The sequence below is a fragment of the Streptomyces sp. NPDC107500 genome, assembly GCF_055582785.1.
The window spans coordinates 508,794-564,855 of record NZ_JBVJPF010000003.1 but is presented as its reverse complement, the minus strand read 5'-3'; the positions used below and the strand labels follow the sequence as shown (position 1 = coordinate 564,855).

Here is a 56,062-nt window from a genome sequence, read left to right as displayed (position 1 = left end):
CAGGAGACCGACTCCGGCGAACGCGTCGTCGTCGGCGTCAATCGTTTCCAGCTCGACGAGGAGGAGCCGTACGAGCCGCTCCGGGTCGACCCGGCCATCGAGGCGCAGCAGGCCGAACGCCTCGCCAAGCTCCGCGCGGAGCGCGACCAGGAGGCGGTCGACGCGGCGCTGGCGGCGCTGCGGAAGGCCGCGGGGGGCACCGGCAACGTCCTCTACCCGATGAAGGACGCGCTGCGCGCGCGGGCGACGGTCGGCGAGGTCTGCAACGCGCTGCGGGAGGTCTGGGGGACGTACGAGCCCTCGGACGTCTTCTGACGCCGTAGGGGCCGTTCTCGAACAGTGGAACACCTGGGCGGAGTTTCGTGACTTCGTGCGACACTCCGCCCATGTTCGGCGTCATCGATCTCCCCACCTACCTCGCAGGCCTCGCTCTGATCGTCCTGCTCCCCGGTCCCAACTCGCTCTACGTCCTCTCCGTCGCCGCCCGTCGCGGCGTGCGCGCCGGGTACACGGCCGCCGCCGGCGTCTGGTGCGGGGACACGGTGCTGATGACGCTGTCGGCCGCCGGGGTCGCCTCGCTGCTCCAGGCCAACGCGGTGCTGTTCGGCATCGTGAAGTACGCCGGTGCCGGATACCTCACCTGGATGGCGTTCGGCATGCTGCGCGCCGCGTGGGGGATGTGGCGCACGCGCCGGGAACAGGCCGCGCGGGACACCGGCGTCCCCGCCGCCGGCGGCGACGAGCGGCCCTTCCGCCGGGCCCTGGTGGTCAGCCTGGTCAACCCCAAGGCGATCCTGTTCTTCGTCGCCTTCTTCGTGCAGTTCGTCGACCCGGGCTACGCCTATCCCGCCCTGTCCTTCGTCGTCCTGGGCGTCTTCGCGCAGGTGGCCAGCTTCCTGTACCTCAGCGCGCTGATCTTCAGCGGCACCCGGCTGGCCGCCGCCTTCCGGCGCCGCAGGCGGCTCTCGGCGGGGGCGACCTCGGCGGCCGGCGCGCTGTTCCTGGGCTTCGCCGTGAAGCTCTCGGTCGCGAGCGCGTAGCCGCCGCGCTCCGTCAGGACCGGCCGAAGCGCGCCAGGTGGGCGTCGAGGCCGGCCGGGGAGTCGCCCGCCCAGCCGACGTACCCGTCCGGCCGTACGAGGAACAGGCCCGTGCCGTACGCCGGGTGCGGCTCCCCGCGCACCACCCGCACCGCCCCGTCCGCACCGCCCGGCGCCGCGGGGGCCTCCGTGCCCAGCGCCAGCAGCGTCCAGTGCGGCCCCCGGAACGCGTCGAAGAGCCGCACGCCGTCCACCTTCCCGTCGGGAGCGCGGTCGCCGGCCCGCAGCGCGTCCTCCGGGACCGCCGCCCGCGCCTCCACGGTCAGGGCCGAGTCCCGGTAGCCCAGCCCCAGCTGACGGGTCGCGTCCCCGCGCCGCACCTCGCCGCGGTGGACGCCGGTGGACAGGCCGAGCATCTGCGCGGCGACCGGGCGCCGTTCCGCCTCGTAGCTGTCCAGCAGCGCCTTCGGGGCGCCGTCGCGCAGGACGGCGCCCAGCTTCCAGCCGAGGTTGTAGGCGTCCTGCACGCTGGTGTTCAGACCCTGGCCGCCCGCCGGTGAGTGCACGTGCGCCGCGTCCCCGGCGAGGAGGACCCGGCCCGCGCGGAAGCGGTCGGCCAGGGCGGCGCGGGGCCGGAAGTCGGAGGCCCAGCGCACCTCGGTGACGGCCTCGGGGGCGAGGTGCGAGCGGGCGGCGACGACCGCGCGGATGCCGTCCGGGGTGAGGTCCACCGCCGTGTCCTCCGGGAACCGGGCGACCACCTGGAAGTCCTCGGTGCCGGCCAGCGGGCACACGGCGAGGAAGCCGACGCCCTCGTCGCCGTCGCGGGGCGGGAAGATGTGCCAGTTGTCGCGGTCCAGGCCGGTGATCCGGACGTCCGCGACCAGCGTCGGGTGCGGATCGACGGCCTCCCCGGTCATGCCGATGCCCACCGCGCGGCGCACCGCCGACCGGCCGCCGTCCGCCGCGACCAGGTAGCGCGCCCGTACGGCGCGGCCCGAGGCGAGGTGCGCGGTGACACCGTCCGCGTCCTGCGCGACGCCGGTGACCTCATGGCCGAAGGCGACCTCGCCGCCCAGCTCCGCCAGCCGCCGGGCCAGGATCTCCTGCGTGCGCCACTGCGGGACCATCCACGGCGCGTCGTACGGCGCGCCCTCGCTCGGCTCGGCCGGGTCGAACATCCGGTGCTCGCCGACCCGCTCGCCGTCCCGCCAGACCATGCCGACCGGATAGGTGCCGCCCGCCGCGTGGATGGCGTCGAGGACGCCGAGGTCGTCGAAGACCTCCATCGTGCGCGGCTGGATTCCCTTGCCCCGCGAACCGGGGAACAGCGCCCCGGCGCGTTCCACGACCAGCGCGTCCACCCCGCGCCTGGCCAGGTCGATGCCGAGGGCGAGACCGGTGGGACCCGCGCCGACGACCAGAACGTCCGTGTCCACGGCCACTCTCCTTAACGTTGTTAAGTGCTCTGTGGGTCCGAGAATGGACTTAACGCCGTTAAGCTGTCAAGCGTGAGTACTGAACGACGCATCCCCCTGGACCGCCGACGGGTCGCGGACACGGCGCTGAGACTGCTGAACGAGGTCGGTCTGGAGGGCCTGACCCTGCGCGCCATCGCCAGGGAACTGGACGTCAAGGCGCCCGCCCTGTACTGGCACTTCAAGGACAAGCAGGCCCTGCTCGACGAGATGGCCACCGAGATGTACCGGCGGATGGTGGCGGGGACCCCGCTCGACCCGGCCGACACCTGGCGGGAGCGGCTGCTCAAGACCAACCGCGGCCTGCGCACGAGCCTGCTGGGTTACCGGGACGGTGCCAGGGTCTTCAGCGGCTCACGCTTCACCGGCGCGGAGCACGCCGAGCAGATGGAGGACAGCCTGCGCCTGTTCACCGCCGCCGGGCTCACCCTCGCCCAGGCGGTGCGGGCCAGTACGACGGCGTACCTGTTCACGCTCGGTTTCGTCACCGAGGAGCAGGGCGTCCAGCCGCTGCCCGACGAGCGCCGGGAGGGCTTCGACGTGGACGAACGCGCCCGCCTGCTGGCCGCCTACCCCCTGACGGCCGCGGCGGGCGCGGAGATCTTCACGGACTACGAGCGGCACTTCGAGGAAGCGCTCGCCCTGGTGATCACGGGCATCGGCGCGGCCTACGGCCTGGACTGACCCGACCCGCCGGCCTTCGCCCGCTGCGCCGCCAGATACCGGCGCACCGCTCGGGTGACGATCGGCGGGAGCAGGTCCAGGGCCAGGCGGCGGGTCCGGGCGCGGGGGCTCGGCGGCCGGGTGGTCCGGGCGGTGCGGCCCGCCGGGCGCGGCTGGGTGGTCTGGCCCGGCACGGGCGCGGTGTCCGCCGGCGGTGCCTCCGGCCCGGCCGGCGCCGGGTAACGGGAGACCGGCAGCGGGGGCGGGCTCAGCCGCTTGCTCTTGGCGCGGGTGCGCACCAGCCGCTGTCCCGCGGCCCGCTCCACCGTCACGGCGATGTCGTCGCGCCCGCGCAGCGCGGCCAGCAGGGCCTCCTGCACCGGTTCCGGGTCGCCCCAGGTGCCGTACAGCTTCTGGCTGCTCAGGCAGACCGGGCGCAGCCCGCGGTTGAGCACCGCCTCCCAGGCGGCGACGGCGACGCCCGGGGTGTGCTCGCTGCGGAAGTCGTCGAGGACGACGATCCCGTCCGGTCCCAGCAGATCGCGGGCCGCGCCGATGTCGCCCTCGACGTGCTCGTACAGGTGCGAGGCGTCGATGTGGACGAAGCGGCAACTGCCCGGCGCGACCTCGTCGACGATCGCGGAGCTGGGCGCCTGGACGATGGTGGGCAGGGTCTTGTGGAAGGAGAGGTAGTTCCGTTCGAAGGCTTGCCGGGTGAGGGAGGAGTACGACTTCGCCGCCTCCGCCCGGTTGGCCGCGTCCGGCGGCTCGGCCCCGAACAGGTCGCAGACGGTGAGCGTCTCGCCGTCCCGCAGCCGGTGCCCGAGCAGGATCGCGCTCTTGCCCAGGTAGGCACCCAGTTCCAGCAGGTCGCCGCGGGTGCCCATGGTCTCCTGTCGCTCCAGGAACCAGGAGAACAGCACCTGGTCGAGCGGCCAGAACCAGCCGGGGACGTCGTTCAGCTCACCGGGGTACTTGTGCGTCTCTTGCGCAGTGGCCATGAGGGGAGGATGCCTCCTCCGAGCCGGAAATGGGGTCGGCGCGCGCGATCCGATGGAAGGAAAATCGCACGAATTGCTCAATGCGTCCGGACGGGCACCGTCCGCAACCCGGGCTTCGGTGGCCGCCCGGACGGCGCCGGAAAGTGCTCAGGACGCCCGCAGGAAGGCGGAGTGGGCCGCCCTGCCCAGGTAGGTGAAGCGCGTGCCGTCCCGCAGATGGTCGTCCAGGGCTTCCTTGATGCCCGGCCAGCTCGGGTCGCCGTAGTCGTCCAGGACGACGATCCCGCCGGGCGCGGCGATCTCCTCGGCCCACTGGAGATCCTGGCGGACCCCCTTCGCCGAGTGGTCGCCGTCGACGACGATCACGCCGTAGGCGCGGTCCGAGACGGCCGCCCGGGTCTCGGGGTCCTCGGAGTAGCCGCGCCGGATCCGGGCCTCCGCGCCCGCCCGGCCGGCGAGGGCGAGGTTGGTGCGCACGGCGTGCTCGTCGACCGGGGTGCCCGTCGGGTCGGGACGCACGGTGGTGCCGGGCTGGAGCTGCACACCGGCGAACGGGTCCACGATGGTCAGGGCCGGGCTGCGCCCGTCGCGCTCCAGCATCCGGACCAGCCCGGTGGAGAACATGCCGTACAGCGTTCCTATCTCCAGGACCTCGTCGTTCGGCGGATCGAGCAGCGGGACGGTGGCGAGCTTGCCGCAGATGTTCATGGTGCCGCCCGCGATCCGGCCCACGCCCAGCGACTCCAGCGCGATCAGCAGACGGTAGGCCGTCGTGACGTTGCGGGAGGCCGTGGCACGGTCCCCGGACAGCGCCGCGACCTCGGCGCGCAGCCGCTCCAGCGGGCCCTCGGCCAGCACCCGGGACAGGCCCCGGCCGTCCGCGCCGAGCAGCACGTCGCAGGTCAGCCGGTGTGGAGTGGCCTCGCGGACCGCCGAGCGCACCCGACGGTCGATGCGCTGGTCGATCAGATCCGCCACGGGACGCAGCAGACGCCGGGAGACCGGACTGCGGAGCAGGGAACGGCTGTTCATGGGCGAACGACCTCAATCCGTCACGGAGGTGCAGGTGGGTACGTGGAACGCCAGTGGGGTGGGTGCGGCCAGACTAGGGAGGTCCTCGGCCGGACGCGCTGCCTCCGGAGGGGCCGCCGGGAGAACTTCTGCGGAACTCCGGGAGGCCGTCGGACGACGTCTCCCGCCGTTCACCGGAAGGTCACGCGCAGGTGGGCGATGTTCATCCGGCACGGCTTCCCGCCACTCACGGCGCCCTCATAGCCTGCACCGATGTCCCCGCGCGTCCTACCCGGGAGTGACCACCCATCGCCGCCGAGCCCCTGACCGCCGCCGACTCCGTACGGCCCGCCGCCACCGCCGCTGTCCCCCCGCCCCCGCGCGTCCGGGGCGAGCACCGGTACGACATCGACCTCGTCCGCGTCCTGGCCTCGGTCGGGGTCATCGTCTGCCACGCCGCGGGCGAACTCATGAAGGCCGTGGACCGCAGCCCCGCGGGCGGCGGGCCCGTCTACTGGACCGCCCTCACCGGGGACGCGCTCAGCCGGTGCGCCGTGCCGCTGTTCTTCGCCATCGCCGGGTGGGTCGTGCTCAGCGGCGCGCCGCCCCGAGACGACGGCCAGGTCCGCAAGCGGCTGACCCGCATCGTCGTCCCGATGGCCGTGTGGACCGTCGCCTACCTCCTGTGGGACCGGGTGCGGGACGCCCACACCGACCCCGTGCGCGACCTCGCCCTGGACGCGGTGTTCGGCTCCGTCCGGCCCGCCTTCCACCTCTGGTACCTGTACGCCTACGTCCCCGTGATCCTGCTGCTCTCGGTGGCCGTCCTGGTCCGGGGCGGCAAACGGCCCTGGGGCGCGGGTGCCGCGCTGCTCGGCATCGCCCTCGCGCCGACCGTGCTCGGCGACCTCGGACGCCTCCTCGACGTCCGGGTCCCGCCCTTCGCCTGGCAGTTCGGCGTCTACCAGATCGCGTACGCCGTCGCCGGGGCCGCGCTGCTCTCGCTGCCGGGCCCCGCCGTCGGCGGCCGGAGGCGGCGGCTGCTGTGGCTGGCCGGCGGGCTGTGCGCGTGGGCCGCGGTGGCCGCCTACGAGCACCGGGTGCACTTCCCCGGCCCGTACGCCTCGCTCGGGGTGGCACTGCTGGCGGGGACCCTGCTGATGGCCCTCAACCGGATCAGGGTGCCGGAGCGCTTCCGCCCGCTCCTCGCCCGGCTCGCCGGGGCCTCCTTCGGGGCGTATCTGGTCCACCTGATGTTCCTGGAGGCGCTCGCCCCGCGCGTGGTCTCCGCGGACGCGGGCTGGGCGGGCGCCGTGGGCGCTCTCGCCGGGCTGACGGTCGCGACGGTCGTGCTGTCGTTCGCCACCGCCCTGCTGTGGACCCGGCTGCGGCTGGGCCGCTGGCTGGGCTGAGCGGCGGGGACCGCGACGACGACCGGGCCGCGGGCGGATGCCGCCCGCGGCCCGGTCGTCGTCACTTCTTGCCGGCGCCGCGCCGCACCGCCCTGCGCACCACCCGCCGGGCCCGCCGCACCTGGAGCCTCGCGCGCAACTGCGGGCGGCTGCCGGGCAGTCCCAGCTCGGTCAGCCGCAGCTCGGGGAAGTAGTGGGCGGGGGTGGCGGCCAACCGGGCGCGCAGCCATGCCTCGGTCGGCTCCCGCAGGTCCGCGTACGTCTTGGGCTGCATGCAGAAGCCGATCGCCCGCACCAGCGGTGACAGCGACTCGGGTGCCGCGCCGACGCGGGCCGGCTCCTCGCCGCGCTCCAGGTCGGGCACCAGGTGGTCGACCACGGCCAGCGGCACCCGGTTGCTGTTCGGGTACGGCTTGAGCCGCTCCATCACCAGCGCCGTCCCCACCCGGGCGACGGGCACGTCGTAGTAGGCCGAGGCGGTCACCATCGCCGTCGAGAAGCAGCCGACGACCAGTTCGGGCGCGCAGCGGTCGTACAGCGTCTCGGCCAGCAGCGGGGCGTCCAGCACGGTGAGCCGTACGCCCGCGTCCGCCGCCGCCTTGCTCAGGGCCGCCGTGTAACCGGCGGGGGCCGTCGGGTGCGGCTTGAAGACCACGGACCGGTGCCCGGCCCGCGCGGCCCCCGTGAGCATCCGGATGTGCAGGTCCTCCTCCTCCTGCGCGGTGAGGATGTTGATCGCCGCCAGGTACTGGCCGAGCAGCACGGCCGTCGGCTTCTCCCGGATCACCGGGGCCAGTTCGGAGTCGTCCGCCGCCTCCCGGGAGATCTCGTCGAGCACGGCGCGGAACGCGTCGTCGGGGACGATCTCGGGCTCGACGCCGTACTCGGACAGCAGCAGGGGCCGCAGCCCCGGGATCAGGTCCAGGTGGAGGAGGCGCCGGACGCGGCTCGCGATGGTCAGCGGGAGCTTCTCGCGGGTCGGGCCGTAGCTCATCAGGCCGTCGGCGTACACGTGGACGGCGCTCTCGGAGAAGATCGCCGCCAGCGCGCGGGCCGGGTTGACCTGGATCGACTCGACCGCCAGCTCGACCAGGTCCCGCTCGTCGATGCCCCAGGCGAGCCGGAAGGCCTTCTGCCACAGTGCCGTGTCGTTTCCGCGCGGGCCCCAGGCGCTGGGGTGGTGCGGGCGGATCGCCTCGTTCCAGCTGACGACGGAGTCGAACCGCGCGGTTATTCGCCCGTACCCGTGCATCTCGTCCAGCCGCAGCGCGGTCTCGGGTATCGCCGCGTTGTTCGAGACCAGCAGCACCCGCCGGGTGCCGTCGCGCGGCCCGAACAGGCCCGCGTCGAGCGCCGCGGCGAGGGTGGCCGCTCCGTACAGGGTGGAGACCTGGAAGATCTGGGTCCGGTGGGGCGTGGAGGTGGTGTGGGACATGGGTCAGGCAGCCTTCCGCCCGTCACGCAGGCGGTTGAGCAGCCTGCCGCGAGTCCTGTCGATGGTCCGGAGGGTCTCCTCCAGCACGTGCTGGGGCATGCGGTGCAGCGCGTCCCGCGCCTCCCGGCGCAGCCGCTGGGCCGCCGCCGACTCGTACTCGTCCACCTTGCCGAGGTGGAAGGCGATCATGGCGCAGTACGTCCGCACGGCCTTCGGCAGGAAGCGCTCGGCCTCCGGGTCCTTCAGCAGGTCCGCGAGGAGCATGTCGTAGGCCGGGATGAAGTCCAGCTGCCGGGAGTCCTTTATCTGGGTCAGCGAGGTGGCGACGCCGCGCCGGTAGAACACGCCGTGCAGACCGACGGACGCGTACGAGCTTGCCTTCAGGTGCAGGCGCCAGATCCACAACCGGTCCTCGGCGGTGCGCAGTTCGGTCGCGAAGCGCATCCCGCCGTCGGCGAAGAGGTGCCGGCGGTAGATCCCCGCCCAGACGAAGGGGTAGTCCACCATCGTCTCCATGTGCGGCGGCGCGATGCCGTCGCGCGGGTCCATCACGGTGTTGCGCACGGGCGCCGGCGGCCGCTTGATCACTCGCTCCGTGCCGGTGGCCTGCACGTGGTCGGTGCGGGCGAAGTCGCAGCCCAACTCATCCACGCCGCGTACGAGTTCGGGCAGGTAGCCCGGCCCGTACCAGTCGTCGCCGTCGAGGAACGTGACGTACTCGCCCCGGGCCGCGTCGATTCCGCTGTTGCGGGCCTGCGCTATGCCCCGGTTGGTCTCGTGCCGGATCACCCGGGTGTCGGAGCGTCGCTCCGCCCAGCGGTCGATCACCCATGGCGTGGCATCCGTGGAGCAGTCGTCGACGAGCAGGAACTCGAAGTCCGGGTCCGCGTTGTTGGCGAGACTTCTCAGAGTGCTCTCGGCGAAGGTCTCCACATTGTGCATGGGGACGACGACGGACAGTTTCGGCACGCGGGCCTCTCACGCTCGAAGGTCGGGGATTGGAACAGGCTAACGACGCCGCCGAATCCGCCGGTGTCCAATCGGGCGCGGAAAAGCGAACTCCGTTCGCGGTGGAAGTGAATTCTTGGTGATTCGCGCCCGGGGTCACTTCGGGTCGAAGACGCTCCGCAGTTCCTGGAGGTTCGCCTGCGTGGTCTTCCACAGGAATTCCTGCGCGCCGAGCACGTCGGCGACCGCCGCCGCGTGGTCGTCGAGCACCGCGGACGCCCGCTCCGCGAGGCGCGCTCCCAGCTCCCGGTCGTGCACCGACAGCCCCCACTCCGGGCGCCCGATGTCCGAAAGGAAGTAGGCCAGCTTCGGATGGGAGACGAGGCTCAGGATCGGGGTCCCGCAGCCGAACGGGATCATCCCGGCGTGCCCGCGCATCCCGATCACCAGCCGCGCACGGGCGTACAGGTCGCGGATCGCGTCGTTCGACAGGGCGTAGAGCCGCTCGACGGGCAGGGCGATGCCGTGCTCCCGGCGCAGGTCGTGCACGAACCGCTCGTCGGCCGGCATGTGCGCCGCGTACCGGACGTCCGCCCGCTCCCGCAGGGCGCCGAGCGCGTGGGCCGTCTGGGCGAGGAAGTGACCGTAGTCGTGGCCGAAGCGCAGGCCCGCGCGGTCGTAGGCGCAGTTGACCAGGACGGTGTCGGACCGCTCGGCCGCCTCGAAGCGGCCCGGGAGCAGCTGCCGGGCCACCGTGGTCGGGCAGGGCTGGTAGCGCACCCGGTCGCGCAGCGAGGCGGGGAGCAGCTCGCGGACCCGGTCGATGGAGCCGTGGTTGCGCAGCCCGAAGAACGCCGACCGCTCCACGAGGACCCGCAGGCTCTCGGCGAACCGGCGCCGCCGGTACAGCTGCCCGTCGAAGACGTTGTACCCGACCGCGAACACCGCGAGCGGCGCGGTGACGCGGGCCAGCAGGTCGTCCGGCACGTTCCACTGCCAGTGGCTGTTGCCGTTGGGTGAGGTGTCCGGGAGGAAGAGCCCGCCGCCGCCCACGACCACCCCGCGGCGCGCGTTCAGCCGCTCCAGGGCCGCCTCGTCGACCAGCCGGTGCACCGGCTGCGGGTACCAGTGGCCCGGGCCCGTGTCGGTGCCGAAGCACAGGCGTACGGCCTCGGGCAGGACCTTGTCCCCGGCGTTCTCGTCGCCCTCGGCGAACAGCGCCACGTGCGCGAGCTGTCCGGCGGGGTCCGGCTCGGGGGCGGCGGCTTCCGGCTCCGGCGCCCGGGTGCGGACGTACCAGGCGTGGCAGCCCGCGTCGGTCGGGTCGGCGTCCAGGCCCTCGCGGGCGTAGGCGTGCGCGTCCGCCTCCCGGCCCAGGAGCCAGGCCAGCCGGGCGAGCTGCGCGAAGGCGCGCGGGGCGACGTCGGGGGAGGCGGCCGCCAGCAGCAGGTGGGCCTCGGCCTCGTCGTAACGGGACAGCGCCATCAGGCAGACGCCCAGGGTCTCGTGGCAGCGCGGCGCGTCCAGCCGGTCCGCCACGACGGGCGCGAGGACCTCGACCGCCTCGTCGTACCGGCCCTGCCCGCGGTACACGTCGGCGACCGTGCGGGCCAGGTCCAGCGAGGGGCGGGCCTTCAGCAGGGGCGGGGCGTAGTGCGCCAGCAGGTCGGGGTGCTTGCGGCCGCGCAGGGCGCGGAAGGCGGCGCGGAACTCCTCGTCGCCCAGCTCGAAACGGCGCCGCGCCTCGGCCGCCGGGCCGTGCCCGGGGGTGTCGGACGGCCCCGTGAAGCGCAGGACGACGACGTCCTCGGGCACCGGCAGGTCGTCGTGGAGGCGGCGGGCGGGGAAGTCGTACCGCGCGTCGAGCGGGGTCGGGGCGCCGTCCGGTGCCACGGTCCCGCCGGACGCGAGCCGCGCGGTCAGGGCGTCGTCCAGGTCCGCGCGCTGGACGACGAACAGCCCCTCGGGCCGCACCGCCCGCCGCTCCCCGTCCGGCCCGGCGTCCGTCCACCGCGGCACCGCGGCCACCCCGTGGCGCATCCGCAGCAGTTCGCCGAGGTCGCCCAGGACGACCATGCCGGGGTCGAGGACGACGACGGTGTCGTACCCCTCCAGCCCGAAGACGTCCCCCCGGCCTGCCTCCGCGCGGCGGGTGACGAGGCGCGGATGCAGCGGCCGCAGCGCGTCGAACGCGTCGTCGGGCAGATCGGGATGGAGGACCACGAAGTCCTCGCACACCCCCGGGTTGGACAGCACCAGACTGCGTATCAGGGTGGGGAGGCCGTCGAGGCCCTCCCGGTCGGTGTGGACGGCGAAGGCGATCCGGCGTCTGCCGGTGACGGTGCTCCGGTCGTCCGCGGAGGCGGGGGAGTGGGTCATCGCAGGGCGATCCTCATCTTGCTGTCGTCGACGTGCGTCGCGCGGTCCATGACCCACTCGGCCTCCCTCGGCCGCAGCCGCCCGGGCAGGGTGAAGCCGATCAGGTCGAGGCGGGGGCTCGCGTCCAGGAAGTCCAGGAGCCTGAGCACGGTGAAGGCGGTGGTCGTCGCCGGCTCCCAGCCGCCCTCGCCCAGCAGCGCCGGGTCGGCGAGCGGGCGGCGCAGGGAGGCGTCGCCGACATGCTCCTGCGCCCCGGGCGCCAGCCGGGTCCGTACGGCGCGGCGCCAGTCGGCGGCCGGGTCGCCGAACACCAGCCTGATGCCGGCCGGCCGCGTCCAGGCGGGCTCCTCCCAGGGGGCACCGCCCCGCAGCGTGACGGCGTGCAGGCCGGTGCGCTCGCCGGTGCCCTCGGCGCGGACCCGGTAGCCGTCGCAGCGCACCACCAGGTCGTAGCGGTCGATCTCCGCGCCCAGGGTGCTCGCGGCGACGTCCCCGGCGTTCGCGACCAGGCACACCGTCCGCCCCGCGATCAGGCCCCGCAGACCGGCCACGCCGACCGGGGTGGCGCCGCCGAGCAGCGGTTCGGGTACGGCGCCCTGCTCGACGAGGCGCCGGTGCCGGCCGTGCAGCTCCAGCAGGCGCCGCACCGCCGGGTCGCCCGGGCCGTGCTCGGCCAGCCGCTCCCGTACGAAGGAGGCGAACCGGGGTTCGACGACCGCGGTGGTCGTGGTGGGCTCGCGGAGCAGGGCGGCGAGACCGGCGCCCGCCTCGGGGAAGAGCGCCACGGCCGCTTCGACGCAGGCCCGGCGGCGGCGCAGGGTGTCCATCCTGCGGGCGACCTCGGGCGCCGGGGCGCCGCCGCCGAGGAGCGCGACGTAGCGCTCGTAGCACTGGAGCGCCTCGTCACCCCGGCCGAGCCCGTCCAGCGCCAGGCCGCGCAGCCGCCAGGCGCCCTTGGACCGCTGCCGGATCCCGGCCGACGACTCGGCGAGCCCGAGCGCCAGGCCCAGCCCGCGCTCCCCACCCGCCTCCAGCGCACGCTCGCCGACCTGGAGCAGGGCGTCGAAGGGGTCGGCCGACGGGCTGTCCAGCGCGGCCGCGAACACGCCGATCGCCCGGGTGAGCCGCACCTGCGGGACACCGGCGCCGTCGCCCTCCCCGGCGAGGTGCTCACCGCACAGACGCATGCTCCGCGCGTACAGCACCGGCCTGGCGGCGTCCTTCTGCCGTGCCTTGAACAATCCCGCCAGGGGTTTCGACATGCGCTCCACCGTTCTCCGACCGGAGCCCGAATGTGCCGCAGCCCAACGCTCCGCGGGTGTCCGGGGGACGGACACCGGGTGAACACTCGCCCCGGCCAGGAGCCCCGTACGCACCCGGCACCCAGCCGCCTCAACGCCCCAGGGACCGACGGATCGCCCGCGCCCGGCGCACGACCCTCCGGGCCGTCGAGTTGTGCGGCAGGAAGCCCAGGCGGGCGGGGATGCCGCCGGGGAGGCCCAGCGAGGTGAGGCGGCGCTTCTTGAAGTAGCGCCAGGTGCGGGGGGTCAGGCTCGTGCGGAGGTACTCCTCGGCGGCGGGGCGCAGCTCCGGCAGGACCTTCGGCTGCATCGCGAAGCCCACGGCCCGCAGCAGCCCGGTCAGCTCGTCGGCGCCGGTGCCCGGCCCGCCCTCGGCGACCGCCGCCGCGTCGGACAGGTCCGGCAGCAGCGCGTCCACGAGGGTCGCGGGCACGCGGTTGCTGTTCTCGTACGGCGTCAGCCGGTCCAGCAGCGTCTCGGTGCCCAGCCGCGCCACCGGCAGCCCGTACAGCGTCGACGCGGTGAGCAGCGCCGTGGAGAAACAGCCGACGACCAGTGCCGGGCGGGTCCGCTGGAACAGCACCTCCGCGAGGACCGGCGTCTCCACCACGTGCAGCTCGACGCCGAGCTTCCCGGCCTCCCGCTCCAGCGTCCTGGTGAACCGCGCCGGCGCGGTCGGGTGGGACTTGAACACCACGCGGGTGTGCCCGAGCGCCGCCGCGCCGGTCAGCATCCGTACGTGCAGGTCTTCCTCCTCCTCGGCGGAGAGCACCCCCAGCGCCGAGAGGTACTGGCCGAGCAGCACCGCGGGCCGGTCCACGTCCGGCAGACCCGCGCCGGTCTCCGCCAGCTCGGCGAGCACCTTCGTGAACGCCGGGGTCGGCACGATCTCGGGCTCGACGCCGAACTCCGTCAGCAGCAGCGGCGCGAGCCCCGGCACCAGGTCCAGGTGGAGCAGCCGCTCGACGCGCGTGCCGACCAGGGGGGCCAGCTTGGTGCGGGTGGGCCCGTAGCTCATCAGCCCGTCCGCGTAGACGGTCAGCGGCGCGTCGGTGAAGATCTGCGCCACGCCGAGCGCGGGGTGCACCTGGATCGACTCCACGGTCAGCGCCACGTCGTCGTCGCCGATGCCCCAGGCCAGCCGCAGGTGCCGCTCCCACATCGGTACGTCGTCCAGCCGCGGCGACCAGCCGCCGGGGTGGAAGGGGAAGATCGCCTCGTTCCACGACACCACGTCGTCGAACCGGTCGCGCAGCCGCTCGAACCCCGGCATCCGGTCGACGGACGGGGCCGTCTCGGGCGTCGCCGCGTTGTTGGAGACCAGCAGGATCCGCCGGTCGGCCGGGGCGAAGCAGCCGGTGTCCAGGGCCGCCGCGAGCGTCGCCGTGCCGTACAGCGTCGACGCCAGGAAGATCTGCGTGGTCATGCCGCCGCCTCCGTCCCCGCACGCCGGCGCAGCCGGCGCAGTCGTGTGGCGCGCTCGGCGTCCATCGAACCGAGCGCGGCGTCGAGTGCGTCCTGCGGCATCCGCCGCAGCGCCGCCGCGCTCATCTCCTTGAGTTTCCGCGCCACGGCAGGCTCGAACCTTTCGACGGAACCGAGATGGTGGGAAATGATCGCGCAGTACGTCCGCACGGCCTTGGGCAGCAGCAGCTCCGCCTCCGCGTCACCCGCCGCCCCCGCGACGACCTCGTCGAACGCGCGGATGAAGTCGAGCTGGCGGACGTCGCCGATCTGGGTGAGCGAGGAGGCCACACCGCGCCGGTAGAAGGCGCCGAGCAGCCCGGTCACCGCGAAGGAGTCCGCCTCCCGGTGCAGCTTCCAGATCCACGGCCGGTCCTCGGCGGTGCGCAGTCCGTCGGTGAAGTGCAGCAGACCGCGCTCGGCCAGCCGCCGGTGGTAGATCCCCGCCCACGCGTACGCGTAGTCCACGGAGGTCGAGCGGTGCGCGGGCAGGATCGCGTCGCGCGGACGCAGCGCCACGTTGCGGCGGCCGTGCGGGACGCGGTGCAGCGTGCGGGCCCGCCCCGTGCACTGCACGTGGTCGGTGCGCACGAAGTCGACGTCCAGCCCCTCGATGGCGGCCACCAGCCGGGCGCAGTGGCCGGGCGCCAGCCAGTCGTCGCCGTCCAGGAAGGCGACGTACTCGCCGCGCGCCCGGTCGATGCCGGTGTTGCGGGCGGTCGCCAGGCCGCCGTTCTTCTCGTGTATGACCAGCACCGCCCCCGGCAGCTCGCGCTCGGCACGGGCGAGGAGGTCCACCGTCCCGTCGGTCGAGCAGTCGTCGACGAGAATGAATTCGAAGTCGTCCCGCGCGTTTGCGCGCAGACTCCGCAGGGTGTCTGGTGCGTACTGCCGAACGTTGTAGAACGGCACGATGACGGAGAGCTTGGGCACGTGAGCGACGTTATGCGCCGGCCCGGCATTCGGTTTGACCGCCGCCTTGATGTGAGGTGAACGCGGCGTGGCGAAGCAGTGAAGCGAACATTCTTACGGGCGCCGGGCCGCCTGATTCCCCTTTCGGCGATGTGCTGTTCACCATTTGTTGGATTCCGGTTGGGCGGTTCCTAGAAATGGCTTCCTAGCGTCTACGACGTGCCAGCAAGTGCAACGAAGGCCCTGCGAGTCGCCGTCCTGGCGGACTCCGACACCCGGTGGAAATGGGGCGCGCTCACCGCGACCCGGATCTCCCCCGCGGCATCGGAGGACATCCGCCTCGACGGCTACCTCCTGCGCGGCCGAGCCACCCCCACCGCCCGCCAGCTGCGGGAGGTCGGCGTCACCGCGGACTCGCTCCGCGAGGTGACCGCCGTCGAGTTCCTGCGCGCCATGGAGGCGGCGACGGGCGAGGACTCCTACGACGTCCTCGTCCTCGCCCTGGTCGGCGGCGGCGTCCAGGCGATGCTGCACGGCCTCGGCCGCGTCTGGCGGGAGCGCGCCGACCGGCCCGTGGTCGTCACCGGCTACGTCGGCGTCGTCTACGAGAAGCTCGCCGACGGCCTGCTGCTGCGCCACGGCGCCGACCTCGTCCTCGCCAACTCCCGCCAGGACGCGGAGCGTTTCCGGTCCGTGTACGAAGGGGTCGGCGCCGACGCCGCCGCCGTGACCGAGGTGGCCCTGCCCTTCCTGGGCGGGGCGGGATACCGGGGCGAGCCCGACGGCACCGGCCGCCCCTACACGGTCGTCTTCGCCGCCCAGCCCTCCGTGCCGGACAGCCGCAAGGACCGTACGTACCTCCTCGAACGGCTGATCCGGCACGCCCGCCGCCACCCCGAGCGCGAGGTGCTGCTCAAGCTGCGCTCCAAGCCCGGCGAGCACACCACGCACATCGAGGAGCTGCCGTACCAGAAGCTGGTGCAGCGGGCCGACCCGCCGCCCAACTTCCGCCTGGTCTACGGGCACATGGGCGAGGTCCTGGACCGCACCGACCTGCTGGTCACCATCAGCTCCACCGCGGCCCTCGAATCCCTGCACCGCCGCATCCCCACCGTCGTCCTCACCGACCTCGGCGTGCGCGAGGCGCTCGGCAACCACCACTTCGTCGGCTCCGGCTGCCTCGCCTCCTGGGACCAGCTCGACGAGGGCCACCGCCCGGCACCCGACGCCGAGTGGGTCGCCCGGCAGGGCGTCGCGGCGGACGGGGAGTACGCGACCGCCTTCGACGAGGCCCGCGACCGCATCGCCGCCCTGCGGGGCGCCCTGCCCCCGCTCGCCCCGTACTACACACCGGTCACCGCCCCCGGCTACCTGCCCGGCATCCTCGCCCGCCACCACCTCGCCCCCGACGGCACCCCGCTGCCCGGCGCCCCGGCCGCCGACCGCGAGCCCGGCCCCGTCCGCCAGGTCGTGCGCAGGGCGGCACGCGGCGCCTACCGCCACGGCGTCCAGCGGGTCGCCCCGGTGATCCGGCGCATGGGGGAGCTGTGACCGCCCCCCGAACCTCCACCTCCGCCCAGATCCAGGCACACGTCCCCGCACAAGGAGCAGACCCCATGTCCAACCCGCAAGCGGGCCAGGGCGCTTCGGTGCGCCGGGTGCTCGCGGTGATCCCCGCGCGCGGCGGCTCCAAGGGAGTGCCCGCGAAGAACCTCGCCCCCGTCGGCGGCGTCCCGCTCGTGGCCCGCGCGGTGCGCGAATGCCGGGCCGCCCGCCTGGTGACGGACGTCGTCGTCTCCACCGACGACCAGACCATCGCCGCGGCGGCCAAGGAGGCGGGCGCCGAGGTCGTGCTGCGGCCCGCCGCCATCGCCGGGGACACGGCCACCTCCGAGGCCGCCGTGCTGCACGCCATGGACGCCCACGAGGCCCTGCACGGCTCCGCCGTCGACGTGGTGCTGCTCGTGCAGTGCACCAGCCCCTTCATCGTCCGCGAGGACATCGACGGGGTGGCCGGCGCGGTCGCCGAGGCCGGCGCCGACACCGCGGTGACGGTGGCGCCGTTCCACGGCTTCGTGTGGCGCGACGGCGGCGACGAGCCCGAAGGAGCCGGCGGCCCCGACGGCGGCTACGGCGTCAACCACGACAAGTCGTACCGCCCCCGCCGCCAGGACCGCCCCCAGGACCTGCTGGAGACCGGCGCCGCCTACGCCATGGCCGCCCCCGGCTTCCGCAAGCACGGGCACCGCTTCTTCGGCCGCACCGAACTGGTCCGCACCGACCCGGCCCGCGTCCTGGAGATCGACGACCCGCACGACCTGGCCCGCGCCCGGGCCCTGGCGCCGCACTTCGACGCCGCCCGGCCCGGCGCCCTCCCGACCGCGCGTGACATCGACGCGGTCGTCCTCGACTTCGACGGCACCCAGACCGACGACCGGGTGCTGATCGACTCCGACGGACGGGAGTTCGTCTCCGTGCACCGCGGCGACGGACTCGGCATCGCGGCCCTGCGCCGCAGCGGCCTGACGATGCTGATCCTGTCCACGGAGGTGAACCCGGTCGTCGCCGCCCGCGCGCGCAAGCTCAAGCTCCCCGTGCTGCACGGCATCGACCGCAAGGACCTCGCGCTCAAGCAGTGGTGCGAGGAACAGGGCATCGCGCCCGAACGCGTGCTCTACGTCGGCAACGACGTCAACGACCTCCCGTGCTTCGCCCTCGTCGGCTGGCCCGTGGCGGTCGCCAGCGCCCACGACGCCGTACGCGGCGCGGCCCGCGCGGTCACCACCGTCCCCGGCGGCGACGGCGCCATCCGGGAGATCGCGAGCTGGCTCCTCGGCCCCTCGCTCGACTCCCTCGACACCCCCGACTCCCTCGAATCCCCCACGATCACCCAGTCCAGGTAAGGAACCACTGCCATGAGCACCAACTCCCGCATCCGCACCTTCGGTACCCGCGAGGCCGGCCCCGGCCGCCCCGTCTACGTCACCGGTGAGATCGGCATCAACCACAACGGCGAGCTGGAGAACGCCTTCAAGCTGATCGACGCCGCCGCCGAGGCCGGCTGCGACGCCGTCAAGTTCCAGAAGCGCACCCCCGAGATCTGCACCCCGCGCGACCAGTGGGACATCGAGCGGGACACCCCCTGGGGCCGGATGACGTACATCGACTACCGCCACCGCGTGGAGTTCGGCGAGGACGAGTACCGCCAGATCGACGAGTACTGCAAGACCAAGAACATCGCCTGGTTCGCCTCCCCGTGGGACACCGAGGCCGTCGCCTTCCTGGAGAAGTTCGACGTCCCCGCCCACAAGGTCGCCTCCGCCTCGCTGACCGACGACGAGCTGCTGCGCGCCCTGCGCGCCACCGGCCGCACCGTCATCCTCTCCACCGGCATGTCCACCCCGAAGCAGATCCGCCACGCGGTCGAGGTCCTGGGCAGCGACAACATCCTCATGTGCCACGCCACGTCGACGTACCCGGCGCAGGCCGAGGAGCTGAACCTGCGGGTCATCAACACCCTCCAGCAGGAGTACCCGAACGTCCCGATCGGCTACTCCGGCCACGAGACCGGCCTCCAGACCACGCTCGCCGCCGTCGCCCTCGGCGCCACCTTCGTCGAGCGCCACATCACCCTCGACCGCGCCATGTGGGGCTCCGACCAGGCCGCCTCCGTCGAGCCGCAGGGCCTGACCCGCCTGGTCCGCGACATCCGCACCATCGAGGCCTCCCTCGGCGACGGCGTCAAGAAGGTCTACGAGTCCGAGCTGGGCCCGATGAAGAAGCTGCGCCGCGTCACCGGTGTCGTCGCCGAGGCGGAGATCGCCGACGCCGCGGGCGAGCCCGTCACCGTCTGACACCAGGCCCCACCACCCCACAAGGCCCTCACCACGGGACGGTCGTACGCCGATGAGCCCCCGCGCCGGGAATGCCGGCCCCCGCACTCTCGCCTTCGTCGAGAGCCCGGTACAACTGCTGAACGTGCTGGAGTGGGCGCACACCCGCGCACCCGGCGCGGAGCTCACCCTCGTGGTGCTGTCCCCCGTGGACCCGATGACCCGCGGTCAGCTGCGCCGCATGGCGGAACTGGCCCGCAAGGAGGGCCACGCGATCCGCTGGGAGGAGGCCCGGGGCGGAGCCACGGCACCCTTCCGCACGGTCGGCGGCCTCACCACCGCCCTGCGCCAGGCCGAACGGGTCGTGATGGGCGACCCCTTCTCCCGCTACGTCCAACTGCTCCTGACCATCACCCGCGCCCACGACCTCGTCGTCGTCGACGACGGCACGGCCACGATGGAGTTCGTCACCCAGCTCGCCCAGGGCGAACGCCTGGTGCGCTGGCACCGCAAGGGCAGCCGGCCCGGCCCGCGCGACCTGCTCTTCGCGCCCGTCTCCCGGTCCGCCCGGCACCGCCTGACCCCGACCCGCGACCGGCAGGTCTCGGTCTTCTCCTCCATGCCGATCGAGGACGTCCCGGACGGTGTCACCGTCACCGCGAACGACTTCGCCTGGACCCGCGCCCGCTTCGGCCCGCCGCGCATCACCAAGGGCGCCGACATGGTCGGCACCTCCCTGGTCGAGACGGGTGTGGTCGACGCCGACCGCTACCTCGACGCCGTACGCGGCCTGGCGAGGACGCACGGGGCGGCCCGCTACTTCGCGCACCGCCGCGAGAGCGCCGAGAAGCTGCACCGGCTGGCCGTGGAGACGGGCCTCCAGATCGTCCGCCCCGACCTCCCGCTGGAGCTGATCGCCCGCCGCGGCCCGATCGGCCGAACGGTCCTCAGTTTCCCGTCCACCGTCGTCCACACCCTGCCGCTGGCCCTGGCCGGCACCGAGGTCCGCGTCGCGGTCTGCGACATCGACCCCGCCTGGCTCACCCAGCACGCCTCACCGCGGGCCCGGGGCTTCCTGTCCGGGGTCACGGGCTCGGCCCGGGACGTCCACCGGCTGCCGTCGGTGGCGCACGCGGGGTAGGCCGTCTCATGGGCGTCTCACGGGCCATCTCACGTGGACGGTCCAGCGTGGCTCAGCCGTACCGTGGTATGCGTGAGAGGAGCAAGTAAACAGGAAAGACGGAGCCGGGTGCCGAGGCCAGAAGCGGGTGAGTGTACCCACCCCCGTTGAGAGCCATGCGCCGAGCGGCCAACTTTCTTCGCCCAGCGGGCTGAAATTTTGTTGATCGCGGGACAGTTGACCACCCCGGCGTCCTACCCTTCAGAGGGTGAAGCAACTGATGTCCCGTGAGACCGAGGCCGATCCGTCAGGGGAAGCGCAACTTCCCGGTACGTTGCCTGAGGCGTTGCGCGCAGAGCTTGTGGCCTTCCGCCGCGACCTGCACATGCACCCCGAGCTGGGCAACCAGGAGTTCCGAACCACCGCCGCGATCAAGGAACGGCTCGAACGGGCCGGCCTCAAGCCGCGCGTACTTCCGGTCGGAACCGGGCTCGTCTGCGACATCGGCACCAACACCGACTCGGGACAGTGGGCCGGCGGGCCGCGCATGCTCGCCCTGCGGGCCGACATCGACGCGCTGCCCATCCCGGACACCAAGAGCGACTGCCCGTACCACTCGCGGGTGCCGGACCGCGCCCACGCCTGCGGCCACGACGTGCACACCACCGTCGTCCTCGGCACCGGACTGGTCCTCGCCGCGCTGCACGAGCAGGGACTGCTGCCCCGGCCCGTGCGGCTGGTCTTCCAGCCCGCCGAGGAGGTGCTGCCCGGCGGTGCCGCCGACGCGATCGAGGGCGGCGCGCTCGACGGCGTGCGCCGGATCCTGGCCGTGCACTGCGACCCCCGGGTGGACGCCGGGCGGATCGGACTGCGGGTGGGGCCCATCACCTCCGCCTGCGACCGGCTGGAGATCGCCCTCAACGGCCCCGGCGGCCACACCGCCCGCCCGCACCTGACGACCGACCTGGTCACCGCCGCCGCGCGGGTGGTCACCGACGTGCCCTCGCTCGTCGCCCGGCGCGTGGACAGCCGCAGCGGCCTCGCCCTGACCTGGGGCCGGGTCGAGTCCGGCCACGCACCGAACGTCATCCCGCAGCACGCCGAACTCGCCGGGACGGTCCGCTGCCTCGACCTCGACGCCTGGCGCCAGGCCCCCGACCTGGTGGTGGGCGCCATCGACGAGATCGCCAACCTGTACCGGGCGAAGTCCGAGATCACCTACGTACGGGGCGTCCCGCCGGTCGTCAACGAGGTGACCAGCGTCGAACTCCTCCAGACCGCCATGATCGCCCGGCTGGGCACGGACTCCGTGGAGAGCACCGAGCAGAGCCTGGGCGGCGAGGACTTCTCCTGGTACCTGGAGCACGTGCCCGGCGCCATGGCCCGCCTCGGCGTCCGCCCGCCCGGCGAGCGCACCGTCCGCGACCTGCACCAGGGCGACTTCGACGTGGACGAGCACGCCATCACCGTCGGCGTGGAGATGTTCACCGCGGCGGCGCTCATCGACGCCGTCAACTGAGCGGCACCCGTCCACCGGGCCCGTCGCGGTTGCGGCCGCGGCGGGCCGGGGGCAGCCTGATGCGGTCGTTCACAAGGGCGTAACCGGCCAGCGGCACGAATGGGTAACGGCCACGGGGAACCCCGTTCCCAGGAGTTTCTACGCGCGTTAATCTGCGCCGAACCGAGCGCCCGCTGCGGGGCTTTGGAGAATGGGGAACTTCAGATGCGTCGGATATCGAGACTCACCCGCGTCGCGGTGGGGGCCGCGTCGCTCGCACTCGCCGCCACGGCCTGCGGAGGCACCAGCAGCGACAGCGGAGACGGCAAGGACGACAAGGGCCTCGCCATCGCGTACGACATCGGCGGCAAGGGCGACCAGTCCTTCAACGACGCCGCGTACGCCGGTCTGGAGCGGGCGAAGAAGGAGTTCGGCTACAAGACCGCCGACATCGAGCCCACCGACGGTGAGACGGACGCCGACAAGGAACAGCGTCTGACCTCCCTGGCCAAGCAGGGCTACAACCCCGTCATCGGCGTCGGCTTCGCCTACGGCCCGGCGATGAAGGCGGTCGCCGCCAAGTACCCGGACACCACCTTCGGCATCGTCGACTCGGTCGTCGAGGGCAAGAACGTGGCCTCCCTCGTCTTCGCCGAGAACGAGGCGTCCTACCTCGCCGGCGTCGCCGCCGCCAAGGCCACCAAGACCAAGACGGTGGGCTTCGTGGGCGGTGTGGACGTCCCGCTGATCCACAAGTTCGAGGCGGGCTACGAGCAGGGCGTCAAGGACACCGACCCCAAGGTCAAGGTCATCTCGCAGTACCTGACGCAGACCGCCGAGGAGGGCGGCTTCTCCAGCCCCGACAAGGGCCGCGCGGCGGCCGAGGGGCAGATCGAGAAGAAGGCCGACGTCGTCTACCAGGCGGCCGGCCTGTCCGGGCAGGGCGTGATCGAGGCGGCCGCCAAGGCGAAGGTCTGGGCGATCGGCGTCGACTCGGACCAGTACGAGCAGGAGGCCCTCGCGGCCTACAAGGACTTCATCCTGACCTCCGCCCTCAAGGACATCAACGGGGCGGTCTACGCGCTGGCCAAGTCCGTCGAGGACGGCAAGCCGCTGAACGGCACCCAGACCTTCGACCTGAAGTCGGACGGGGTGGGCCTGTCCGACAGCAACCCGAAGTTCGCCGAGGTCGCGGGCGCCAAGGACGCCGTGGCCAAGGCCAAGGAGGGCATCACCGGCGGCTCGATCAAGGTGAAGACCGAGTAGCGCGGGCCTCCACGGCACTTCCTGAAGCGGGCGGGCGCCCCGGGCGCCCGCCCGCTTCGGCATGCCCCGGCCGGGCTCCCGGCACCGCCCGCTGCGTCACCCTCCGCCACCCTCCGTTTGCGTCCGGCAAGACTTTCCGGCTCCTCCGGGCCCCCTAGCTCACGGGCGGATAACAAGGTGGACAGAAGGGGTTTTCAGGCAGGTCTACGCGCGTTAATCTGCGGCGAAACCAGCGCCGCAGCCGAACCGTCCCAGGCGCTTGTACGACAGGAGCACCAGACATGCGCCGGATTTCCCGGATCACGGTCGCAGGCGCAGCGACCGCCTCCCTCGCCCTCGCGCTCTCCGCCTGCGGTGGTACCTCGACCTCCTCGGGGTCGGACTCCGACGGCGACAAGGGCCTCGCCATCGCCTACGACGTCGGCGGCAAGGGCGACCAGTCCTTCAACGACGCCGCGTACGCCGGTCTGGAGCAGGCGAAGAAGGAGTTCGGCTACGAGACCGCCGACGTCGAGCCCACCGACGGCGAGACCGACGCCGACAAGGAGCAGCGCCTGGTCTCCCTGGCCAAGCAGGGCCACAACCCGGTCGTCGGTGTCGGCTACGCGTACGCCGCCGCGATCAAGAACGCCGCGGAGAAGTACCCGGACACCACCTTCGGCATCGTGGACGACGCCACGATCGAGTCGAAGAACGTCGCGGACCTGGTCTTCAACGAGGAGCAGGCCTCCTACCTCGCCGGCGTCGCCGCGGCCAAGACCACCAAGACCGACACCGTGGGCTTCGTGGGCGGCGTGGACATCCCGCTGATCCACAAGTTCCAGGCCGGCTTCGCGCAGGGCGTCAAGGACACCGACCCCAAGGTCAAGGTCCTCTCCCAGTACCTCACGCAGACCGCGGAGGAGGGCGGCTTCTCCAGCCCCGACAAGGGCAAGACCGCCGCCGAGGGCCAGATAGAGAAGAAGGCCGACGTGGTCTACGCGGCCGCCGGTCTCTCCGGCCAGGGCGTGATCGAGGCCGCCGCCGCCAAGAAGATCTGGGCGATCGGCGTCGACTCCGACCAGTACAAGCAGGAAGCCCTCGCCAAGTACAAGGACTACATCCTGACTTCGGCCACCAAGGACGTCGCCAAGGCCGTATACAACCTCGCGAAGTCCGTCGAGGACGGCAAGCCGGAGACGGGTATCGTTCGGGGCGATCTGAAGTCCGGCGAGGTCGGTCTCTCGGACTCCAACCCGAAGTTCGCGGACGACGCCGAGCTCCAGGCAGCCATCAAGACGGCCAAGGAGAAGATCATCAGCGGCGAGATCAAGGTCAAGAGCAGCTGAGCACCCAGCAGCTGACCAGCAATACCTCGAACAGCGTGTAACCGCGCCGGTCGCACCGCTCGGCGGGGTACGGGGAGGGAGCATCCGGCCCTCCTCGTACCCCGTCGTGTCGATGTGCCGCCGCCGCTTTTAGATGCCGTAGGGGCGCTACGCGCGTAGACGGCCCCCGTCCCCAGGAGTGTGCGCCATCAACGCGTCCAGCAGCCCTCCGGCCGAAGCGGCGGTCAAGGAACCGGTGACCGCCGTCGAACTCGCCGGGATCACCAAGCGGTTCCCCGGTGTCGTGGCCAATCACGACATCCACCTCACCGTCCACAAGGGCACCGTGCACGCCCTCGTCGGCGAGAACGGCGCCGGCAAGTCGACGCTGATGAAGATCCTCTACGGCATGCAGAAGCCGGACGAGGGCACCATCGCGGTCGACGGCGAGCAGGTGGCCTTCTCCTCGCCCGCCGACGCCATCGCCCGCGGCATCGGCATGGTCCACCAGCACTTCATGCTCGCCGACAACCTCACGGTCCTGGAGAACGTGGTCCTCGGCAGCGAGAAGCTGTACGGCATCGGCGCCAAGGCCCGCCGGAAGATCAAGGAGATCTCCGAGCGGTACGGCCTCGGCGTCAAGCCCGACCTCCTGGTCGAGGAGCTGGGCGTGGCCGCCCGGCAGCGCGTGGAGATCCTCAAGGTCCTCTACCGCGGCGCCCGCACGCTGATCCTGGACGAGCCGACCGCCGTGCTCGTGCCGCAGGAGGTGGACGCCCTCTTCGACAACCTGCGCGGGCTGAAGGCCGAGGGCCTGTCCGTCATCTTCATCTCCCACAAGCTGGGCGAGGTCCTGTCGGTCGCCGACGAGATCACCGTCATCCGCCGGGGCACCACGGTCGGCACCGCCGTCCCCGCCGAGACCACCCCGCGCCAGCTCGCCGAGCTGATGGTCGGCAGCGAACTGCCCACCCCGGAGACCGCCGAGTCCACGGTCACCGACCGCCCGGTGCTCACCGTCGACACGCTGCGCCTGGCGGCCCCGGGCGGCAAGGCCCTGCTGGACGACATCTCCTTCACCATCCACGCCGGTGAGGTGCTGGGCATCGCCGGCGTCGAGGGCAACGGCCAGACCGAGCTGGTCGACGCGCTCATCGGCCTGCGCCACGCGGACTCCGGCTCCATCCGCTTCCTCGACGAGGACATCACCGCGCTGCCCACCCGCAAGCGCCGCGAGCAGGGCGTCGGTTACATCCCCGAGGACCGCCACCGCCACGGCCTGCTCCTGGAAGCGCCCCTCTGGGAGAACCGCATCCTCGGCCACGTCACCGAGAAGCCCAACAGCAAGGGCGTCTGGCTGGACCCGAAGGGCTCCCAGGAGGACACCCGCCGCATCGTCGAGACGTACGACGTCCGCACCCCCGGCATCGACGTCACCGCCGCCTCGCTCTCCGGCGGCAACCAGCAGAAGCTGATCGTCGGCCGCGAGATGAGCCACAAGCCGCGCTTCCTGATCGCCGCCCACCCCACCCGCGGTGTGGACGTCGGCGCGCAGGCCGCGATCTGGGACCACATCCGGGAGGCCCGCCGCGAGGGACTCGCCGTCCTGCTGATCTCCGCCGACCTGGACGAGCTGATCGGCCTGTCCGACACCCTCCGGGTGATCTACGACGGCAGGCTCGTGGCCGACGCCGACCCCGCCTCCATCACCCCCGAGGAGCTGGGCTCGGCGATGACCGGCGCCGCGAGCGGCCACCTGGAACACGAAGAGACGCCGGCCGACGACGGTCCGGGTGCGGAAGACGAGGCCCGCTGATGAAGAAGTTCGACAAGGAGCGCGTGCTCCTCGCGGTGGCCGGGCCGGTCATCGCGCTCGCCGTGGCCTTCGTGCTCAGCGCGATCGTCCTGATCGCCTCGGGCAAGAACCCGGTCGAACCGTTCGCCCTGATGTTCGAGCAGGCCGGATTCTCCGACATCCAGGTCCTGATCATCAACCAGGCGTCGATGTACTACATCGCCGCCCTGGCGGTCGCCATCGGCTTCCGGATGAACCTGTTCAACATCGGCGTCGACGGCCAGTACCAGCTCGCCGCCATGATGGCCGCGATCGTCGGCGCGCACGCCAACCTGCCGGCGTTCCTCCAGATCCCGCTGCTGCTCCTGACCGCCGTGTGCACCGGCGCCTTCTGGTCCGGCATCGCCGGTGTCCTGAAGGTCACCCGCGGCGTCAGCGAGGTCGTCGCGACGATCATGCTGAACGCCATCGCCACCTCCGTCATCGGCTACCTGTGGCTGCCGGACGTCTTCGGCGTGAAGATCGGCAACAACAACACCACCGGCGAGATGCACGAGTCCGGCTGGGTCCCCGGCATCGACATGGGCGCGGCCGGCGAGATCTACGGCCTGGTCGTCCTCGCCGTGCTCCTCGGCATCGCCTACTGGGTCGTCCTCAACCGCACCCGCTTCGGCTTCGACCTGCGCGCCTCCGGCGCCTCCGAGTCCGCCGCCGCGGCCAGCGGTGTCGACCCCAAGCGCATGGTGCTCACCGCGATGCTCCTCTCCGGCGGCCTCGCCGGTCTCGCGGGCCTGCCGATCCTGCTCGGCGACACCCACACCTACAGCCTCAACTTCCCCACCGGCATCGGCTTCCTCGGCATCGGCATCGCCCTGCTCGGCCGCAACAGCCCGGTCGGCATCGCCTTCGCCGCCCTGCTGTGGGCCTGGCTCGACAAGGCCTCGCCCGAACTGGACTTCCACGGTTACGACAAGGAGATCGCGGTCATCATGCAGGGCCTGATCGTCCTCTCGGTCGTCGTCTCCTACGAGGCCGTCCGCGAGTGGGGTCTGCGCCGCCAGCAGCGCCGGGTCGGCGCCGAGCTGGCCGCCGGACACGTCCTCGGCGCCACCGACAACACCAAGAAGGAGGTGGCTGGCCGATGACCACCGCAACCGACCTCAACCAGCCCACGCTGGAGCACGGCGCGCCGGCCGGCCGCCGGATCTCGCTGGGGGTCCTGATGCTGGTCATCGCCGGCGCCCTGGCGCTGACCTCCATCGTCCGCCTCATCACCGGCGCCAACGGCATCACCAACGTCAGCCAGATGTCCACCGCGCTCCAGCTCGCCGTGCCGATCGGCCTCGCCGGTCTCGGCGGCCTGTGGGCCGAGCGCGCGGGCGTGGTCAACATCGGCCTCGAAGGCATGATGATCCTCGGCACCTGGTTCGGTGCCTGGGCCGGCTTCCAGTGGGGCCCGTGGACCGGCGTCCTCGTCGGCATCGTCGGCGGCGCGCTCGGCGGCCTGCTGCACGCCATCGTGACGATCACCTTCAACGTCAACCACATCGTCTCCGGCGTGGCCATCAACATCCTCGCCCTCGGCGCCACCCGCTACCTCGCCCCGCTGGCCTTCGAGGGCCACCAGGGCGGCTCGGCCAAGCAGTCCCCGCCGGTCGACTCCCTCGGCCACTTCACGGTGCCGGGCCTCTCCGACGGGCTGGTGAGCCTGAACGACCGGCACTGGTTCCTGATCTCGGACATCGCGGGCCTGCTCGGCGGTCTGGTCACGAACGTCTCCTGGCTCACCCTGATCGCCGTCGCGCTGATCCCCGCCACCTGGTACATCCTGTGGCGCACGCCGTTCGGCCTGCGCCTGCGCTCCTGCGGCGAGAACCCGATCGCTGCCGAGTCGCTCGGCGTCAACGTCTACAAGTACAAGTACCTGGCCGTGATCATCTCCGGCGGTCTGGCCGGCCTCGGCGGCGTCTTCCTCTCCATCGTGGCCAACCCCTTCTACCTGGAGGGCCAGACCAGCGGCCGCGGCTACATCGGCCTCGCGGCGATGATCTTCGGCAACTGGATGCCGGGCGGACTCGCCATCGGCGCCGGGCTCTTCGGCTACACCGACAGCCTCAACCTGCGCGGCGGCTCCGCCAACGTGCACGCCCTGCTGCTCCTCGGCGCGCTGCTGCTGGTGGCCGGCGCCATCTGGCTCGCGATCCGCAAGAAGTACGCCAAGGCCGCGATCACGCTGCTCGTCGGCGCCCTGGTCTTCGCCTGGTACGCCTCCACCGACGACGTCCCCAACCAGGTCGTCTCCGCCACGCCGTACGTCGTCACCCTCGTCGTCCTCGCCCTCTCCGCCCAGCGGCTGCGGATGCCCAGGGCGAACGGCATGCCGTACCGGAAGGGGCAGGGGAAGTGACGGCCGTCGACTGGGACGGACTGCGCGCGGCCGCCCGGGACGCGATGTCCCGGGCGTACGCCCCCTACTCCGGGTACGCCGTCGGCGCCGCCGCCCTGGTCGACGACGGCCGCACGGTGACCGGCTGCAACGTGGAGAACGCCAGCTACGGCATCTCCCTGTGCGCCGAGTGCGGGCTCGTCTCGCAGCTCCGGCTGACCGGCGGCGGGCGGCTGACGCACTTCGTCTGCGTCGACGGCGAGGGCGCGGTCCTCGTCCCGTGCGGGCGCTGCCGCCAGCTGCTGCACGAGTTCGGCGGCCCGGAGCTGCTGCTCGACACCCCGGCCGGGATCGTCCCTCTGTCGGAGATGCTCCCGCAGGCCTTCGGCCCGGACCACCTCACCAAGTAACTCCCGCAATCCCGTTAGGAAAGCCATACATGGGCATGGACGTCATCTCCGTCATCCGCACCAAGCGGGACCGCGGCGAACTCAGCGGCGAGCAGATCGACTGGGTCATCGACGCCTACACGCGCGGCGAGGTGGCCGACGAGCAGATGTCGTCGCTGGCGATGGCGATCCTGCTCAACGGCATGAACCGCGGCGAGATCGCCCGCTGGACGGCCGCGATGATCGCCTCCGGCGAGCGGATGGAGTTCTCGTCCCTGTCCCGCCCCACCGCCGACAAGCACTCCACGGGCGGCGTCGGCGACAAGATCACGCTGCCGCTGGCGCCCCTGGTGGCGGCGTGCGGCGCGGCCGTCCCCCAGCTCTCCGGCCGGGGCCTCGGCCACACCGGCGGCACGCTGGACAAGCTGGAGTCCATCCCGGGCTGGCGCGCCCTCCTCTCCAACGAGGAGATGCTGAACGTCCTGGACACCACCGGCGCGGTGATCTGCGCGGCGGGTGACGGCCTGGCACCCGCCGACAAGAAGCTGTACGCCCTCCGGGACGTCACCGGCACGGTGGAGGCGATCCCGCTCATCGCCTCCTCCATCATGTCCAAGAAGATCGCCGAGGGCACGGGCTCCCTGGTCCTGGACGTCAAGGTCGGCTCGGGCGCCTTCATGAAGACGATCGAGGACGCGCGCGAGCTGGCGTCGACGATGGTCGGCCTCGGCACCGACCACGGCGTGAAGACGGTCGCGCTGCTCACCGACATGGCGACCCCGCTCGGCCTCACCGCGGGCAACGCCCTGGAGGTCCGCGAGTCGGTCGAGGTCCTGGCCGGCGGCGGCCCCTCCGACGTGGTCGAGCTGACCCTGGCCCTGGCCCGCGAGATGCTGGCCGCGGCGGGCCTGCCGGACGCCGACCCGGCGAAGGCGCTGGCCGACGGCTCCGCGATGGACGTCTGGCGGCGCATGATCGCGGCCCAGGGCGGCGACCCGGACGCGGCCCTGCCCACGTCGAAGGAGCAGCACGTGGTGAAGGCCGCCTCCTCCGGCGTCCTGACCCGCCTCGACGCCTACGACGTCGGCGTCGCCGCCTGGCGCCTCGGCGCGGGCCGCGCCCGCAAGGAGGACCCGGTGCAGGCCGCCGCGGGCGTCGAGCTGCACGCGAAGCCGGGCGACACGGTCACGGCCGGCCAGCCCCTCCTGACCCTCCACACGGACACCCCGGACCGCTTCGAGTACGCCCTCGCGGCGATCGAGGGCTCCTACGACGTCGCCCCTGCGGGCACGGACTTCACGACGTCGCCGGTGGTGCTGGAACGTATCGCCTGACCAGGCATTTCCCCATTCGGGTGAACGGGATCGGTAGACCTCTACCGGTCCCGTTCGGCATGCTGGGATCGGTGACGCACCGATTGGAGAACCGCCATGAGCGCACTCACTGTGAGCCAGGAGCCCGACCGGAACTGGGACGACCTCGTCCGGTTCTGGGAGGAGATGGAATGGCCCGAGGGCAGCAAGGTGGAGATCATCGAGGGGATCATCACCGTGTCACCTGCTCCGGGACTGCCTCACAACGTCACCGCCTCGCGCATCCACCGCCGTTTGGTCTCCGTGATTCCCGAGGACTGGGAGGTTTTCCAGACCCTGGCGATCGCCGTACCGTCCCGCCTGGGGATGCTGATCCCGGACGTCGTGGTGGCGCAACTGCCCGACCACACCGAGTCGGACACCCACATTCCCGCAGCTCTCGCGCAGCTCGTCGTGGAGGTCACCTCGAAGTCCAATGCGCGCCACGACCGCATCAGCAAGCCCGCCGCCTACGCCACAGCCGGCATCCCGCTCTACCTCCTCGTCGACCGCTGGGCCCCCGGCGGGCCCACCGCGACGCTCTACGGTGAACCGAAGGGTGACGTCTACCGAGTGCTGGGTGCCGCCAAGTTCGGCGACCCCCTCACCCTCCCCGCGCCCTTCGACCTGACCCTCGACACCGGCGAGTTCCCCGAGTCCTGACTCACCCCAGTACCGCCGCCACCCCCACCAGCACCGGCACGGACACCACCGTCGACACCAGGATCGCGTCGCGGGCCAGGCGTTCGCCGACCTCGTACGTCGACGCGTACGTGTACAGGTTCTGCGCGGCGGGCAGTGCCGACGTCACCACCACGTCCAGGAGTTGGTCGCCCCGGAGCCCGAACACCCCCGACGCCAGCGCCCAGGCCACCGCGGGCTGGCCGAACGCCTTCAACGCCACAGCCAGCAGCACCGGTTCGCGGTCCGCGCCCCGCATGGGCATCGTGGAGCCGCACAGGGAGATGCCGAAGGCGAGCAGGACCGCCGGCACCGACATGTTGCCGATCAGCGTCAGCGGGTCCATGACCGGGGCCGGTACCCGCAGCCCGGTCGCGGCGACGGCGACGCCGGCGAGGGAGCCCAGCGCGATCGGATTGCGCAGCGGTGTCAGCAGCCGCCGCCACAGCGGGCCCTCGCCGCCCCCGCCCGACAGGTCCAGGATCGTCACCGCGACCGGCGTCACCAGTACCAGCTGGAACAGCAGCACCGGCGCCACCAGCGAGGCGTCGCCCAGCACGTACACGGCGATCGGGATGCCGAGGTTGCCGGAATTGACGTATCCGGAGCACAGTGCGCCGATCGTCGTCCTGCCCACGCCCCAGCGGCGTGCCACGCCCACCGCGACGAAGACCCCGGCCACCGCCACCGTGGACAGCGCCGTCACCAGGAGCCGGCTGGAGAAGACCACCGACAGGTCGGCCGTCGCGAGGGTGGTGAACAGCAGGGCGGGGGACGCCACGTGGAAGGCCAGCTTGGTCAGCACCTCGCGTCCCTGCGGCCCCAGGTTGCCGCGCAGCCCCAGTACGTAGCCGACGGCGATGACGACCGCGATGACCGCGAACCCGGTCAGCACCCCCTGCACAGCGGCGCCTCCTCGGCGAGGACGGGCACGTCCGAAGGCACGGCGGGGCACGGCGATGCATGGGGCATACAGCAAACCCTCCGGCGGAGGGCATGCGCAGGTCAATGTGATCTCTGCCCGCGGACACCGATGAGTTCGGGGCGCACGCCGGGTCTACCGCTCGTGGACGCCGTGACACCCGCCGTACTCGTGCTGCCGGGGCCCGTCTCCCGAGGGGAGACACCCCGGCTCTGCGACGAGGCGCGCGCGCTGCTGGAAGCCACCCGCGCCGGGGTGATCGTCTGCGACGTCGGAGGGCTCGGACCGCCGGGGCTGGCGGTCGTGGACCTCCTGGCCCGCCTGGAGCTGACCGCCCGGCGGGTGGGGGGCCGGATACGGTTGCGGGACCCCGATCCCGCCCTGCACGCCCTACTGGACCTGGTCGGCCTCCGCTTCGAGACGGAGGGGCAGGTCGAACAGCGGGAACCACCGCTTCGTGTCGAGGAAGCAGTGGAACCCGGTGATCCGGCCGTCTGAGATCTCCAGCACCTGGACCGCCCACGGCGTGTACCCGCCCGCCTCGGGGTCCGGCTTGTAGTGCGCGAAGGCGGGCAGTCCGTTGGCCTCCACCCGTACCAGCCGGGAATCCGCGCAGGCCGCGCCGAGCGTCGTCATGAAGCCGGTGATGTCCTCGGGACCGGCCAGCCAGAGGTCGAACGGCGGCATCGTCATGACCGCGTCCTCGTGCAGCAGCGCCGTCAGCGCCGTCATGTCGTAGCCCTCGAAGGCGGCGACGTAGCGGTCGAGGAGCTTCTGCTGCTCCTCGTCCAGCGGGTTGGAGACGGCCGCACCGTCCCCGCGGTCCGCACGGTCGGCGAGGGTGGCGCGGGCGCGCTGGAGGGCGCTGTTGACCGAGGGGACCGAGGTGCCGAGCAGCTCGGCGACCTCGCTCGCCTTCCAGGCCAGCACCTCGCGCAGGATGAGCACCGCGCGCTGCTTGGGCGGCAGCTGCTGGAGGGCGGCCATGAAGGCGAGCCGCACGGACTCCTTGGAGACCGCGGCCTCGGCCGGATCCGCGGTCGAGGGCAGCACGCGGGCGTCGGGCATCGGCTCCAGCCAGGTGTGGTCCGGGCGGGGGGACAGGGCGGCCTGGGCGAGCGGCGTGGACTCGGTCAGGTCCATCGGGCGGGCCCGCTTGTTGCCCGCGGTCAGCATGTCCAGGCAGACGTTGGTCGCGATGCGGTAGAGCCAGGAGCGCAGGCTGGAGCGGCCCTCGAACTTGTCGTAGCTGCGCCAGGCGCGGACCAGGGTGTCCTGCACCGCGTCCTCGGCCTCGAAGGAGGAGCCGAGCATCCGGTAGCAGTACCCGGTCAACTCGGTCCGGTGCTTCTCCAGCGCGGAGTCCAGCTCCGTCGTCATGGTGCCGTTGGTCATCGTCCACCCACCCCTGTGGCCGTCCCGTCGTGCGCGTCTTCGCGCCCCGCACTTCGGAAGCTACCGCAGGGGACTGACAATGGCCTGTGCAGCGAATGAAACCGCAGGTCGAGGCGGTCCCTGGAGTCCGGCCCCGACCTGTTCCCCCGGCCCCCGGGGACCCTCAGGCGCCCGCCGCGACCGCCCCCGCGGTGCGCCGCGCCGCCACCGAGCCCGTCACCGTGATCGCCACGACGCCCAGTACCGCCAGCAGGCCGATGCCGACCGTGCCGGTCCAGCCACCCGCGTGGAAGGCGACCGCGCCGACCGTGCTGCCCGCGCTGGAACCGACGTAGTAGGCGGACTGGTACAGGGCCGAGGCCTGGGCACGGCCGTGCTGGGCGGTCTTGCCCACCGCCGAGGAGGCCACCGCGTGGCCGGCGAAGAAGCCCGCCGTGATCAGCACCAGGCCCAGCAGGACCAGGGGCAGGGAGGGGGCGAGGGACAGCAGCAGGCCCGCCGCCGTCGTGCCGCCGCCCAGGTACAGCGCGCCGCGCCGGCCGAGGCGGCCCACCAGACGGCCCGCCGTCGAGGCCGAGACCGTACCGACCAGGTACACCAGGAAGATCGAGCCGATGAGGCCCTGCGGGAGGGAGAACGGCGCCTCCGCCAGCCGGTAGCCGATCACCGTGTAGACCCCGCCGAAGACCGTCATGAACAGCGCGCCGATCGCGTACAGGCGCCGCAGCAGCGGGTTGGCGAGGTGGTCGCGGACCGTGCGGACCAGGACGCGCGGGCGCAGCGAGCCCGCCCTGAAGTGCTTCGGCGCCGGCAGCAGCAGCCGGAAGGCGACCGCGCACGCCACCGCCACGACGCCGATCACGCCTACGGCGACCCGCCAGCCCCACTCCTGGGCCACCCAGCCGGTGATCACCCGGCCGCTCATCCCGCCGACGCTGTTGCCCGCGACGAACAGGCCGATCGCGGTGACCAGCGCCCGCGGCGTGACCTCCTCCGCGAGGTACGCCGTCGCCGAGGCCGGCAGCCCCGCCAGCGCCGCGCCCTGCACCGCGCGCAGCGCGACCAGCGCCGGCAGCGAGGGGGCGAAGGGGACCAGCAGCCCGACGGTCACCGCGACCGCCAGCGACGCCGTCATGACCGTACGCCGCCCGAAACGCTCCGAGAGCGCGCTCATCGGCAGCACGAACACCGCCAGTCCACCGGTCGCGGCGGCCACCGTCCAGCTCGCGTCGCTCGCCGTGACGCCCATGTCGCCCGAGATCAGCGGGAGCAGCGCCTGCGTGGAGTACAGCAGCGCGAAGGTCGCGACGCCCGCGAGGAAGAGGGCGAGGCTCATCCGGCGGTAGCCGGGCCCGCCCGGGGCCATGCGCGCGTCGGAGGTGTCGGGGACGGAGACTGCGGATGCGGCGCCCACGGTGGTGGACGCCCCGGTATCGGCGGGAGTCATACCGTGACCGTACGAAGCCCCTGACTCATCCGTCCAATGCATGGACTGGCCATAATCGTTCCCATGGTGCATCAGCCAAGCTCACGGCCCCGCCTGTCACGGTCCGGTGACACAGAAGACATCGTCACGCTGCTCGCGCCCCGCCTCGCGCACTTCGCCGGCGTGGCCCGCACCGAGCACGTGACCCGGGCCGCGCAGGAGATGAACGTCCCCCAGTCCACCCTCTCCCGCGCCCTGGTCCGGCTCGAAGCGGACCTCGGCGTCGACCTCTTCGTCCGCCACGGCCGCACCCTCGCGCTGACCGTCGCCGGCCGCACCTTCCTCGGCTCCGTCGAACGCGCCCTCGCCGAGGTCGAGCGCGCCGCCGAGGAGGTCCGCGCGGACGCCGACCCGGCCACCGGCAAGGTCGCCTTCGGCTTCCTGCACACCATGGGCGCCGAGACGGTCCCCGGCCTGCTGCACGCCTTCCGCGCCGACCACCCCCGCGTCCGCTTCAGCCTCGTCCAGAACTACGGCGAGGCCATGCTGGAGCGCCTGCGCGCCGGTGAACTCGACCTCTGCCTCACCTCTCCGGTCCCGGACGCCCCCGACCTGGTCGCCCGCCGCCTCGACGAGCAGAAACTGCGCCTGGTCGTCCCGGCCGACCACACCCTGGCCGCCCGCAGGCGCATCCGCCTCGCCGAGGCGGCCGAAGAGAACTTCGTGACCCTGGAGCCCGGCTACGGCCTGCGCCGCATCACCGACGCCCTGTGCGCGGAGGCCGGGTTCCGCCCCAAGGTCGCCTTCGAGGGGGAGGAGGCCGAGACGCTGCGCGGCCTGGTCGCGGCGGGGCTCGGCGTCGCCCTGCTGCCCCCGCCCGCAGTTCCCCGCCCCGGCGTGGTCGAGCTGACGGTCACCGCCCCGCGCGCCGCCCGGGAGATCGGCGTGGCCTGGCTGGCGGGCCGCGCGGACACCCCGCCCGTGGCCGCGTTCAAGAAGTTCCTGCTCTCCAGGAGGGGGAGCCTGCTGCCGTCCTGACCCCAGGGGCCCACCAGGTCCCTATCGGCGTAACGACTTGCCGAACCCCACTGCCAGCGGCATCCGCAGCCCCAGCGGCGGCGGGGCGGCCAGCGCGTCCTCCACCGGGCGCGAGAAGGACTGCCCGAAGAGGGTGCCCATCACGAAGTCCTCCGCCAGCGAGGCGACTTCCTCCCGGTACTGACGCAACCCGTGGCCGTCGGAGTGCACTTCGAAACGGCACACCGCGCGGTTGGCCTTCTTCGCCCGCGAGGCCAGCCGGAACGACAGTTCGGGGTCGCTGCGTTCGTCGTTCGTGCCGTGCACGATCAGCACCTGCCGGCCCACCAGCTGCTTCACCGGTTCGGGCGGTGCGGCCACGTCCTCCTCCGGCAGCCAAGGAGCGATCGCCAGCACCGAGTTGACGGCCTCGTGCCCCGCCGCGCGCAGGGCCGCCCGGCCGCCCATGCCGATGCCGGCCAGGCAGACGGGTACGTCGCCGTAGCGCCGTACCGCCTCGTCGGCGGCCCAGTCGGCGTCCCGGGCGAGGTGCGCCTCGGTGCCGTTCCAGCCGCGGTAGCGGTAGTGCACGACATGCGCGGCCAGCCCCTCGTCCCGCCCCGCCCGCGCCACCCGGCGCCCCAACGCCCGTACGGACGCGGCCGCCAGCAGCGGAGAGGGTCTGCGGCCGGACACCTCGTCGCCGCCGGGGAGCAGCAGCACCACTCCGCTCACCGCCGCCCCCTCCGGGCCGAGCGTCCGCCCCAGCCGGGCCTGTCGGACCGGCGTCGCTTGCTGTGCCATGACAGAACATTCTCAGAAGACCGGGTGTACGCCACCTGTCCGTGCAATCACCGTTACATATCGGCGCAGCTGTACACCGCGGCGCCGCGTTCCGCCCGCATTCACGTTCCTGTGCGTTCGCCCCGCGTTCTACGCGCGTAGGAGTTAGAGTGCGGAAATGACGAGCCAGAACACCGCGCAGAGCGCCGCGGCGAACACCGCGAAGGCAGGGACGGCGCCGACGCCGGACCAGATCCGCCGGGCGCCGAAGGTTCTGCTGCACGACCATCTCGACGGCGGGCTGCGTCCCGGCACCGTCGTCGACCTCGCCCGGGAGGCCGGGTACCCGGGCCTTCCCGAGACCGACCCCGACCTCCTCGGCGCCTGGTTCCGGCAGGCCGCCGACTCCGGGTCGCTGGAGCGGTACCTGGAGACCTTCTCGCACACCGTCGGCGTCATGCAGACCCGCGACGCCCTGGTGCGGGTCGCCGCCGAGTGCGCCGAGGACCTCGCCGAGGACGGCGTCGTCTACGCCGAGGTGCGGTACGCCCCCGAGCAGCACCTGGAGGGCGGGCTCACCCTGGAAGAGGTCGTCGAGGCCGTCAACGAGGGCTTCCGGGAGGGCGAGCGGCGCGCCCGGGAGAACGGCCACCGCATCCGCGTCGGCGCCCTGCTCACCGCGATGCGGCACGCCGCCCGCTCCCTGGAGATCGCCGAACTCGCCAACCGCTACCGCGACCTGGGCGTCGTCGGCTTCGACATCGCCGGCGCCGAGGCCGGCTACCCGCCCACCCGGCACCTGGACGCCTTCGAGTACCTCAAGCGCGAGAACAACCACTTCACCATCCACGCCGGCGAGGCCTTCGGGCTGCCGTCCATCTGGCAGGCCCTCCAGTGGTGCGGCGCCGACCGGCTCGGCCACGGCGTGCGCATCATCGACGACATCCAGGTCCACGGGGACGGCACGGTCAAACTCGGACGGCTCGCCTCGTACGTGCGGGACAAGCGCATCCCGCTGGAGCTGTGCCCCAGCTCCAACCTCCAGACCGGCGCCGCGGACTCCTACGCCGAACACCCCATCGGCCTGCTGCGCCGGCTGCACTTCCGGGCCACCGTCAACACCGACAACCGGCTGATGTCCCACACGAGTATGAGCCGGGAATTCGAGCACCTGGTCGACGCGTTCGGTTACACGCTCGACGACATGCAGTGGTTCTCCGTCAATGCGATGAAATCAGCGTTCATTCCTTTCGATGAACGACTGGCCATGATCAATGACGTCGTCAAGCCCGGATATGCCGAGCTGAAGTCCGAATGGCTGTTCCGGCAGACCGCTTCGACCAGCGACTATTCGGAGGATGAGTGCTGAACGGGGCCGCACGGTAATACGGGGAGGCGGACCGGCGTTCACAATCCGTCCGCATTTCGATGTTTGCCGCGCGGGGCGGGGCGTGTTTACGGTCGAGCACCGCTCACATCCCCGCAATACGAGGACGCATTTCATGAAGCAGTCTGCTGTCAAGACCCTCGGTGTCGCCGCGCTCGGCGCCGTCTTCGCCGCCGCCGGTGCCGGCGCGGCCAGCGCGGCCCCCGAGCTCCCCAACACCGCTCAGACGGTGGACTCCGTCACCCGCACCCTCCCCGCGCAGACCGTCTCCCAGGTGGCACCCGGCGCGGGCAACGTGCTGGAGCAGGGCCGTCGCGTCTCCGGCACCGGCCTGACCGCCGCGCAGCCGGTCGTCGAGCAGGTGGTCGCCGAGCAGCTCGCCGAGGGCCCGACCGAGCCGGTCGCCAAGCAGCTCGGCGGTGTCCCGGTGCAGGGACTGCCCACCAAGGGCCTGCCGGTCAACGGTCTCCCGCTCGGCGGCTGAGCCCCCGCCCTCCCCGCACGCGCCGACGGGGCGCACCCGGCGACACCGGGTGCGCCCCGTCGGCGTACCAGAGGGGAGGGGTGTGCGTCACCAGGCCGTGCGCGCCGCCTTCTCCTCGGAGGGGAGCAGCAGCCACAGGGCCAGGTACAGCAGGAACTGAGGGCCGGGCAGCAGGCAGGAGACCACGAAGATCACCCGCATCGTGGTGGTGGAGGTGCCGAAGCGCCGGGCCAGCGCGGCGCACACTCCGCCGATCATGCGGCCGTGGGTGGGGCGGGCGAGGCGGGACATCGCGGCTCCTTCGTGAGCGTGTGGGCGGGGCTGCCGTTCGGCTTCCCCTTCATCTGCCCTCCACGCTACGGAGACGAACGGAACAAAGCGTCGCTCTACGGGGCGATCCCGACCCTGGGAATCGTCGGGGTCCGACCCTGAGCGGGCTCCTCCCGGGGGACGTCCTCCCGGCCCTCCCGCCGGTACCTGCGGCGGAGCCGGGCGCGGCCCGCCGGGACGACGGCCAGGTGCACGAAAGCCACGCCCGCCGTGTTCAGCAGCAGCGAGTCGACGTCGACGACCTGCCCGGGCACCCCGGTCTGGAGCAGCTCGATGCCCAGCGACAGCAGGATGGCCGCGGCGGTGGTGCGCAGGAGCGAGGCCAGCGGCGAACCGGTCAGCCGCCCCCCGGCCATCGGCAGCAGTACGCCGAGCGGCGCCAGCAGGGCGAGCGCCCCGCCGAGCGAGCGGGCCGCCCCGGGCCAGCCCAGCGCCACGTCGGCGCGGATCCCGTCGAACGGGCGCAGGTTGGGCGGCAGTACCCAGGGGACGTCCAGCGGGCGCAGCGTGTACCAGGCGACGAACGCGAGATGTGCGACCAGGAGAACACTTCCTGTCACACGGATGCGGAGCGGGGCGCTGCCGCCGAGGAACCCATGACGCTGCACGCCCCCCTAGACGCGGCCGCCGCCACGCGCGGTTCCGGTCTCTCCCGCGCGAGGATGAGGCTTGCGCCACACGGCCCCCGCGCGGGGCGGTCAGCCGTCCTTGACCTCGGTGGCCGGCGGCTCGTTGCTGCCCGGCCGGGCCCGCACCTCGTCCGTGCAGGCGTAGCGTCGGGCGGGCCGGTCTCCGGGCCCGGCCAGGACGACCGAGCCGTCCCCCTCGGCCGCCGCCGAGTCGGAGAACGTGCAGACGACCTGGGCGAGGGCGTACGAGGTCAGGTCGTCGGGCGCGGTGCTCAGCCGCAGGGTGTCCTCGGGGTCGCCGGAGCGCGGGCCGGTCACGGTGATCCCGCGCCGGACGTCCGTCGTGTACCCGGCCTCCTTCTCGGCGGCCGACGGCGACGCCGCGAGCTGATCGAGCAGCCCCTGCGCCACCAGCACCCGGCGCCCCGAGTCGGACGCCCCGTCCGGCACCCGCACCGTGCGGTCCACCGCCACCAGCGACGAGCCGCACAGCAGGAACACCTGGGCCGGCACGCCGGTCGCGTCCTGCGCCGACACGTCCGGCTCGGCGAGCGAGCAGCGCACCCGCGACGGCGCCGGACCGTAGTCCGTGGGCACCTCCGTGGCGCGGATGCCGCACCCGGCGAGCAGTGCGGTCAGCGCGGCCAGCACCGCGAGCCCGGGCCGTGCCGGCAGGCGGCGTACGGTCATCAGACCTGTCCCTTCGCGTCCTTGCCCCTGCTCCCGTCGTCCGGGACGCCCCCGCTGCCGCCGTCGTCGCCGTCGCCGGCGTCCTCGTCCGTGGGCGGCGACGGGTCCTGCGGCAGCCGCAGGACGAACACCGCACCCCCCTCGGGCGAGTTCTCGGCGGTGATCCCACCGCCGTGGATGTGCGCGTTCTCCAGGGCGATCGACAGTCCGAGCCCGCTGCCCTCGGAGCGCGGCCGGGAGGCGCTCGCCTTGTAGAAGCGGTCGAAGACGTGCGGCAGGACGTCCTCGGGGATGCCGGGTCCGTGGTCCCGCACCCGGATGACGATCTCGTCGTCCGCCCGCGCCACCGACACCCGCACCGGCGAACCGCCGTGCTTGAGCGCGTTGCCGATCAGGTTGGCCAGGATCACGTCCAGCCGGCGCGGGTCGAGACGGGCGTGGATGCCCCGCTCGGCGTCCAGGTCGACGGCGTCCAGCCAGGCGCGGGCGTCGATGCAGGCGGTGATCTGGTCGGCGACGTCGACGTCGTCCAGGACCAGCCGGGCGGTGCCCGCGTCGAAGCGGGTGACCTCCATCAGGTTCTCCACCAGGTCGTTGAGGCGCCGGGTCTCGCTCACCACCAGCCGGACCGCGGGCTCGACCATCGGGTCGAAACTCCCGCCCTCGCCCTCGAACTCCAGCTCCTCCTCCAGGACCTCCGTCACGGCGGTGAGCGCCGTCAGCGGCGTACGCAGCTCGTGGCTCATGTCCGCGACGAAGCGGCGGGAGGCCTGCTCGCGGCCCGCCATGTCCGCGACCCGCTTCTCCAGGTTCTCGGCGGCGCTGTTGAACGTCCGCGACAGATCGGCCAGTTCGTCGGTGCCGGACACCCGCAGCCGGGTGTCCAGCCTGCCCTCGCCCAGGCGCCGCGCCGCGACCCCCAGCCGGTGCACCGGCTTGAGCACGGTCGTCGCCAGGGCCTGCGCGAGCAGCGCGGAGCCGAGCAGGGCGAGCGCGGTGGCGATCCCCAGCGACCAGGCCAGCGAGTTCAGGTCCTTGGCCTCCGGTTCCAGCGACTTGAGCATGTAGCCGGTCGGCCCGCCGCCGATCACCTTCGTGCCGGCCACCAGGTACGGGGTGTCGTCATCGGTGATCCGCTGCCAGTACAGGTGGTACGGGTGCTTGTTGGCGGAGGTGAGCTTCTGCTCCTTGTTCACCGCGGTGCGCAGCGACTCGGGCACGTCGGACAGCGCGAAGCCGTCCAGGCCGCCGGAACTGCCGTACACGGTGTCCCCGTCGGCGCCCTCGGCCACCAGCAGGACGCCGAACCGCTGGCTGCTGTTGGCCATCTGCCCGGCGGTGTGCTGCAACTCGTCCTGCGTGGGGTGCTCGGAGAGCGCGCCCGCCCGGTTCTGCATCTCCTGCTCGAAGTCGCGCAGCACGGCGTCCTGGGTGCGGGTGAGCACCGCCTCCCGGTTCAGCCAGTAGGCGATGCCGGACGCGGACACGGCGGCGGTCAGCGCGACCAGCCCGAAGACGAGGACCAGCCGCAGCCGCAGGCTGGTGAAGCGCAGCCAGGACCAGACTCCCTTGCGAGCCGCGGTCCAGCCGCGTGAACCCCCCTGGTGTTCCTCCGTCACTGAGGCGGATCCAGCCGGTAGCCGACACCCCGCACGGTACGGATCAGGGTCGGCGACGACGGTACGTCCTCGACCTTGGCGCGCAGCCGCTGCACGCAGGCGTCCACCAGCCGGGAGTCACCGAGGTAGTCGTGCTCCCACACCAGCCGCAGCAACTGCTGACGGGACAGCGCCTGCCCCGGCCGCCGGCTCAGCTCCAGGAGCAGCCGCAGCTCGGTCGGCGTCAGCTGGAGGTCCTCGCCGTTCTTCGTCACGGTCATCGCCGAACGGTCGATGACCAGGCCGCCGAAGCTCGCCGAATCGCTGGACTCCCGTTCCCCGCGCCGCAGCACGGCCCGGATCCGGGCGTCAAGGACCCGGCCCTGGACCGGTTTGACGACGTAGTCGTCGGCGCCCGACTCAAGACCCACGACCACGTCGATGTCGTCGTTGCGCGCGGTCAGCAGGATGATCGGCAGCTGGTCGGTGCGACGGATGCGACGGCACACCTCGAAGCCGTCGATGCCGGGCAGCATCACGTCCAGCACGATCAGGTCCGGCCGCTGTTCGCGCAGCAGCTTCAGACCGTCCTCACCGCTGGCAGCGGTGGCCACCCGGTGACCCTGGCGGCTCAGCGAGAGCTCCAGGGCCGTGCGGATGGCGTCGTCGTCCTCGATCAGCAACAGGGAAGGCACGGGCTCATTCTGGCCCATGGAGGGGCCGGTGTTCGACCTGTGGGTGCGGAAGCGGGCCAAGCGCGCCGCCGGACCCTGTGAAGGAACGGTGATCCAGCCGTGACGGACCCCTGTGACAGGTCTGTGACAGTCGACGGACACGGCCATGAAGTCGCGGCGGCAGGATTTTCGTCAGCACAGTGATCCGAACACCGGAAGTCCACGACGGGGGGCGCGAGATGAACACGCTGAAGGGCACCAGCACCAGCGCAGTGGTCACGCGTCTGCACGACGTGCACGGACACCGGGGTTCCGACAAGTCCGGTGCCGTGAGCGGGCGGGGGTGCGCTCGCGGCACCGGGCGTCAGCACACCGGGTACATGACGGTGGTCGACGCCCGACAGGGGGAGACGCACGGGGGAACCGCGTACGGGGAGGCAGAGGGGGAGCGCCGCTCCCTGTCGGAGGCGGAGTTCACCGCCTACGTCCAGGAGCGCCGCGCCTCCCTGTACGCCACCGCCTACCACCTGACCGGCGACCGCTTCGAGGCCGAGGACCTGCTGCAGAGCGCACTGTTCTCGACCTACCGGGCGTGGGACCGGATCAGTGACAAGGCGGCGGTCGGCGGCTACCTCCGCCGCACCATGACCAACCTGCACATCAGCGCCTGGCGGCGCCGCAAGCTCAACGAGTACCCGACCGAGGAACTGCCGGAGACGCCCGGCGACATGGACGCGATGCGCGGCACCGAGCTGCGCACCGTCCTGTGGCAGGCGCTCGCCCGGCTGCCCGAACTCCAGCGCACCATGCTGGTCCTGCGCTACTACGAGGGCCGCACGGACCCGGAGATCGCGGACATCCTCGACATCAGTGTCGGCACGGTGAAGTCCAGCATCTGGCGCTCCCTGCGCCGGCTGCGCGAGGACGAGGTCCTCAGCTTCGGCCGTGACCGGGAGGACGCCTTCGGCGAACTCGTCGCCTGAAGGCAGATGGGCCGGGGGGCCCACGGAAAAAAGTACGAGCCGGGGTGTATCAGGGGGAGGATGCCGGGCTCTTACTCACGGGGAAGCACCACGGGGGAGCGACGGGGGACCGCTCCGGGGGGACACGGGGGAACGGAACCACGGGGGTCACGGGGGAAACGGGGGACCCACGGGGGAGTGGGAAGAGAGCGGGACTGGAGGGCCGGGGGGTCCGTCCAGTCCCGCTCTTCCGTATGTCCGCGCGTGCGGGCGCCTACGCGGCCGTACGCGCCGTCGCGCACCGTCCGGCTGCGGCGTCCGCCAGCCGCCCCATCGCCTCGTCGCGGTCGCACGCGTAGGCGCCCAGCGCCGTCTGCCGGGCGATGACCGACCGCTCCTGCCGCATCAGCCGCCAGCCCCTGCGCAGCAGGAACGGCACGGACTTGCGCCCCTCGCGCAGATCCCGCGCGAAGCGGCGGCGGAAGGTGGTCACCGGCCCGCGGCTCAGGCACAGGGCGTCGGCCAGCACGCCCAGTTCCCGGCAGCGCGTCACCAGCTCGGCGGCGAAGATGCCCTCCGCGAGGAACAGCGGCGTCCGCCCGATGTCGACCGCTTCCGCGCCGGTGCGGGCGCTCAGCGAGAGGTCGTAGACCGGCACCCGGGTGCGGCCCGTGCGGCACAGCTCCGCGATGGCGGCGACGGCCGCGTCCGCGTCCCACGACCCGGGATGGTCCCAGTCGATGTCGGAGCTGTGGGGCACCGTCGGCAGCGTCGGGTCGGTCCCCTCCTTGTAGAAGTCGTCGAGGCGCAGCACCGGGAGGCCGGAGCGGGCCGCGAGGAGGGACTTGCCGGAGCCGGAGGGGCCGCAGAGCAGCACGACTCGGGTCGGTATGGGCGGATGGGAGCTCACGGGACACCAGTCTGAGGCATCCCCCGACCGCCGTACGACCCCGCGGGTGGACTTTGCAGTGCGCGTCACATCTCGGTTGCGTTCTGCGGTGACCTGATCGCGGTGTGCGCTGTTATCAGGGCAGTCCGTAGCAATCCACACCAAGAGGTGGCAGCAGCGATGGCCCGACACGCGTCCCCCCGCACCCCGCACGCACAGCGCGCCCTGGTCGCCCTCGCGACCGCCGGGGCCGCCCTGGCGGCAGGAGCGGCGACGGCTTCCGCGGACAGCGGTGAGACGATCGCCGGCCTGGCCCACACCCGCCCCACCTCGCTGGGCAACATCGACCCGCAGGCCGGGGCCCAGGCCCTGACCGGAACCGTCGGTTACGTCACCGGGCCGGTCTCCGACCTCAAGCCCAACCCGCTGGCCGGCACCGGCGTCGACCCGCTGGACAACGGCGTCGGCACGAAGGTCGCCGACTTCCAGCCGCTGACGTCCACGGCGCTGACCGGGCCGGTGGCCCAGGCCCAGTCCCTCGGCAGCATGCCGGTGCTGGGGCAGGCGACGGAACTGCTGCGCTGACGCACCCCGCACGCGAAGAGCCGCGCCTTCCCCGGACGGAGGGAGGGCGCGGCTCGCTCTCGGTGCGCGCGGTGCCGCGGCTGCTTCAGTACGACGACCCGGACGCGCCCAGCGCGCCCGTCGGGTGCCAGACCGTCTTCGTCTCCAGGAACGCCGTCATGCGGTCGGTGCCCGGTGCCGCGAACCAGTCCGCGTTGTCCACAGCCTGTGGACGCAGGACGCGCTTGAGGTTGTCCGCCGCCGCGATCTCCAGCTCCTTCGCCAGCGCCTCGTCGGCGCCCGCGAGGTCGATCGCGTTGACGTCCTGGTGCGCGGCGAGTGGGGTGGCGATCTCCGCCGTACGGCCGGAGAGGACGTTGACCACACCGCCGGGGAGGTCGGAGGTGGCCAGCACCTCGCCGAGGGAGAGGGCGGGGAGCGGGGACTTCTCGCTCGCGATCACGACCGCGGTGTTGCCCGTCGCGATGACCGGGGCGACGACCGAGACCAGGCCCAGGAACGACGACTCCTGCGGGGCCAGGACGGCGACGACGCCGGTCGGCTCCGGCGAGGACAGGTTGAAGAACGGGCCCGCGACCGGGTTGCCGCCGCCGACCACCTGGGCGATCTTGTCGGTCCAGCCCGCGTACCAGACCCAGCGGTCGATCGCCGCGTCCACCTGCGCCGCCGCCTTCGACTTCGACAGGCCCTCGGCGCCGGCGACCTCCGCGACGTACTGCTCGCGGCGGCCCTCCAGCATCTCGGCGACGCGGTAGAGGATCTGGCCGCGGTTGTACGCCGTCGCGCCGGACCAGCCGCCGAACGCCTTGCGCGCGGCGACCACCGCGTCACGGGCGTCCTTGCGGGAGGAGAGCGGGGCGTGCGCCAGCCACTTGCCCTTTGCGTCGGTCACCTCGTACACCCGGCCGCTCTCGGAACGCGGGAACTTCCCGCCGACGTACAGCTTGTAGGTCTTCAGCACATTGAGTCGCTCAGACATCGAGGTACGCCTCCAGGCCGTGGCGGCCGCCCTCGCGGCCGAAGCCCGACTCCTTGTAGCCGCCGAACGGCGACGTCGGGTCGAACTTGTTGAACGTGTTGGACCAGATCACACCCGCGCGGAGCTTGTTCGCGACCGCCAGGATGCGCGAGCCCTTCTCCGTCCAGATGCCCGCGGACAGGCCGTACGGCGTGTTGTTGGCCTTGGCGACCGCCTCGTCCGGGGTGCGGAACGTGAGGACCGACAGGACCGGGCCGAAGATCTCGTCGCGGGCGACGGTGTGCGCCTGGGTGACGTTGGTGAAGAGCGTCGGCGCGAACCAGTAGCCGGAGGACGGCAGCTCGCAGGCCGGGGACCAGCGCTCGGCGCCCTCCGCCTCGCCCTGGTCCGCCAGCGCGGTGATCCGGGCCAGCTGCTCGGCGGAGTTGATCGCACCGATGTCGGTGTTCTTGTCCAGCGGGTCGCCCAGGCGCAGGGTGGCCAGACGGCGCTTGAGGGAGTCGAGCAGCTCGTCGTGGATCGACTCCTGGACCAGCAGGCGGGAACCCGCGCAGCAGACCTGGCCCTGGTTGAAGAAGATGCCGCTGACGATGCCCTCGACGGCCTGGTCGATCGGGGCGTCGTCGAAGACGATGTTGGCGCCCTTGCCGCCCAGTTCGAGGGTGAGCTTCTTGCGGGTGCCCGCGACCGTGCGCGCGATCTCCTTGCCGACGGCCGTGGAGCCGGTGAAGGCGACCTTGTTCACGTCGGGGTGCGCGATCAGCGCGGCGCCGGCGCGGCCGTCGCCGGTGACGATGTTGACGACGCCCCGGGGCAGGCCCGCCTGACGGCAGATGTCCGCGAAGAACAGGGCGGAGAGCGGGGTCGTCTCGGCGGGCTTGAGGACGACCGTGTTGCCGGTCGCCAGGGCCGGGGCGATCTTCCACGCCAGCATCAGGAGCGGGAAGTTCCAGGGGATGACCTGGCCCGCGACGCCCAGCGGGCGCGGGTTCGCGCCGTAGCCGGCGTGGTCGAGCTTGTCGGCCCAGCCCGCGTAGTAGAAGAAGTGCGCGGCGACCAGGGGGAGGTCCGCGTCGCGCGTCTCCCTGATCGGCTTGCCGTTGTCCAGGGTCTCCAGGACGGCCAGCTCGCGGCTGCGCTCCTGGATGATCCGGGCGATGCGGAACAGGTACTTCGCGCGCTCGGCGCCGGGGAGCGCCGACCACTTCTCGAAGGCCTTGCGGGCGGCCTTGACGGCCCGGTCCACGTCCGCCTCGCCGGCCTCGGCGACCTCGGAGAGGACCTCCTCGGTCGAGGGGGAGACCGTCTTGAAGACCTTGCCGTCGGCGGCCTCGGTGAACTCGCCGTCGATGAACAGGCCGTACGACGGCGCGATGTCGACGACCGCGCGCGACTCCGGCGCCGGTGCGTACTCGAAAACAGGTGCCATGGTGATCAGTCCACCGTCACGTAGTCGGGGCCGGAGTAGCGGCCGGTGGCCAGCTTCTGGCGCTGCATCAGCAGGTCGTTGAGCAGCGAGGAGGCGCCGAAGCGGAACCAGTGGTTGTCCAGCCAGTCCTCGCCCGCGGTCTCGTTGACCAGGACCAGGAACTTGATCGCGTCCTTGGCGGTGCGGATGCCGCCGGCCGGCTTCACGCCGACCTGGACGCCGGTCTGCGCGCGGAAGTCGCGGACCGCCTCCAGCATCAGGAGGGTGTTGGAGGGCGTGGCGTTGACCGCGACCTTGCCGGTCGAGGTCTTGATGAAGTCCGCCCCGGCCAGCATGCCGAGCCAGCTGGCGCGCCGGATGTTGTCGTACGTCGCCAGCTCGCCGGTCTCGAAGATGACCTTGAGGCGGGCGGAGGTCCCGCAGGCCTCCCGCACGGCGGTGATCTCGTCGTACACCTTCATGTAGTGCCCCGCGAGGAAGGCCCCGCGGTCGATGACCATGTCGACCTCGTCCGCGCCCGCCTCCACGGCCTCGCGCACGTCGGCCAGCTTGACGGCCAGCGAGGCGCGGCCCGCCGGGAACGCGGTGGCGACCGAGGCGACCTTCACGTCCGACCCGGCGACGGCCGCCTTCGCGGCGGGCACCATGTCGGGATAGACGCAGACGGCCGCCGTGGCGGGGGCCGTGCGGTCGGTCGGGTCGGGGCGGACCGCCTTCGCGCCGAGCGCCCGGACCTTGCCGGGGGTGTCCGCGCCTTCCAGCGTCGTCAGGTCGACCATCGAGATGGCGAGGTCGAGGGCGTACGCCTTCGCGGTGGTCTTGATGGAACGGGTGCCGAGCGAGGCGGCGCGCGCCTCCAGGCCGACCGTGTCGACGCCGGGCAGTCCGTGGAGGAAGCGGCGCAGCGTGCTGTCGGACGCGGTGACGTCGGCGAGTCCGTGTGCGGATGCCGCGGGTGCGGCGGATGCGGCGGGTGCAGTGGTGGGCATGGTCACCAGGCGAGCATATCTACGCGCGTAGCGGCTGTACAGTCCCGGGCGCTCATTCGTCCTGACGGCATCGCCCATGAGCGTCCCGGCGGCCGTGGGTGACAACCGGTCGTGCACAATCGGCAGCATGACGACCCCGGATCCCCAGTCCTCCTCGCCGCAGCCGCCGGTGCCCGCGTCCAAGGACCGCGTCTACCGCTCGCCCGCGGGCATCGCCGGTGGCGTGCTGCTGCTCGCGCTCGCCCTGTGGCTCGGTATCGACGCCGTCGTCGCGGGCGAGGGGCGCACTCCGTGGATGGCCGCGGCGGCGCTGCTCTTCCTGGTGCCGCTGATCGCCGCCTACACGGTGCGGCCCGCCGTCTTCGCCGGCGACGACCGGATGCGGGTGCGCAATCCCTTCCGCGTGATCGTGCTGCCCTGGGCGCAGGTCGAGTCGTTCCGGTCCGCCTACTCCAACGAGGTCTTCAGCGAGGCCGGCGACAAGTTCCAGCTGTGGGCCCTCCCGGTCTCGCTGCGCGGGCGCAAGAAGGCGGCGCGGCAGGAGTCCCGGCGGGCCGCCGGGGGTGGCCGGGGGCGGGGCGGTCTGCTCGGCGGCGGCCGGGGGGCCGGTTCCGGCGGGGCCGTGGACGAGGGTCCGGTGCGGGCCGAGGCCGACAAGGTCATGGACGAGCTGCGGGAGCTGTGGGAGGCGCGGAAGGACGCCGAGACCTCGCGGGGTGAGGTGGCTGTGCGGTGGGCCTGGGAGGTTGTGGTGCCGGTGGTGGTGGGGGTTGTGGGGTTGGCGGTGTTGCTGGGGGCGGGGTGACGGGGTGACTGGGTGACTCTGGGGGGTCGGGTTGCCGGGTGGCCGGTTCGGTGGGGTGGCCGGGTGGCTGGGTCGGCGGGTGGTTGGTTCGCCGAGTGGCAGGGTCGCCGGGAAGTCAGGTGGCCGGGAGGTCGGTTCGCCGGTGGCCCGGTGGCCCGGTGGCCCGGTGGCCCGGTGGCCCGGTGGCCCGGTGGGCTGGAGGCCGGCCGGGGGGTGCGTCGTCGCACCCCCCGGGTGGGTCAGATGCCCGCCGCTGCCGAGAGGTCGCGCTTGAGTGTCGTCAGCAGGTCCGTCGCCTTCGCGCGGGCCGCGGGGAGGCCGGCGTGCTCGCCGACCGGGACGACCACCTCCAGGTAGCACTTCAGCTTCGGCTCCGTGCCGCTGGGGCGGACGATGACCCGTGCGCCGTCCAGGGTGTAGCGCAGGCCGTCCGTGGGCGGGAGCTTGGCCGTGCCCCGGGTGAGGTCCTCGGCGTCCGTGACCGGCAGGCCCGCGAGGTGGGTCGGGGGCTGCCGGCGCAGCCGGTCCATCGCGGCCGAGATGAGGGACAGGTCCTCCACGCGGACCGAGAGCTGGTCGGTGGCGTGCAGGCCGTGCTCCACGGCCAGGTCGTCGAGGAGGTCGAGGAGGGTGCGGCCCTCCTCCTTCAGGGTGGAGGCCAGCTCCGTGATCAGGAGCGCGGCGGTGATGCCGTCCTTGTCGCGGACGCCCTCCGGGTCCACGCAGTAGCCGAGGGCCTCCTCGTAGCCGTAGCGGATGCCGTCGACGCGCGCGATCCACTTGAAGCCGGTGAGGGTCTCGACGTGCGGGCGGTCCGCCTTCTCGGCGATGCGGCCGAGGAGGGACGACGACACGATCGACTCCGCGAACGTGCCCTGCGCGCCGCGGGTGACCAGGTGGGCGGCGAGGAGGGCGCCGACCTCGTCGCCGCGGAGCATGCGCCAGTCGTCCGTGGCGTCCTGCACCGCCACCGCGAGGCGGTCGGCGTCCGGGTCGTTGGCGATGATCAGGTCGGGGGCCGTCTCGCGGGCCCTCGCGAAGGCGAGGTCCATCGCGCCGGGCTCCTCCGGGTTGGGGAAGGCGACGGTGGGGAAGTCCGGGTCGGGGTCCGCCTGCTCGGTGACGAGGGCGGGGGTGGGGAAGCCGGCCCGGGCGAAGGCGGCGAGGAGGGTGTCCTTGCCGACGCCGTGCATCGCGGTGTAGACGGTGCGGGCCGTGCGGGGGGAGTCGGGGGAGAGGACCGCGTCCGTGCGGGCGAGGTAGGCGTCGAGGACGTCGTCGCCGAGGGTCTGCCAGCCGGTGGTGGGGCGGGGGACGTCGTGCAGGGAGGCCACGGCGTCGATCTCCGCGGCGATGCCGGCGTCCGCGGGGGGCACGATCTGGGAGCCGTCGCCCAGGTACACCTTGTAGCCGTTGTCGCGGGGCGGGTTGTGGCTGGCCGTGACCTCCACGCCGGCGACCGCGCCGAGGTGGCGGATGGCGAAGGCCAGCACGGGGGTGGGGAGGGGGCGGGGGAGTACGGCCGCCCTGAGGCCGGCGCCGGTCATGACGGCGGCGGTGTCGCGGGCGAAGTCCTCGGACTTGTGGCGGGCGTCGTAGCCGATGACCACCAGGCCGTCGGTGTGGCCCTGGCTCCTGAGGTACGCGGCGAGGCCCGCCGCGGCGCGGATGACCACGGAGCGGTTCATGCGCATCGGGCCGGCGCCTAGCTCGCCGCGGAGGCCGGCGGTGCCGAACTGGAGGGTGCCGGAGAAGCGTGCGGTGAGCTCTGCGTGGTCCTCGGCGTCGATGAGCTTGGCGAGTTCGGCGCGGGTGTCCGCGTCGGGGTCCTCGGCCAGCCATGCCTTGGCCCGTGCGAGGAGGTCGTCTTGCACGTCGGGTCAGCCTCTCGTGTGTCGGTTGTTCCGTGGGTGGGATGCCTGCGGCGGCCTGTGCGGGTTCGGTGGGGGTGCGCGTAGCGCGGTGCGTTGTGCTGTGGGTCGGGGGCGCGCCGGGGGGTGTCCGTCCTCGGAACGGCGCGGAATCGGTACCTCAGGATGCGTGGTTCGTTGACGCGCCAACCGCTGCGGGCGGACACCCCCCGGCACACCCCCTTCTCGCCGTACGCGGCTCTCCGCCGTCCCAGCTGCCCGGCCTCGCTCCCGTCACCGCGGGCACATGTGCCGCCTGGGGCGGCACGGGTGGGCGCGGGCGGCACCCGGCAGGCGCCGGGTCGCGTCACCCACCCCCGGCGCCCACACCCACGCCGGGAGTACGTGAACGCCGGGGCGCGGGGCTGCCCCCGGCGTCGGGTTACAGCCGGCCCAGGACCTGGGTCAGGAGCGCGCCCATCCGGGTGGCGGAGTCGCGGCCTGCCTGGAGGACCTCCTCGTGGTTGAGGGGCTCGCCCGTCATGCCCGCGGCGAGGTTGGTCACCAGGGAGATGCCCAGGACCTCCGCGCCGGCCTCGCGGGCCGCGATCGCCTCCAGGACCGTCGACATGCCCACCAGGTCGGCCCCGATGACGCGGGCCATGCGGATCTCGGCCGGGGTCTCGTAGTGCGGGCCGGGGAACTGGGCGTAGACGCCCTCCTCCAGCGTGGGGTCGACCTCCTTGCACAGGGCCCGCAGGCGGGGGGAGTAGAGGTCGGTGAGGTCGACGAAATTGGCGCCGATGATGGGGGAGGTGGCCGTGAGGTTGATGTGGTCGCTGATCAGGACCGGCTGGCCGGGGCGCATGCCCTCGCGCAGGCCGCCGCAGCCGTTGGTCAGGATGATCGTCTTGGCGCCGGCCGCCACCGCGGTGCGGACGCCGTGGGAGACGGCGGCGACGCCGTGGCCCTCGTAGTAGTGGGTGCGGCCCAGGAAGACCAGTGCGCGCTTGTCGCCGATCGAGTACGAGCGGACTTTGCCGCCGTGACCCTCCACCGCGGGCTTGGGGAAGCCCGGCAGGTCGGTGACCTGGAGATCGGCCTCGGGGGCGCCCAGGGCGTCCACGGCCGGTGCCCAGCCGGAGCCCATCACGAGGGCGACGTCGTGGGTCTCGGCGCCGGTGAGTTCGCGCAGGCGGGCCGCGGCGGCGTCGGCGGCGGCGTAGGGGTCGCCCTGGATGTCGTCCGGAAGAAGAGATGCGTTCACGCCGAAGAGGGTATCCGGTTTCCGCCTACGCGCGTAGATGACAGAGGTCACGGGATGGTGATTGTTGGGTTGGAGGATCCGACAGGAAGGCGTCAGCAGGGGCGCTTGCGGAGTTCCATCACGTAGTCGTGGGGGGCGCCGGCCGATTCGGCCGCGTCCGCGACCTCGCCCAGGTAGCGGGCGGAGGGCAGGCCGCCCTCGTAGGCGTTCAGGACGTACGTCCAGGCCTTCTCCTCGCCCTCCAGGGTGTGGACGCGCACCCGGGTGCGGCGGTAGATGTCCAGACCCACGCCCTCCCACCGGTCGAGCGAGTCCTCGTCCATCGGGGCGACGTCGTAGAGCGCCACGAAGACCTGCGAGATCGGGTCCTCGACCAGGGTCGCCAGCGCGCCCTCCCAGCCCATGTGCTCGCCCCCGAAGGTCAGCCGCCACCCGTTCAGCCAGCCGGTCGCGCGCAGCGGCGAGTGGGGAGCGCGGCGGGTCATGAGCCGCGCGTCGAGGTTGCCGGCATAAGCGGCGTAGAGCGACATGGGGGAAGCGTACGACAGGCGTCACGCGCATCACGTTCGTAACGGTGGTGCCCCCGGGCAGCCGCCCGTTGAAGGGTGCGGGACAATGGAGTACGTGACTCGGATCGTGATCATTGGCGGCGGACCCGGCGGATACGAAGCGGCGCTGGTGGCCGCGCAACTCGGCGCGGAGGTGACCGTCGTCGACTGCGACGGTCTGGGCGGGGCGTCGGTGCTGACCGACTGCGTGCCGTCCAAGACCCTCATCGCCACGGCCGAGGTGATGACCACCTTCGACTCCTCCTACGAGGAGCTGGGGATCATCGTCGCCGACGACACCCCGCCCATGGAGCAGGCCGCCCGGGTCGTGGGCGTCGACCTCGGGAAGGTCAACCGACGGGTCAAGCGGCTCGCGCTCGCCCAGTCGCACGACATCACCGCCTCCGTGACGCGGGCCGGCGCGCGGGTCATGCGGGGGCGTGGGCGGCTGGAGGGCATGCAGGCGCTCGACGGGTCCCGGAAGGTGATCGTGCGCGCCGCCGACGGGAGCGAGGAGACGCTCACCGCGGACGCCGTGCTGATCGCCACCGGCGGGCACCCGCGCGAGCTGCCGGACGCGCGGCCCGACGGGGAGCGCATCCTGAACTGGACCCAGGTGTACGACCTGGACGAGTTGCCGGAAGAGCTGATCGTCGTCGGGTCCGGTGTCACCGGTGCCGAGTTCGCCGGCGCCTACCAGGCGCTCGGGTCGCGGGTCACCCTCGTGTCGTCGCGGGACCGGGTGCTGCCCGGTGAGGACCCCGACGCCGCCGCCGTGCTCGAGGACGTCTTCCGGCGGCGCGGCATGAACGTCATGTCGCGGTCCCGGGCCCAGTCCGCCAAACGGGTGGGGGACCGGGTGGAGGTCACGCTCGCCGACGGACGGGTCATCACCGGGTCGCACTGTCTGGTGGCCGTCGGCGCCATCCCCAACACCGACGGGATGGGTCTCGAGGAGGCCGGGGTCAAGCTCAAGGACTCCGGGCACATCCGCACCGACCGCGTGTCGCGCACCTCGGCCCCCGGTGTGTACGCCGCCGGTGACGTCACCGGTGTCTTCGCGCTGGCTTCGGTGGCGGCGATGCAGGGGCGCATCGCCATGTACCACTTCCTCGGGGACGCGGTCACCCCGCTGAACCTCAAGACCGTCTCCGCCAACGTCTTCACCGACCCCGAGATCGCCACCGTCGGCTACTCCCAGGCCGACGTCGACGCCGGCAAGATCGACGCCCGTGTGGTGAAGCTGCCGCTGCTGCGCAACCCGCGCGCCAAGATGCAGGGCATCCGGGACGGCTTCGTCAAGATCTTCTGCCGGCCCGGCACCGAGATCGTGGTCGGCGGGGTCGTGGTGGCGCCGCGTGCCTCGGAGCTCATTCACCCGATCTCGATCGCCGTCGACAACAACCTGACGGTCGAGCAGATCGCCAACGCCTTCACCGTGTACCCGTCGCTCTCGGGCTCGATCGCGGAGGTCGCCCGGCAGTTGCACACGCGCAAGGCGGGCGGCGAAGGCTAGCGGCCGGGGCGCGGCTGGAATCGACTCCCCGCTGGTCACGGGGAGTTGTGGCGCTTGCGGGTGGCATAGGCGGGCAGAGTAGGCGCTTATACCACTTCTGGTACTGCCCTGCGAACAACTTCTGTTATTCGGCGCATACTGCTGAAAGCAGACGGTCGTTGGGGTTACTGTCAGTTTCGTGTTCGCTGCAGAACGTCGCCAATTGATCCTCGAAATGGTGCGCGCGAACGGGGCCGTGTCGCTCCGTGAGCTCGCCCGCGTCGTCCAGACCTCCGAAGTGACCGTACGGCGGGACGTGCGCGCACTGGAGGCAGAAGGACTCCTCGACCGCCGGCACGGCGGTGCGGTACTGCCGGGCGGGTTCACGCGAGAGTCCGGCTTCCCGCAGAAGTCCCATCTCGCGACCGCCGAGAAGACGGCCATCGCCGATCTCGCCGCGGGCTTCGTCGAAGAGGGCGAGGCCATCGTGGTGGGTGCCGGGACGACCACGCAGGAGCTGGCCCGCCGGCTCGCGCGGGTGCCCGGGCTGACCGTCGTCACCAACTCGCTGCTGGTGGCCCAGGCCCTCGCGCATGCCAACCGGGTCGAGGTCGTGATGACCGGCGGCACGCTCCGCGGGTCCAACTACGCCCTGGTCGGGTCGGGTGCCGAGCAGTCCCTGCAAGGGCTGCGGGTGTCCAAGGCCTTTCTGTCCGGGAGCGGGCTGACCGCCGAGCGGGGGCTGTCCACGTCCAACATGCTGTCGGCGTCCGTCGACCGCGCGCTGGTGCAGGCCGCCGCCGAGGTCGTCGTCCTCGCCGACCACTCCAAACTGGGCACGGACACCATGTTCCAGACCGTGCCCACCGACCTCATCACCCGCCTGGTCACCGACGAGGCGCCGGCCCACGACGACCGTGCCGCCACCGAGTTGCAGGCCCTTGCCGACCAAGGGGTGCAGATCGCCGTGGCGGGGGCGTCCGGCGGTGCGGCGTCCGGCCCGGGGGGCACCGGGGCCCCGGGGGGTGATGCCGTCCCGGCGCGTCAGCAGCGCCGCGACGTGCCGCTTCCGGGGCCGCGCCGACAGGTTCCGGGCGCGGCGGCGGGGCTGCGCTCGGCGACCGCCCTGGGTGAACAGCCGGCCGGGCCGGAGCGGGCGCGCGTCGCCGACATGCGCCGACGCTAGCCGTCGTACGGTCCCGGCGGCGGTCGTACCGCCCCGGCAGCCGTCGTAGGTCCCGGTCGCGCCCCCGAGAACGGCGGGGGCGCCCGGCGGGACCGTTGGTTCGGTCCGCCGGGCGCCCCGGATGCTTGCCGCGGGTGCCTCAGTCCTTGATCTCGCAGATCGCCGCGCCGGAGGTCACGGAGGCTCCGATCTCGGCGCCCAGGCCCTTGATGGTGCCGGACTTGTGGGCGTTGAGGGGCTGCTCCATCTTCATCGCCTCGAGAACGACGATCAGGTCGCCCTCCTGGACCTCCTGGCCCTCCTCGACGGCGATCTTGACGATGGTGCCCTGCATCGGCGAGGCGAGGGTGTCGCCGGAGGCCGCGGGGCCGGACTTCTTCGCCGCGCGGCGCTTGGGCCGGGCGCCGGCCGCCAGTCCGGTGCGGGCCAGGGACATGCCCAGGCTGGAGGGCAGGGAGACCTCCAGGCGCTTGCCGCCGACCTCGACGACGACCGTCTCGCGGCCCGACTCCTCGTCCGCCTCGGTGTCGGCGGGCGCGTTGAAGGGCTTGATGTCGTTGACGAACTCCGTCTCGATCCACCGGGTGTGGACCGTGAAGGGGTCGCTGGAGCCGGTCAGCTCCGGTGCGAACGCCGCGTCACGCACGACCGTGCGGTGGAACGGGATGGCCGTGGCCATGCCCTCCACGGTGAACTCGTCCAGGGCGCGGGCGGCGCGCTGGAGGGCCTCCTTGCGGGTACGGCCGGTGACGATCAGCTTGGCCAGCAGGGAGTCCCACGCCGGGCCGATCACGCTGCCGGACTCGACGCCGGCGTCGAGGCGGACACCGGGGCCGGTGGGCGCGTCGAAGAGGGTGACGGTGCCGGGGGCGGGCAGGAAGCCGCGGCCCGGGTCCTCTCCGTTGATGCGGAACTCGAAGGAGTGGCCGCGCAGCTCCGGGTCGTCGTAGCCGAGCTTCTCGCCGTCGGCGATGCGGAACATCTCGCGGACCAGGTCGATGCCGGCGACCTCCTCGGTGACCGGGTGCTCGACCTGGAGGCGGGTGTTGACCTCCAGGAAGGAGATCGTGCCG

General features: G+C 72.5%; 52 protein-coding genes (2 of these 52 only partly in view). 26 read left to right on the top strand and 26 right to left on the bottom strand.

Going from position 1 to position 56,062, the window contains the following annotated elements; translation table 11 throughout:
• Window positions 1–315: the end of an acyl-CoA mutase large subunit family protein gene (locus tag ACZ67M_RS14170; protein WP_392010138.1), read on the top strand. Its footprint begins 1,284 nt before the window's first position; the window shows 315 of its 1,599 coding nt (coding positions 1,285–1,599); its start codon lies beyond the left edge, outside the window; the stop codon is at window positions 313–315.
• Window positions 316–386: 71 nt separating this feature from the next.
• A complete protein-coding gene (gene leuE / locus ACZ67M_RS14165; RefSeq protein WP_361352589.1) occupies window positions 387–1,040 on the top strand; it encodes a leucine efflux protein LeuE in 654 nt (217 codons plus the stop codon).
• Window positions 1,041–1,053: 13 nt separating this feature from the next.
• Here leuE and ACZ67M_RS14160 read toward each other — a convergent pair whose 3' ends face one another.
• Window positions 1,054–2,478: an FAD-dependent oxidoreductase gene (locus ACZ67M_RS14160; protein ID WP_392099257.1), complete on the bottom strand. Its 1,425-nt coding sequence runs from the start codon at window positions 2,476–2,478 to the stop codon at window positions 1,054–1,056.
• A gap of 72 nt (window positions 2,479–2,550) precedes the next feature.
• Here ACZ67M_RS14160 and ACZ67M_RS14155 point away from each other — a divergent pair, with 72 nt between their 5' ends.
• Window positions 2,551–3,201 (top strand): TetR/AcrR family transcriptional regulator, encoded by a 651-nt coding sequence (locus tag ACZ67M_RS14155; RefSeq protein ID WP_469851022.1) that lies wholly within the window; start codon window positions 2,551–2,553, stop codon window positions 3,199–3,201.
• Here the strand turns inward: ACZ67M_RS14155 and ACZ67M_RS14150 are convergent.
• Together ACZ67M_RS14150 and ACZ67M_RS14145 are read right to left on the bottom strand one after the other, a co-directional pair.
• Complete coding sequence (locus tag ACZ67M_RS14150; protein ID WP_392010145.1) at window positions 3,186–4,181, bottom strand: class I SAM-dependent methyltransferase; 996 nt, start codon at window positions 4,179–4,181, stop codon at window positions 3,186–3,188. The two genes, ACZ67M_RS14155 and ACZ67M_RS14150, sit on opposite strands and share 16 nt — an antisense overlap.
• A gap of 147 nt (window positions 4,182–4,328) precedes the next feature.
• Window positions 4,329–5,213 carry a class I SAM-dependent methyltransferase gene (locus ACZ67M_RS14145; protein ID WP_361352577.1) on the bottom strand — a complete coding sequence of 295 codons (885 nt, stop codon included), beginning with the start codon at window positions 5,211–5,213 and terminating at the stop codon, window positions 4,329–4,331.
• A gap of 287 nt (window positions 5,214–5,500) precedes the next feature.
• On the opposite strand from ACZ67M_RS14145, the gene ACZ67M_RS14140 reads away from it, so the two are divergent.
• Entirely contained in the window at window positions 5,501–6,604 is a 1,104-nt protein-coding gene (locus tag ACZ67M_RS14140; RefSeq protein WP_469851349.1) for an acyltransferase, read from the top strand.
• A gap of 61 nt (window positions 6,605–6,665) precedes the next feature.
• Here ACZ67M_RS14140 and ACZ67M_RS14135 read toward each other — a convergent pair whose 3' ends face one another.
• From ACZ67M_RS14135 to ACZ67M_RS14110, 6 genes are all read right to left on the bottom strand, one after another.
• Window positions 6,666–8,039: a polysialyltransferase family glycosyltransferase gene (locus ACZ67M_RS14135; protein ID WP_469851020.1), complete on the bottom strand. Its 1,374-nt coding sequence runs from the start codon at window positions 8,037–8,039 to the stop codon at window positions 6,666–6,668.
• Between the two features lie 3 nt (window positions 8,040–8,042).
• The gene (locus ACZ67M_RS14130) at window positions 8,043–9,008 is read right to left on the bottom strand and encodes a glycosyltransferase family 2 protein (RefSeq protein WP_469851019.1); all 966 of its coding nucleotides are present in this window, start codon (window positions 9,006–9,008) and stop codon (window positions 8,043–8,045) included.
• Window positions 9,009–9,143: 135 nt separating this feature from the next.
• The gene (locus ACZ67M_RS14125) at window positions 9,144–11,366 is read right to left on the bottom strand and encodes a polysaccharide pyruvyl transferase family protein (RefSeq protein ID WP_469851017.1); all 2,223 of its coding nucleotides are present in this window, start codon (window positions 11,364–11,366) and stop codon (window positions 9,144–9,146) included.
• Complete coding sequence (locus tag ACZ67M_RS14120; protein WP_469851015.1) at window positions 11,363–12,628, bottom strand: hypothetical protein; 1,266 nt, start codon at window positions 12,626–12,628, stop codon at window positions 11,363–11,365. Before ACZ67M_RS14120 ends, ACZ67M_RS14125 begins: the two co-directional genes overlap by 4 nt.
• Before the next feature lie 130 nt (window positions 12,629–12,758).
• Window positions 12,759–14,093 carry a polysialyltransferase family glycosyltransferase gene (locus ACZ67M_RS14115; RefSeq protein ID WP_469851014.1) on the bottom strand — a complete coding sequence of 445 codons (1,335 nt, stop codon included), beginning with the start codon at window positions 14,091–14,093 and terminating at the stop codon, window positions 12,759–12,761.
• On the bottom strand, window positions 14,090–15,064 hold the full coding sequence (locus ACZ67M_RS14110; RefSeq protein ID WP_469851012.1) for a glycosyltransferase family 2 protein: 975 nt from the start codon (window positions 15,062–15,064) through the stop codon (window positions 14,090–14,092). Before ACZ67M_RS14110 ends, ACZ67M_RS14115 begins: the two co-directional genes overlap by 4 nt.
• Before the next feature lie 198 nt (window positions 15,065–15,262).
• Here ACZ67M_RS14110 and ACZ67M_RS14105 point away from each other — a divergent pair, with 198 nt between their 5' ends.
• From ACZ67M_RS14105 to ACZ67M_RS14045, 13 genes are all read left to right on the top strand, one after another.
• Window positions 15,263–16,594 carry a DUF6716 putative glycosyltransferase gene (locus ACZ67M_RS14105; RefSeq protein ID WP_469851010.1) on the top strand — a complete coding sequence of 444 codons (1,332 nt, stop codon included), beginning with the start codon at window positions 15,263–15,265 and terminating at the stop codon, window positions 16,592–16,594.
• A 65-nt stretch (window positions 16,595–16,659) separates the two neighbouring features.
• Entirely contained in the window at window positions 16,660–17,946 is a 1,287-nt protein-coding gene (locus ACZ67M_RS14100; RefSeq protein WP_392010166.1) for a cytidylyltransferase domain-containing protein, read from the top strand.
• Between the two features lie 12 nt (window positions 17,947–17,958).
• Complete coding sequence (locus tag ACZ67M_RS14095; RefSeq protein ID WP_361352552.1) at window positions 17,959–18,897, top strand: N-acetylneuraminate synthase family protein; 939 nt, start codon at window positions 17,959–17,961, stop codon at window positions 18,895–18,897.
• 52 nt (window positions 18,898–18,949) lie between these two features.
• The gene (locus tag ACZ67M_RS14090) at window positions 18,950–20,017 is read left to right on the top strand and encodes a hypothetical protein (protein ID WP_361352549.1); all 1,068 of its coding nucleotides are present in this window, start codon (window positions 18,950–18,952) and stop codon (window positions 20,015–20,017) included.
• A 259-nt stretch (window positions 20,018–20,276) separates the two neighbouring features.
• A complete protein-coding gene (locus tag ACZ67M_RS14085) occupies window positions 20,277–21,515 on the top strand; it encodes a M20 family metallopeptidase (protein WP_361353610.1) in 1,239 nt (412 codons plus the stop codon).
• Between the two features lie 204 nt (window positions 21,516–21,719).
• Window positions 21,720–22,760 carry a BMP family lipoprotein gene (locus ACZ67M_RS14080; RefSeq protein WP_361352546.1) on the top strand — a complete coding sequence of 347 codons (1,041 nt, stop codon included), beginning with the start codon at window positions 21,720–21,722 and terminating at the stop codon, window positions 22,758–22,760.
• Between the two features lie 281 nt (window positions 22,761–23,041).
• Window positions 23,042–24,088, top strand: coding sequence for a BMP family lipoprotein (locus tag ACZ67M_RS14075; RefSeq protein WP_122615900.1), 1,047 nt, complete (start codon window positions 23,042–23,044; stop codon window positions 24,086–24,088).
• 235 nt (window positions 24,089–24,323) lie between these two features.
• Window positions 24,324–25,883, top strand: coding sequence for an ABC transporter ATP-binding protein (locus tag ACZ67M_RS14070; protein WP_361352543.1), 1,560 nt, complete (start codon window positions 24,324–24,326; stop codon window positions 25,881–25,883).
• The gene (locus ACZ67M_RS14065) at window positions 25,883–27,007 is read left to right on the top strand and encodes an ABC transporter permease (RefSeq protein WP_307014768.1); all 1,125 of its coding nucleotides are present in this window, start codon (window positions 25,883–25,885) and stop codon (window positions 27,005–27,007) included. The genes ACZ67M_RS14070 and ACZ67M_RS14065 overlap by 1 nt, the downstream gene beginning before the upstream one ends.
• Window positions 27,004–28,269 (top strand): ABC transporter permease, encoded by a 1,266-nt coding sequence (locus tag ACZ67M_RS14060; RefSeq protein ID WP_361352539.1) that lies wholly within the window; start codon window positions 27,004–27,006, stop codon window positions 28,267–28,269. Before ACZ67M_RS14065 ends, ACZ67M_RS14060 begins: the two co-directional genes overlap by 4 nt.
• Entirely contained in the window at window positions 28,266–28,658 is a 393-nt protein-coding gene (locus tag ACZ67M_RS14055) for a cytidine deaminase (RefSeq protein WP_122615904.1), read from the top strand. Before ACZ67M_RS14060 ends, ACZ67M_RS14055 begins: the two co-directional genes overlap by 4 nt.
• A 29-nt stretch (window positions 28,659–28,687) precedes the next feature.
• On the top strand, window positions 28,688–29,971 hold the full coding sequence (locus ACZ67M_RS14050) for a thymidine phosphorylase (protein WP_392099274.1): 1,284 nt from the start codon (window positions 28,688–28,690) through the stop codon (window positions 29,969–29,971).
• 96 nt (window positions 29,972–30,067) lie between these two features.
• On the top strand, window positions 30,068–30,652 hold the full coding sequence (locus ACZ67M_RS14045) for a Uma2 family endonuclease (RefSeq protein ID WP_392234576.1): 585 nt from the start codon (window positions 30,068–30,070) through the stop codon (window positions 30,650–30,652).
• A 1-nt stretch (window position 30,653) separates the two neighbouring features.
• Here the strand turns inward: ACZ67M_RS14045 and ACZ67M_RS14040 are convergent, their stop codons facing one another.
• Window positions 30,654–31,574, bottom strand: a complete 921-nt coding sequence (locus ACZ67M_RS14040; RefSeq protein WP_392099279.1) for an AEC family transporter — start codon at window positions 31,572–31,574, stop codon at window positions 30,654–30,656.
• Between the two features lie 129 nt (window positions 31,575–31,703).
• Between ACZ67M_RS14040 and ACZ67M_RS14035 the strand changes: the two genes are divergently transcribed.
• Complete coding sequence (locus ACZ67M_RS14035; RefSeq protein WP_361352530.1) at window positions 31,704–32,090, top strand: STAS domain-containing protein; 387 nt, start codon at window positions 31,704–31,706, stop codon at window positions 32,088–32,090.
• Here ACZ67M_RS14035 and ACZ67M_RS14030 read toward each other — a convergent pair.
• Window positions 31,983–32,987 carry a sigma-70 family RNA polymerase sigma factor gene (locus ACZ67M_RS14030; RefSeq protein WP_469851006.1) on the bottom strand — a complete coding sequence of 335 codons (1,005 nt, stop codon included), beginning with the start codon at window positions 32,985–32,987 and terminating at the stop codon, window positions 31,983–31,985. The genes ACZ67M_RS14035 and ACZ67M_RS14030 overlap by 108 nt on opposite strands.
• A gap of 163 nt (window positions 32,988–33,150) precedes the next feature.
• Entirely contained in the window at window positions 33,151–34,434 is a 1,284-nt protein-coding gene (locus tag ACZ67M_RS14025; protein ID WP_329472060.1) for an MFS transporter, read from the bottom strand.
• Window positions 34,435–34,497: 63 nt separating this feature from the next.
• Here ACZ67M_RS14025 and ACZ67M_RS14020 point away from each other — a divergent pair, with 63 nt between their 5' ends.
• Window positions 34,498–35,451, top strand: coding sequence for a LysR family transcriptional regulator (locus ACZ67M_RS14020; protein ID WP_385794745.1), 954 nt, complete (start codon window positions 34,498–34,500; stop codon window positions 35,449–35,451).
• 21 nt (window positions 35,452–35,472) lie between these two features.
• On the opposite strand, the gene ACZ67M_RS14015 is transcribed toward ACZ67M_RS14020, so the two are convergent.
• Window positions 35,473–36,234 carry a dienelactone hydrolase family protein gene (locus ACZ67M_RS14015; RefSeq protein ID WP_469851004.1) on the bottom strand — a complete coding sequence of 254 codons (762 nt, stop codon included), beginning with the start codon at window positions 36,232–36,234 and terminating at the stop codon, window positions 35,473–35,475.
• A gap of 157 nt (window positions 36,235–36,391) precedes the next feature.
• Here ACZ67M_RS14015 and ACZ67M_RS14010 point away from each other — a divergent pair, with 157 nt between their 5' ends.
• Together ACZ67M_RS14010 and ACZ67M_RS14005 are read left to right on the top strand one after the other, a co-directional pair.
• Window positions 36,392–37,582 (top strand): adenosine deaminase, encoded by a 1,191-nt coding sequence (locus ACZ67M_RS14010; RefSeq protein ID WP_469851002.1) that lies wholly within the window; start codon window positions 36,392–36,394, stop codon window positions 37,580–37,582.
• A gap of 133 nt (window positions 37,583–37,715) precedes the next feature.
• Complete coding sequence (locus ACZ67M_RS14005) at window positions 37,716–38,084, top strand: ATP-binding protein (protein WP_385794749.1); 369 nt, start codon at window positions 37,716–37,718, stop codon at window positions 38,082–38,084.
• An 87-nt stretch (window positions 38,085–38,171) separates the two neighbouring features.
• On the opposite strand, the gene ACZ67M_RS14000 is transcribed toward ACZ67M_RS14005, so the two are convergent.
• The 5 genes from ACZ67M_RS14000 to afsQ1 all read right to left on the bottom strand — a co-directional run bounded on the left by ACZ67M_RS14000 (window position 38,172) and on the right by afsQ1 (window position 42,026).
• The gene (locus tag ACZ67M_RS14000; RefSeq protein WP_064729508.1) at window positions 38,172–38,375 is read right to left on the bottom strand and encodes a PspC domain-containing protein; all 204 of its coding nucleotides are present in this window, start codon (window positions 38,373–38,375) and stop codon (window positions 38,172–38,174) included.
• Between the two features lie 95 nt (window positions 38,376–38,470).
• On the bottom strand, window positions 38,471–39,022 hold the full coding sequence (locus ACZ67M_RS13995) for a VanZ family protein (RefSeq protein WP_361352515.1): 552 nt from the start codon (window positions 39,020–39,022) through the stop codon (window positions 38,471–38,473).
• 90 nt (window positions 39,023–39,112) lie between these two features.
• The gene (locus ACZ67M_RS13990) at window positions 39,113–39,733 is read right to left on the bottom strand and encodes a hypothetical protein (RefSeq protein ID WP_392010186.1); all 621 of its coding nucleotides are present in this window, start codon (window positions 39,731–39,733) and stop codon (window positions 39,113–39,115) included.
• A complete protein-coding gene (locus ACZ67M_RS13985; protein ID WP_469851000.1) occupies window positions 39,733–41,352 on the bottom strand; it encodes an ATP-binding protein in 1,620 nt (539 codons plus the stop codon). Before ACZ67M_RS13985 ends, ACZ67M_RS13990 begins: the two co-directional genes overlap by 1 nt.
• Entirely contained in the window at window positions 41,349–42,026 is a 678-nt protein-coding gene (gene afsQ1, locus ACZ67M_RS13980; RefSeq protein WP_159394623.1) for a two-component system response regulator AfsQ1, read from the bottom strand. Before afsQ1 ends, ACZ67M_RS13985 begins: the two co-directional genes overlap by 4 nt.
• Before the next feature lie 218 nt (window positions 42,027–42,244).
• Between afsQ1 and ACZ67M_RS13975 the strand changes: the two genes are divergently transcribed.
• The gene (locus ACZ67M_RS13975) at window positions 42,245–42,988 is read left to right on the top strand and encodes a SigE family RNA polymerase sigma factor (RefSeq protein WP_161331908.1); all 744 of its coding nucleotides are present in this window, start codon (window positions 42,245–42,247) and stop codon (window positions 42,986–42,988) included.
• A gap of 253 nt (window positions 42,989–43,241) precedes the next feature.
• Here ACZ67M_RS13975 and ACZ67M_RS13970 read toward each other — a convergent pair whose 3' ends face one another.
• Window positions 43,242–43,877, bottom strand: a complete 636-nt coding sequence (locus tag ACZ67M_RS13970; RefSeq protein ID WP_385794755.1) for a uridine kinase — start codon at window positions 43,875–43,877, stop codon at window positions 43,242–43,244.
• Window positions 43,878–44,036: 159 nt separating this feature from the next.
• Between ACZ67M_RS13970 and ACZ67M_RS13965 the strand changes: the two genes are divergently transcribed.
• Window positions 44,037–44,441 carry a hypothetical protein gene (locus ACZ67M_RS13965; RefSeq protein WP_361352507.1) on the top strand — a complete coding sequence of 135 codons (405 nt, stop codon included), beginning with the start codon at window positions 44,037–44,039 and terminating at the stop codon, window positions 44,439–44,441.
• A gap of 85 nt (window positions 44,442–44,526) precedes the next feature.
• Here the strand turns inward: ACZ67M_RS13965 and ACZ67M_RS13960 are convergent, their stop codons facing one another.
• From ACZ67M_RS13960 to deoC, 3 genes are read right to left on the bottom strand one after another with little or no spacing between them, the layout of a single operon-like run.
• Window positions 44,527–45,420, bottom strand: coding sequence for an aldehyde dehydrogenase family protein (locus ACZ67M_RS13960; protein WP_469850998.1), 894 nt, complete (start codon window positions 45,418–45,420; stop codon window positions 44,527–44,529).
• Entirely contained in the window at window positions 45,413–46,849 is a 1,437-nt protein-coding gene (locus tag ACZ67M_RS13955; protein WP_122615921.1) for an aldehyde dehydrogenase family protein, read from the bottom strand. The genes ACZ67M_RS13960 and ACZ67M_RS13955 overlap by 8 nt, the downstream gene beginning before the upstream one ends.
• A 5-nt stretch (window positions 46,850–46,854) precedes the next feature.
• Entirely contained in the window at window positions 46,855–47,838 is a 984-nt protein-coding gene (gene deoC, locus ACZ67M_RS13950) for a deoxyribose-phosphate aldolase (RefSeq protein WP_469851347.1), read from the bottom strand.
• 127 nt (window positions 47,839–47,965) lie between these two features.
• Here deoC and ACZ67M_RS13945 point away from each other — a divergent pair, with 127 nt between their 5' ends.
• On the top strand, window positions 47,966–48,643 hold the full coding sequence (locus ACZ67M_RS13945; protein ID WP_469850996.1) for a PH domain-containing protein: 678 nt from the start codon (window positions 47,966–47,968) through the stop codon (window positions 48,641–48,643).
• 239 nt (window positions 48,644–48,882) lie between these two features.
• Here ACZ67M_RS13945 and ACZ67M_RS13940 read toward each other — a convergent pair whose 3' ends face one another.
• The 3 genes from ACZ67M_RS13940 to ACZ67M_RS13930 all read right to left on the bottom strand — a co-directional run bounded on the left by ACZ67M_RS13940 (window position 48,883) and on the right by ACZ67M_RS13930 (window position 52,290).
• On the bottom strand, window positions 48,883–50,517 hold the full coding sequence (locus ACZ67M_RS13940; RefSeq protein WP_361352492.1) for a phospho-sugar mutase: 1,635 nt from the start codon (window positions 50,515–50,517) through the stop codon (window positions 48,883–48,885).
• Between the two features lie 418 nt (window positions 50,518–50,935).
• Window positions 50,936–51,760 carry a purine-nucleoside phosphorylase gene (locus ACZ67M_RS13935; RefSeq protein ID WP_064729520.1) on the bottom strand — a complete coding sequence of 275 codons (825 nt, stop codon included), beginning with the start codon at window positions 51,758–51,760 and terminating at the stop codon, window positions 50,936–50,938.
• Between the two features lie 92 nt (window positions 51,761–51,852).
• Window positions 51,853–52,290 carry a gamma-glutamylcyclotransferase family protein gene (locus ACZ67M_RS13930; protein WP_125495169.1) on the bottom strand — a complete coding sequence of 146 codons (438 nt, stop codon included), beginning with the start codon at window positions 52,288–52,290 and terminating at the stop codon, window positions 51,853–51,855.
• A gap of 85 nt (window positions 52,291–52,375) precedes the next feature.
• On the opposite strand from ACZ67M_RS13930, the gene ACZ67M_RS13925 reads away from it, so the two are divergent.
• A complete protein-coding gene (locus tag ACZ67M_RS13925; protein ID WP_361352486.1) occupies window positions 52,376–53,824 on the top strand; it encodes an NAD(P)H-quinone dehydrogenase in 1,449 nt (482 codons plus the stop codon).
• A 178-nt stretch (window positions 53,825–54,002) separates the two neighbouring features.
• Entirely contained in the window at window positions 54,003–54,989 is a 987-nt protein-coding gene (locus tag ACZ67M_RS13920) for a DeoR/GlpR family DNA-binding transcription regulator (protein ID WP_361352483.1), read from the top strand.
• 139 nt (window positions 54,990–55,128) lie between these two features.
• Here the strand turns inward: ACZ67M_RS13920 and ACZ67M_RS13915 are convergent, their stop codons facing one another.
• Window positions 55,129–56,062, bottom strand: the 3' portion of a protein-coding gene (locus tag ACZ67M_RS13915; RefSeq protein WP_361352480.1) for an acetyl/propionyl/methylcrotonyl-CoA carboxylase subunit alpha. The gene runs 839 nt beyond the window's last position; 934 of the gene's 1,773 nt are visible here — the last part of the coding sequence; its start codon lies off the right edge, out of view — the gene reads right to left on this strand; it ends in the stop codon at window positions 55,129–55,131.

Excerpts from the sequence above, each read along its gene's own strand:
- ACZ67M_RS13945 (WP_469850996.1), top strand. The coding sequence starts at position 47,966 with ATGACGACCCCGGATCCCCAGTCCTCCTCGCCGCAGCCGCCGGTGCCC.
- ACZ67M_RS14015 (WP_469851004.1), bottom strand. The coding sequence starts at position 36,234 with ATGGCACAGCAAGCGACGCCGGTCCGACAGGCCCGGCTGGGGCGGACG.
- ACZ67M_RS13955 (WP_122615921.1), bottom strand. The coding sequence starts at position 46,849 with ATGGCACCTGTTTTCGAGTACGCACCGGCGCCGGAGTCGCGCGCGGTC.
- ACZ67M_RS14115 (WP_469851014.1), bottom strand. The coding sequence starts at position 14,093 with ATGACCACGCAGATCTTCCTGGCGTCGACGCTGTACGGCACGGCGACG.
- ACZ67M_RS14145 (WP_361352577.1), bottom strand. The coding sequence starts at position 5,213 with ATGAACAGCCGTTCCCTGCTCCGCAGTCCGGTCTCCCGGCGTCTGCTG.
- ACZ67M_RS14120 (WP_469851015.1), bottom strand. The coding sequence starts at position 12,628 with ATGTCGAAACCCCTGGCGGGATTGTTCAAGGCACGGCAGAAGGACGCC.
- ACZ67M_RS14000 (WP_064729508.1), bottom strand. The coding sequence starts at position 38,375 with ATGTCCCGCCTCGCCCGCCCCACCCACGGCCGCATGATCGGCGGAGTG.
- ACZ67M_RS14080 (WP_361352546.1), top strand. The coding sequence starts at position 21,720 with ATGCGTCGGATATCGAGACTCACCCGCGTCGCGGTGGGGGCCGCGTCG.
- ACZ67M_RS14065 (WP_307014768.1), top strand. The coding sequence starts at position 25,883 with ATGAAGAAGTTCGACAAGGAGCGCGTGCTCCTCGCGGTGGCCGGGCCG.
- ACZ67M_RS14060 (WP_361352539.1), top strand. The coding sequence starts at position 27,004 with ATGACCACCGCAACCGACCTCAACCAGCCCACGCTGGAGCACGGCGCG.
- ACZ67M_RS14030 (WP_469851006.1), bottom strand. The coding sequence starts at position 32,987 with ATGACCAACGGCACCATGACGACGGAGCTGGACTCCGCGCTGGAGAAG.
- ACZ67M_RS14150 (WP_392010145.1), bottom strand. The coding sequence starts at position 4,181 with ATGGCCACTGCGCAAGAGACGCACAAGTACCCCGGTGAGCTGAACGAC.
- ACZ67M_RS14050 (WP_392099274.1), top strand. The coding sequence starts at position 28,688 with ATGGGCATGGACGTCATCTCCGTCATCCGCACCAAGCGGGACCGCGGC.
- ACZ67M_RS14020 (WP_385794745.1), top strand. The coding sequence starts at position 34,498 with ATGGTGCATCAGCCAAGCTCACGGCCCCGCCTGTCACGGTCCGGTGAC.
- ACZ67M_RS13990 (WP_392010186.1), bottom strand. The coding sequence starts at position 39,733 with ATGACCGTACGCCGCCTGCCGGCACGGCCCGGGCTCGCGGTGCTGGCC.
- ACZ67M_RS13925 (WP_361352486.1), top strand. The coding sequence starts at position 52,376 with ATGGAGTACGTGACTCGGATCGTGATCATTGGCGGCGGACCCGGCGGA.
- ACZ67M_RS14005 (WP_385794749.1), top strand. The coding sequence starts at position 37,716 with ATGAAGCAGTCTGCTGTCAAGACCCTCGGTGTCGCCGCGCTCGGCGCC.
- ACZ67M_RS14025 (WP_329472060.1), bottom strand. The coding sequence starts at position 34,434 with ATGACTCCCGCCGATACCGGGGCGTCCACCACCGTGGGCGCCGCATCC.
- ACZ67M_RS14045 (WP_392234576.1), top strand. The coding sequence starts at position 30,068 with ATGAGCGCACTCACTGTGAGCCAGGAGCCCGACCGGAACTGGGACGAC.
- ACZ67M_RS13965 (WP_361352507.1), top strand. The coding sequence starts at position 44,037 with ATGGCCCGACACGCGTCCCCCCGCACCCCGCACGCACAGCGCGCCCTG.
- ACZ67M_RS14085 (WP_361353610.1), top strand. The coding sequence starts at position 20,277 with ATGTCCCGTGAGACCGAGGCCGATCCGTCAGGGGAAGCGCAACTTCCC.
- ACZ67M_RS14090 (WP_361352549.1), top strand. The coding sequence starts at position 18,950 with ATGAGCCCCCGCGCCGGGAATGCCGGCCCCCGCACTCTCGCCTTCGTC.
- ACZ67M_RS13930 (WP_125495169.1), bottom strand. The coding sequence starts at position 52,290 with ATGTCGCTCTACGCCGCTTATGCCGGCAACCTCGACGCGCGGCTCATG.
- ACZ67M_RS14035 (WP_361352530.1), top strand. The coding sequence starts at position 31,704 with ATGAGTTCGGGGCGCACGCCGGGTCTACCGCTCGTGGACGCCGTGACA.
- leuE (WP_361352589.1), top strand. The coding sequence starts at position 387 with ATGTTCGGCGTCATCGATCTCCCCACCTACCTCGCAGGCCTCGCTCTG.
- ACZ67M_RS14100 (WP_392010166.1), top strand. The coding sequence starts at position 16,660 with ATGTCCAACCCGCAAGCGGGCCAGGGCGCTTCGGTGCGCCGGGTGCTC.
- ACZ67M_RS14125 (WP_469851017.1), bottom strand. The coding sequence starts at position 11,366 with ATGACCCACTCCCCCGCCTCCGCGGACGACCGGAGCACCGTCACCGGC.
- ACZ67M_RS14075 (WP_122615900.1), top strand. The coding sequence starts at position 23,042 with ATGCGCCGGATTTCCCGGATCACGGTCGCAGGCGCAGCGACCGCCTCC.
- ACZ67M_RS14010 (WP_469851002.1), top strand. The coding sequence starts at position 36,392 with ATGACGAGCCAGAACACCGCGCAGAGCGCCGCGGCGAACACCGCGAAG.
- ACZ67M_RS14135 (WP_469851020.1), bottom strand. The coding sequence starts at position 8,039 with ATGTCCCACACCACCTCCACGCCCCACCGGACCCAGATCTTCCAGGTC.
- deoC (WP_469851347.1), bottom strand. The coding sequence starts at position 47,838 with ATGCCCACCACTGCACCCGCCGCATCCGCCGCACCCGCGGCATCCGCA.
- ACZ67M_RS14095 (WP_361352552.1), top strand. The coding sequence starts at position 17,959 with ATGAGCACCAACTCCCGCATCCGCACCTTCGGTACCCGCGAGGCCGGC.
- ACZ67M_RS13960 (WP_469850998.1), bottom strand. The coding sequence starts at position 45,420 with ATGTCTGAGCGACTCAATGTGCTGAAGACCTACAAGCTGTACGTCGGC.
- ACZ67M_RS13975 (WP_161331908.1), top strand. The coding sequence starts at position 42,245 with ATGAACACGCTGAAGGGCACCAGCACCAGCGCAGTGGTCACGCGTCTG.